The organism is Desnuesiella massiliensis (assembly GCF_001403615.1).
In the GTDB taxonomy this organism is placed as follows: domain Bacteria; phylum Bacillota; class Clostridia; order Clostridiales; family Clostridiaceae; genus Desnuesiella; species Desnuesiella massiliensis.
Genome location: NZ_LN879454.1, coordinates 403701 through 461371, shown reverse-complemented (window position 1 = coordinate 461371; position 57671 = coordinate 403701). Strand labels below are relative to the sequence as shown.

The window sequence follows — 57671 nt, the reverse complement described above, 5'->3', positions numbered from 1 at the left end:
AGGAGCAAGGAAATGAAATATGTAAAGGCACAAGATGTGTTACCAGAGGAAATTGTTAAAATAATACAAGAATATGTATTACGTTTTAAAGCAGGATGATTATTGTTACTTTCAGTTGGAGTAATAATAATCATCTTTTTGTTGTGAACTGATGGAAAATAAAGCTGGTATTAAGGTTATATTCACTTACACCAATAATAAAAATAACACAGGTTGGAAAGAGGTGCTAGATTTTATGAAAGCTTTTATAAAAAAACATCATTATAATTATATAAAAAAATGCTTACATGATTTAAATAATACTTACAAGGTTTGTGTAGATACTAATATTATTGAAGCTACTAAAGCATATATACACGAAAAAATATTAAATCTTTTTACTAATTTATCCGAGGAAGAAAAAGAGCTACTTGATATTAGTAAAGTAAGTGACCCCTTACACATTGATAAGTATTTAGCTGAGTTGAATGAATATGTATATGGAATGCCAAAGGTTACAAATGAACAAATTGGTAGATTATTTAAAAAGGAAAAGAAATTTAAATTACCAAACCTAGATGCACAGGATTCAAAGAATGTATATTTAGGTTGGATTGATGAATCCATTAGAAAATTATTTGTAGCTTACAATATGAATGGTAAACTTATAGGCATGGCATGTAGAATTACAAATTGCGATTCCAATAACGCTCATAGATGTACGCTTTGCAATCGTGTAGGCTGGGAAAATGAAGTAGCCTTTGTTTCACCTATCTGTAAAACAGCTAATACTGGGAAAGGTGCCTATAGGTCAATAGGCTTTGATATATGTTTAGATAGCAAGAAGTGTAATGAACGAATTGTAGCAATCGAAAAGCTTGAGAAAATTTTAAAGGATGTTAACAATATAAAGTGATAGTTACATGCATATCCAGTCCATCTTCACAAGTGAAAAATCAAGAAATAAATATAATTGAGATTTCCTAGCCTAAAGCATCTTATATCATGTTTTAGGCTGTTTTCTATTATACAATCTTCCAATTGATACTTTTTTATAAAAATTCCTTTGGTGATATTTTCTGATTTAAAGTATATTAAAAAATAATAGACCAGTTAACCTAGAAAATAGGATATAAACTAAATAAACTTGATGTATCAATAATGTTACTTATTTGGAAAGTGAATAATATAAAAACGGCAGTAGATTTCAATATATCCACTGCCGATTAAATACTAAATTATGGTAGAACCTCTGTTTTGGACAATAGTTAACAAAGGTATATATGTAGCACTAACTATATATATACCTTATCCTAAAAGCTTTAGCTTGTCAAGAAATTTCATGAAAATTTAAGAAAAAATGTGAAAGGTATTTCCAACTCTCTTGAAGGCTATGGCAATAGTCCTTTACATATTTTTATTTTTCCCGCTGCTAAGCTAATATTAATAAGTAAACGAAAATATGGAGGTGACTTGCAATGCCACAAATTGAACTAAAAAACATATGTAAAACCTTTAAGGTCTTCGAGAGACCTAAAGGGAGATTGGGAATGCTTAAAGGGGCTTTTGTCCGTGAAACAAAGATTATCAAAGCCCTTGAAGAAATAAGCTTTAATATTGATGAGGGTGAGCTTGTTGGTTATATCGGTCCCAACGGCGCAGGAAAATCTACAACCGTTAAAGTTATGAGCGGAATATTAACTCCTGAAAGCGGTAGCTGCACTATTATGAAACGCACACCCTGGAAGGAACGCGTAGCCCATGTTTCTCAAATAGGTGTGGTGTTTGGCCAAAGAAGTCAGCTTTGGTGGGATGTTCCAGTCAGCGATTCCTTTGATTTGTTAAAGGATATCTATAACATACCTGCTGCAAATTATACAAAACGTTTAACTGAACTTATTGAAACCCTTGATATATCTACTTTTCTTAAAACACCTGTAAGGCAGCTCTCCCTAGGTCAGCGCATGAGATGTGAAATTGCCGCTGCATTATTACACAGCCCCCGAATACTTTTCCTTGATGAACCTACAATTGGACTTGATGCAGTATCTAAACTTGCCCTAAGAGATTTTCTAAAAAATGAGAATCGTAAAAATGGCGTTACTATGATTCTTACAACTCATGATATGGATGATATCGAATCCTTATGTAATCGTGTTATGGTTGTTGGACATGGTCAGCTTTTATATGATGGTAAACTAGAGGGCTTAAAAGAAAAATACGCTCCACTAAGACGAATACGTGCAACAATGGATGGAAATATAAAAGAGCTTCAGATTGAAGGGGCAGAAAGCATAAAGGTAGAGGAAAATACTTGGACAGTAATGTTTGATCCTGTAAAAATAGCTGCTCATAGCATGGTTGAGCGCCTAGCACAAAAACTTCCACTTAAGGATATTGCCATTGAAGAAGAAAATATAGATGAAATAATAGCTTCAATGTATAAGGAGATGTGCTTATGATGACTAAAAAGGATAGATTAAAAGCCTCAATAAAAGCTTGCTTTTCTTTATTTAGAATAAAAACTGCCTCAAGCTTTCAGTATCGCATGGCTGGCCTTGCAGGAGCAACTACTAGTATATTTTGGGTACTCATCGAAATGGTGGTTTATACAATATTCTATACCTATGCAAACAACAAAGAATCAGGAGCTATTGCAACCCTTACTCTTAAACAGGTAATATCCTATGCCTGGTTAACACAAGTACTTTTTTTAATGCAGCCTATGAATATTGATAGCGAAATCCTAAGTAAAATAACAAATGGTGATGTTGGAATAGAAATGTGCCGTCCACTAGATTTATACTTTCACTGGTTTTCAAAAACAGCAGCCTCAAGATTTACTCCTCTAATTTGGCGTGGTTCAATTGTTTTGATATTTGGCATGCTCATGCCCTCCTCATACAGATTATCTGCGCCGGCATCATTTTTAGGCTTTTTTTGTATGCTCTTATCCGTTTTAATCGCATTACTATTATGTACTTCCTACGCAATGCTTACCTGTGCCATACGCCTTAACATCTCCTGGGGAGATGGACCAACCTATATCATGATGCTTATTGGCGGAGTATTATCAGGTACTTATTTACCTCTTCAGCTCTGGCCTAAATTTATGCAAGGTTTTTTACTTCTTCAACCCTTTGCCGGATATCTAGATATTCCCTTGCGTCTTTATATTGGAACACTGCTTCCAAAAGATATCTTTTTCGCTATCGGAATACAGCTAATGTGGACAATTATTTTTATAATAGCAGGAAGAATATTAATGTCTAAAAGACTAAAAACTATTATAGTTCAAGGAGGTTAAATCATGCGTGAAATCAAGCTATACTTTAAATACCTTCGCTTAAACTTCCTTACTGGCTTGCAGTACAAGGGGTGGCCTATTATGGTTCTACAGGTACTGATTGTTGTTATATCGGACCCACTGGGTCTCATTCTTCTCTTTTCCCGCTTTGGAAGTATAGGTGTTTGGTCCGTTGAGAAAATACTTCTCATTTATGCAATGGCAGTTACAAGCTGCGGACTAGCTGAGACCTTCTGCCGAGGCTTTGATTGCTTCCCTTGGCGTATGATACGCTCTGGTGATTTTGATCGGGTTTTGCTTAGACCTTCCTCCTTATTTGTTCAAGTAGCAGGCTCCTACTTTCATATTCACAGACTTTCAAGGGTTATCAGCGGCATAAGCGCTGTTGTCTGGTGCCTCTGGAAATTAGGGATACAGCCTACCATGCTAAATATAATAATAATCCTACTCGCACTTATCGGCGGATTCTTAGCATACACAGGAGTTTTTATAATGACCTCAGGTCTAGCCTTCTTTACAATACAAGGTCTAGATTGGATATATATTTTTACAAATGCAAGCTATCAAGTTACTCGCATACCTATGGACTATATGCCAAAAGTATTACGAAACCTATTCACCTTTTTTATGCCAATGCTTGTCATAAGCTACTATCCCGCTTCTGCTGTATGTGGTTGGGGTGAAAGCTACTTTAAGGCTTTCTGCGCCCTTCCAGCAGGTCTTTTATTCTTTATATTTTCAACCTTCATATGGAACTTTGGGGTTAGACATTATAAGAGTACTGGAAGCTAACATCAAATTGATACTAAAAAAGGGGCTGTTGCACAACTAACTAAATAGTTAGCTGTGTAGCAGCCCTGTTTTATTTCAGATATAGAAAATGCGGGGCTCGAAAGCCCCGCAAATGTTGTATAATTATAGTATGCGAAAACCAAATTATCAACATAAAAATTATACTTCATCAAATGGATATTATCAACTGGTTCTTCCATTTGATTTTGAAATGTTGATACCTGAGGATGATTCAGTCCGCCTGCTTAGCCAAATATTGGAGGGATTAAATTACGAAAAATTATACAAGGCGTACTCTTCCGTTGGAAGAAAACCGGCAGTGGAACCTAAAATCCTATTTAAGGTATTAACATATGCTTATTCAAACAACATATATTCGAGTAGAAAGATTGAAACAGCATGCAGAAGGGATATTAACTTCATGTGGTTACTTCAAGGCGCGAAAGCACCGGATCACGCTACAATTGCTAGGTTTAGAAAAGAATATTTATCAGAAGCAGTGGAAGACTTGTTTTATCAGCTAGTTCAATATCTTCATAGTATAGGAGAAATCAATTTTGAGAATCTTTTTGTAGATGGAACGAAAATTGAAGCAAATGCTAATCGCTACACTTTTGTATGGAAAAAAGTTGTTAATAAAAATGAAAGCAAGATGTTTGAGAAGATACAGTCTTGCATTGAAGCTGTTAACTTAAGCTTTATGACAAACTTTGCTGTCGCAAAGGATAACACTGCTCAGGATATTAAGAAAGTACTTGACTTTATTAATCAAAAGATAAATGAAGAAAATATAGAGCTAGTTCATGGTATTGGTAAGCGCAAATCAAAGCTTCAGAAATTCAAAGAGGAGCTAGAATGTTACTATGAGCGTCAAGAGAAATACAACATGCATAATGGGATATTCAATGGAAGAAATAGTTATTCGAAGACTGACCATGATGCAACTTTTATGCACATGAAAGATGATCATATGCGCAACTCACAGCTAAAACCAGGTTATAATGTTCAAATAGGAGTAGAAAGTGAATATGTAACTGGTGTTGGTATATTTCAGGATAGAGCTGATATTACTACACTAATACCATTTCTAGATGATATGAAATCAAACTTAGGAGTTAAATATAAAAATATAATTGCTGATTCTGGTTATGAAAGTGAAGAGAATTATATTTACCTAGAAAATCAAGGGCAAAAATACTACATAAAACCTCAGACCTATGAAAAGTGGAAGAAGAAAAGCTTTAAGAAGGATATTAGCAAGCGTGAAAATATGACCTATAACGAAGAAAAAGATGAGTATACCTGTCATAATGGGAAGCATTTGAAAAAGATAGGTATAGCCCATAGAACTTCAGCTACTGGCTATAGTTCAGAGACAACTGTTTATGAATGTGAAGATTGCAGTAACTGCCAGTTTAAAGCAAAATGTACAAAAGCACGAGGAAATAGGAAAATGCAGGTATCTAAAACATTTGTAGCAAAGCGTCAGATATCCCTTGAAAACATAACATCCTCAGAGGGTATTATGTTAAGGATAAACCGTTCAATTCAAGTAGAAGGAGCTTTTGGAGTACTAAAAAATGACTACCAATTCAATCGTTTCTTAACACGTGGCAAAAATAGTGTTAAGAATGAGTTCCTTCTTCTTTGTTTTGGTTTCAATATAAATAAATTGCATTCAAAAATACAAAATGATAGGTGCAAAAAACATCTTCATGAAGCAAAAATGGCCTAAGAGTAAGACAAAATTTCTCAAAAAAGTGTTAGGCTTATTTAAGTGCGTCAAAAAATCAAGAATTCATGAAAACTTGGAGTAATGGCCCTGTTTTTATAATCGATTTTTATCTGAATACAAAAAAGGAGTGGAGCAAACTACTTTTTAAAGTAGTTTTGCGACACTCCCTTTTTACTAATTATATTCATTTTCTCCCGTATGTAATTAATAATCCCTGTACTTTTAAAAATGATTTTTTACTTTCAGTATTTTTAAAATACTCCGCAATTTTAGACTGCATTTTTATATAAGCTTCTGCTAGAGCTCTGTCCACTCCTCGGTTCATAAATAATTCAATGGCTTTTTCTTGATCGGATATGCTAAGAGACCTATCCCACCCATGGATTTCAATAAAATCCTGTACCTTTTCCTCGTAATCCTGCATGTCTGGATTTACATACATTACTTTATCATTCATACGAATATCAATATCATGTAAGCCTAACTGCTGCATATAAAAGGGTAACCGCATTCCGATTGCATAATCCCTGCCTTCACATTCCAATTCCTTCTTCCATACCTTATGAAAATCAAAGGCTGTGCAAAGATAATCATAGCTAATATCATCAATGTATAACCCATCATTTTCAAATTCCCTGTTAACATCTACACAAACCACAAGACCGCCCTTCTTAACAGAGTCAGCCATTTTTCTTAATACCTCCAGAGGTTTATTCATATGGCGCAATGCTGCCTGACAAATAGCTATATCATATTTTTTATCTGTATCTAGGGAATATATATCTGATAAGATAAACTCTGCATCAAGTTCAGTATTATTAAAATTCAATTTAGCTTTATCAGTAAAATATTCATTATCAATACCTGTATAGGTGCTTCCCTTAGGTAAACGCTCAAGTAATTTCATTCCTAGGTGGCCTTCTCCACACCTGAATTCAATAACATCCACTGGCGATTCTATATGCCAAACATGTTTTACAAGAAATTCTAAGTAATCATCATTCCAAAAGTATTTTCTATTTTTATAAAGTTTATCAGTTTTTCCATTCCAATTATCGCGATTATCTGTGTTACTTGGTATATATTCTCGCATACGTAGTGGTTTTAGACCCAGTAATTCATCTACGGAAACATTGAAATACTCAGCTATACTTGGTAATAAGCTAATATCAGGCATGGTTGTACCAGTTTCCCATTTGCTAACTGACTGAAAAGATACACCTAATACCTCCGCTAAGTCCTGTTGTCCTATTCCTTTAGCTTTCCTAAGCTCTGCAATTTTAAGTTTAACTGTTGTCATATAATAGCCCCCTTGAATTTAATAACTTAATGCTAACATAATCATTCAGCCAAACCTATAACGCAGCATGCGAATTAACTCTCATATTGGTTGAAGAAAATAATCATTGCTTTCCACTGGCTGAAATCACTTACCCAAATAACTCATAGAAATTTACAACAATTAGCACCATCCCGTATTAATGGCTTTACCCTCTTTTTCAACAACTCAAATAGCTCTTCACTTTCTTCATTAATATCATATATTAAATGAATTGTATCCTTCAGTTTTGATTTTTTCGGTGGAACAATAGGTGATGAAGATAATATAGCTACTGAACCAGACAGTTCATATGATGTGAATGATAGAAAGAATAATGTTATTAATATAGGACTCACACAATTTTCAAAGTATTCTCTTTCACAAAAGTTTAAAGGTAATCTACACAATTCTGTCTTAATTGAATTAATAGCAGTTAACATTGCATCTGTATTATTAATAGCTGCAATTACATCGATAATTAAGTCACTATTAGGGGATGTCTGATCTTTCATTAATGCTTCATTTAATTGTCTTGCAAGATTAATATTTAATAATATACTATTTATATCGTTCATCCCTTTTTCCCCTATATAAAATATTTCCACTGTAACTAGCTACATGCTAATCATAGAGATGTACAGCAGTTATCTTCTTGAGTTAATTTTTTTACTCTCTCTTTCAACACGTCAAAAATATCCTCAACCTCTTCATTCATTCTATATATTGTATGAATTGTATCCTTTAGCTTTCCCTTTTTACGTGGAACTATGGGTGAAGTAGTTAAAATACTTACTGAAGTTGCTAACTCAAAGCCTGTTCTTGATATAAATTCCATGGCAGTTTCTAAAGGAGTAACACAGTTGGCAATATATTCTCTTTCACAAAAATCTAAGGGCAGTCTACACAACTCAGTTTTAATTGTATCTAATGCAGCCAAGGTTTGAGCTGTTTGAGCAATAGTTGTATTTACATTTACATTAGTGCCTGTAGCCTCAGGTGTTTGACTTTGGGTTCCCCCTTGGCCTGTGGGTGCCCCTTGACTTTGAATTGGAGTTTCACCAAAAGTTATGCCCTGACTTGGGGATGTCCCTTGGCTTAAATTTAGTGCTTGACTTTGAAGTACCACATCACTTATTTGTCTTGAATTTGTAATATCATTAATTAAATCATTTAATTCACCGATAATTGTATTTATCCGTTCCTCTCTTAACCTTTCATTAGAGTTACCCTTTTCACTAATTCCTTGTAGTTTATTAATGTTCTTTCCATTTCGAGCATCATCATCACTCATAAGCTCAGCTCCAATCTAAAACATTATATTTCATAGCCCACAATTTCCCCTGCTTAACTCTCAATATTTATTACTAATACAATTTATATATAGTAATTGTATTAATGGTAATTTTAATTTATTCACTTACAATGTATAATTAGCTATTCTCATCAAAGCATGTCGTAAACATACTCCAATTTATATAGTTCTAGCCATCCTTCTGCAAATAGTTTTATATCCTTTTTTATCATATAAATTTAAAGCTCCTGAGTTAAATTCCCAAACATAGATCTCTACCTCTCTGATTCCTCTAGACCTTAAATCCTCTTCGGCATATTCGATTAGTCCGCTTCCAATACCACAACCTCTATAATGCTTGTCTACTACCAACTTATCTATTAATGCATACTCTCTGCTTCTAAGTGTTGGGTTGTCTTTTTCTATAATGATCATCACTTCTATTGCTCCAATTATCTTCTCTTCATCCTCAGCTATATAAAAACTATGATTTTCTTTTGATATTGCCTCACTTATATAATCCTTTAATATATCTTCATCTACATTTTCATTAAATACATTAGTTACATTCTCACTATGCATTACTAGCAAGTCCTTAAATAATAAAACTAGTTCATTTATATACTTTTCATTGGCTTTTCTAAAATTCATTTTATCTCCCCCTATATAAATTCTCATATTTAGCTTTCTATCTATTTAGTCCAAGTATTTTCTCCAAAGAGTATTTAAATATGTCAACTTGTTTTTCTAACTCCTCCATAGCCATATCTAAATTAAATCTATTTAGCATTAAACCATCAAAAAATGATATAAGATATATAGCTATTGAATTAATGCAAACTTCAGGATGGAATTCTTTCCTGTCCACTCCAGCTTGAAATATATTCTCAATTTTATTTACCAAGTTAGCATGTCTATGTTTAATATAAGTAAATTTATCTTTCTGATTTTTATAATTTATAGATACAAAAAATTCTGTTTTTGCAAAGGTTAGAGTTTTATCTATTTCAAATATATCCTTTAGCATATTTTCAATCCAAGTCATTAGTTGTTGCCATATGTTCTCATCATAACTAAACTCCAATGATCTTATGTCTTCATAATCTTCTAACTTAAGAACTTCTAAAAATATATCATCTATATTTTTAAAGTATGAATATAAGGCTCCTCTAGAAATTTTCGCCTCATCCATGATATTTTGCATGCTTGTTTTTAGATATCCGTTTCTTACAAAAACATTTCTAGCAGAATTTAATAATTCTTTTCTTTTTTCATCTTTATATCTTTCACTTACTTTTGGCGACATTGACTATCCTCCTTATCAGAATTTAATAATTATATATCAAACTATACACTTGTGTCGTTTTTATGTTATTATTTAATATATCCTTATTTTTGTTAGTTGTCAAATAATATGGACTTAAATAATAAATTTATATATCTAGGAGGCATTATGAAATATATTGATTTTAATGATTTTGAAAGAAGAGAGCATTATAAGTTTTTTGAAAAGGTTGATAATCCTCAGTTTAATATATGCATGAATATTGATATAACAAATTTTCTGAGCTTTGTAAAAAGCAATAAGCTATCCTTTTACTATAGTATGATTTATGCTTCTACCTATGTAGTGAATGAAATAGAGGCTTTCCGTTACAAGATTAGAGAGGGTAAAATCATTCTTCATGACTCCCTGCAGCCGTCATTTACGGATATGGAGCCTGATAAAAACTTATTTAAGATTGTTACTTTACCTCTTAAAGAGGATATTATAGAATTTTCGAATTCTGCAAAAGAGGCTTCAAGAGACCAAAAGGAGTATTTCCCTAGAATAATTGAAGACCAGGACAAGCTTATATACTTTTCTTGTATACCTTGGATATCCTTTACTAGCATTTCAAATGAAATTGTAATGAATAAGGAGAATTCTATACACAGAATCTCTTTTGGAAAGTACTTCAAGGAAAAAGATAGATTCTTGCTGCCATATTCTATACAGGTAAATCATATGCTATTAGATGGGATTCATGTTGGCAGGTATGTTGAGAAATTACAGGCTTTTATTGATAAATTTGAATAAATAGTAAAAATCCTATCCCTAATGTACAACTTAGACTTTTCTAAGTCATACATTAGGGATAGGATATAGATATATACCGACACTCCTTGAAGTAAGCCCTTTTACGTACCAAAGAGCATTAAACTCTAATAAAACTTTATCTCCTCATAATCAACTTCATTGAGTAACTTTTCGATTTCTTTCTTCTTATCCTCACTTAACCCCTCCATAAACTTAATAAAATGCTTTTGCCACTCAGCTTCTATTTCTCTTTTACTGTTTATAATCTCTGATAAATCTGTTAGCTCATCCCTAAGTTCCTCGTAGAATACTAGCTTAGCTAAAATAGTTAATTCAATATTTGATAGTGTATTAAATACGTGTCCAAATTCTTCTCCAAAAAAGCAGTCTGAATTAAGAATATCAATAAAATCTTGTAATGAATGAACCTCTGAATTTAGAACTTCTATTTTATCTATAACTTTTGATAACTTCATTATTCTAGTAACTGTGAGATTGAAGCTTTTTTCACTCATTCTTTTTCCTTCATCAAAATCAAAGGTGTACTTTTTACTATCCTCATATTCTACTACTATCAAACTATTTAAACAATTATTTTCTAAGGCGTTTAACACTCTTTTTATAAATAATTCTTTATAATTATTTATATACTCTATAAGTAAGGAATTACTTATTTGAAGATCAGTAATAATTGTTTCTACCGCTTTATTTATAAGTGCATTTATTCTAGTTAAATTCATTCCCTTAAGGTTTTCATTTATCATATCATATTGGCTTTTTGTGATGGTTAGTTGTCCAGCCTTGTTTCCGCATAAAACAGAAAATATAGAATTATTTATCAAGAGCTCGAATATATTTATCAACTCTATGGTGTGATTTAACCTGCACATCTTCCCAAAACCATTTAAAATCTTATCTATGTCTTCCCCTGAGAAAAAATTGCAGAATTCCGTTTCAATATCTAAATGCTCTAGATAATTTTTAATATATGAAATCCCTCTTACACTCATATCATCAAATACCAAGGGATAATCTATACTAGCCATGGTATTGTGCGCTTCAAAAATTACAGTATATTTTTCAAAAAAGCAGGGTATAGCCTCATCTATAGTTAAATTATAAGCCTCAAGCTCTACTTGCAATCTATTTCTCTTTATTTTCTCATACAATTTTTTAGTGTCAATGACACATAATCGCAATAGCTCAATTCCCTTCTCATACATTGTCCTTATATCTTTTTCCTTTAGCTCTCTTAATGCAGCTTGTGGAGCATCTAATTCAATCAAGTAAAAATCTAAGGAATACAAAAGAGAATTAAGTAAGCCTTCAGTAACTTCTACAGTAACTGACGTACTTTCGCCTTTTGTGTACTTCATGATTAACTCTTTTAGCACTTCCATTATTCTGATCTGAATATCAAGCACATCCTTATTACTAATTGCACCACATTTCATAGCCTCTTTAAGAAGTGAAATGATATATTGATTTTTATTTAATGCTCTTACATTTATTTTTTCTTCATTAGTTAGCTGTAGACTATTTTCAATATTCAAATCCATCATATTACTCTTCCTTTACTCTAACTTTTTTCTAAAATCTCTTGAAAACTCTTCTAAGTGACTATTCAAAAGTTCTACAGAGCCTTCACAATAGGTTTCAAATGTATCCTTCATTAGTTCAATAAGTTTATCATCTCCAAGTTTATCTTCTGTCTCATTTTTTAGATAATAGAAGGTCTCTTGTATATCATTTAAAATATACATATAATTTTTATCATTTATAAATGTTGAAGAACTAAAAACTTTTATTAACTTTTTAGTAACCTCAAAGCTTAGTTCAACCCTGCCGTAGCCTTTTAAGACCTTATTCCTTACATTAATAATCTGCTTTGCGTCTTCTAGGGTTAATACTATACCGTCTTTTTTAATCTCTTCGTTAACTTCAAGTAACTCATTAATATTTGCTTCATTTAGTATGGATGGCCCAAAATTTAAAATACTGATTAAATCCATTAAAGCATCCCCTTATTAAAATAATGCTATTAGCTTATTTTTCAAGTATGTGAACTACATTAGTTCTTTTCATCTATGCATCCCCCCTGCTAAGATAAATAATTATTTTTAAAAACTCTTGACTTTCTTCTAATTTTATGTTATAATATTATATTGTATTTTGAAATAATAGTATACTTTATCTTCATATGCATGTCAATATAACAATTAAAAATAACAAAGCATATATCTCTCATGAATGATATATGCTTTATTTGTTTTATATTATTTTTTGCACCATTATTTAATTATCTTTCACCTAATAATTCTAATGCTTCATTAGCCATTGTCAAAATATTATGCTGAATGTCATATGCGTTTTTCAAATCTTCTTTATTATACCATTTGAGCAAATTAGATTCCCCATCTCCTGGTATTGTATCAAAAGATTTTGCAGTTGCATAATAAACAAAGTCTATATGATAATGTTCTGAATTTATTTCACCTAAAATTGTGTGCATAGGATTTATTAACAATTTTTCTCCTACCAATTCGCATGAATTTTTAAGTTGGTTATTTATTGGATTGTATAGATTTATTTTTAAACCTGCTTCTTCTTGTGCTTCACGAATACATGCCTCTTCCGGCAATTCATTCAATTCTATATGTCCACCTAAAGGAAGTATTTTCTTAGCCCTTTTATGCAAATGTAATAATACTTTATCCTTATATACTATAAATACGGAAACTGTAAAATGCCTATCCACGTTTATGTTACCTCCTTAAAATTGTTTGGTAAACGGTTCATAATAACTAGCACATATAGTTTGTAAGGTACTTTGTTAAAACTCCATTAAATCCATCCACCTAATCATAGATGGCTATTTTTGACTTTATAAAATCATCAATCTTTTCTAAACTTAATTTATTTTTTACCATATTATATTGAATGCCATTTATATCTATAAAGTTTTCATAAGTCATTATACTCATTACTTTATTATCTCCAATAAATAAAATTACCGATTGATAATACCCTGCCATTAAAGTCTGCGTTAATTTTTTTGTAAAAACACAACTATTTATATAGTTCATAAATTCATTTATATTTTCTTTATTTTCAACAGTTCCCCCTTTAATAGCAGGGTTATTATACTGAAAACTAATCTTTGTAATATCATTAGCTTGGAATCCACCTATTTCACTAATTCTTTTATGATTACTATTTATATACATTATAGCAAAAATGATAAGCGCTAAAAGTAATACAACAGATACTAATATTCTTTTTTTCATGGCACCCCCCATTTTAATAGAATTTATAATAATTTTCCACAAGTGTATACTAATATTATATTGTAACTATATTCCAAATACTATTTTTTCAAAGCAAATCTAAAAACAGCAATAATATATGAATATCATTGCTGTTTTTATGCTATTATTTTGTTTTGTAGTTCAAAGCAGAAGCCGTATTTATATGACAAAGTGACGTTTCCAGCTCCACATATGGCACTTGAAACGTCCACTTACCACGCCCTAATTAGAAATTTGCCCTTGATGCTTCTCAAAGAAATCTACACGAGGTGCTAAATATTTTAGCTTATGGGTCAATGGGTTTTCTATAAATGTATAAATAGGCTCAAATATATAGTCCCAATTCCAAATCTTTTCATTTACACTTAGATATTCTCTTACCCTTTCGCAGCTGCTTGGAGCAATGGGATGAATTAAAGTAATAGCAGTTCTTACAGCATGAAAAGCATCTATTAGCACTTGTTTGCGAAGAGTATTATCTTCATTGGTTTCTGCAAGCTTCATATTATTTGTCCAGTACTTATTCATATTGCGAATGTAACTATCTAAAACATAAGTTACACTATGAAACTCATGATTGTACATATGTCTTTCATAAGTTAGAATAGCTTCCTTAGATTCTTCTATAATATTTCTACTAATTTCCCCTACTGGTATTGCACCATCAAAATATTTTTGTGCAGTGTAAAAGCAAGAACGAACAAGTCTATTAAGCACATTGGTCAATAAATTACCTTCTTTTAAAACTGTGTCTGGCCCTTGCTTCTCTTCTTCCCTCATAAAAACTTGAGGCATAAAGCTAGCACTCTTCTTAGACAGTCCAAGACTTAAAAAATGCATACGTAATTGCTCTGATGTATAGTATTGTAATAGTTCTCCTGCCATAGGCGGCTTAATAGCACTGCTGCTGCTTGCCTTTTTATCCATAAACAATAGGTGATTGTTTGCGATCAAGTCAGGAAGGTGAATATTTTCCCAGTTTACTTTATCTTCATTATCAACTCCCAATAAAGCCATAAACAATGCCATTTCTGCAATTCCGTAAAAATAAATATTGTCTTCCCCAATAAATTGATATACTTTTGCATCTTTAGAATGCCACCATTCCTTCCATTCCTCAGAATCTTTGCCTATGGATTCTAGATATGCTTTGGTAAAGGAAATAGGTGCCCAAAGGGATTCAGGCCAAACCCAAAAGGTTAAATCCTTAAGGTTTTCTTTTTCTGGTACCTTAATACCCCACTCAACATTTCCCGATAGCCTAAAAGGTACTAATGTCTTACCAGTTCGAAAACGAATTCCCATCTTATCGAATACATCTCTTGCTATATCCCTATCATGTAGACTTTCAAATATAAAAGAAATGGAGGCTTTCTTTGGTTCATCAATAATTGTATGCTTTGGCAATTTTTCTTCTAGGTCTGCAACTCCTTCTAATTGCTTACGCTTTACATAGATAATTGGCAGCTTTAAGAATTCTTCAATAGTATTTAGCAAATACTTGCGCCAATTAGAATTTGTTCTTAAATAGTCTACTCTTTCCTTTAAAATTTGGTTATATTCATCTAGTTTAAAATACCAGTTTGTCACATCTCTTAATTCAGGTGTTTTACCAGATAAAATGCTCTTTGGCTCAATCAATTCACTTGGCATGTACTGATGCCCCAAGGAACATTCATCTGCATAACCATTATCTGAAGTACACCCCTCTATAGGACATTTACCAACTACTTGCCTACCATTTAAGAATACTTTAAAATCAGGATCGTAAAACTGTGGAGAGGATAGTTTTACTAAATACCCACCTTCATATAATTTGTTAAATACCTCTTCTGATACTTTTTTGTGTATTTCACCGGCTCTCCCTAAGGCAGAAGCCGCATATAAATTTAAACTCATCTCATATTTATCTAAAACTTCTTTTTGTTTTTCATGATTTCCACGAACATAATCTTCTATGGTACCTTCGTATTGATTTTCCTCTACAAATTTTCTATAGCTTGCTGAAATAGGTGAGCCATAGCAGTCTGTTCCAGATACAAATATAACATTCTCCTCACCAATTCTATCCCTTAAAAATCTTGCAAAGGTATCGGCATGCACAAACACACCTCCTACATGTCCAAAATGCAATTCTTTATTACCATAGGGCATACCTGCAGTTATTACAGCTTTTTTAGGAAATATAGGTCGTTGAATTTTTCTTTCTTCCATAACAAACACTCCTTAAAATATAACTATATTCTTAATATAAATTACTATTTTTACTTAAAAAAGCGTAAAAAAAACACCTCCTACAAATAATTTGTAGGGGCGAATTATTCCGCGTTGCCACCCTATTTCATCAGTATGTCACCATACCAATCTTATCGAGTACAAAATCATACTCTAGTTCTGTAACGTGAACAAACGTCATAGCATCACTTATAAGGAAACGCTACGGAAACCTACCTTGTACTTGTTCCAAAATGGCATCTTCTAGCCATTATGGTGCATGTATAAGGTAATAGTTGAAGTTGTTTCCTTAGACTCCTTGAAAATAAGATCCGTATGCAGCTCCGAGACTTGTTTCATTAATTTTTCTACTGTTCCATCTCAGCAATAGGAACTCTCTGTAAGCTTCCAAAATAACTACTCTTCTCTTCAATGCCTTTATTTTTCACAGTATAATAAATGAATGAGGTTTTGTCAAGAGGGTATATAAGAATGTCTATGTCATTTGTGATAAGGTTGGCCGTAACTGGTGTAACGTATATGGGATCATTGCTTCCCATTTTTTGTATCTATATCCTACTCTTGAATTTAATATCATTTCAGCAGTTATTGTTTCATTCTGTGTGCCAAAGTTTGCTTATCTCTATTATACTATCTTCCAATAAATCCCCCTATATACCTGTTCATAATTATGGTACAATATCCAAGTATAATTTATTAACCGTAGAAGGATGGCTGCGGAGGTTTTGAACATTTTACCCTCCTGGGCTATTGGTGAATACTTCACTATAGCTAAGGGGGTGGTATTGGATATGTTTGATACTTTTATAAAGTGTGCATCAATTGTTTATGTGATTAAATTAGTTTTAAAACATAATCTTTTCATACATCACTTAAAAATTAAGATTAAGTTCCTTGGTCTTGATATAGAAGTTAGAAGCAAAGTAGAGTAGGTCAAAGGGCTTTCGCCCTTCTTCCCCTCATCAAACCGTGCATGCGATTTTCCCGCACACGGCTTTCCGATATTCTTCTTCCTAGCGCATTCATCATTTAAGAAGCCAGTCTAATAATACCAAGTTTATCTATTAACCGTCTTGTCACTTCGATACCTGAGAATTTATTTTTCTTCCTTCTCTTATTATTTATCCAGATGTTAAACCTTATAGTCACATACCAATCTATTTTAGCTAACCATTTATAGGCATATTGAGAACCATAGTAGTTTTTGAAACCTCTGAGTTTTCTATTCAATATCTTAATTCTATTTTCAATGTCATCACTACACGAACTTTTCAGCAGTGTTTGTTTGATTTTTTTCCTTCATACTTTTCATTGATTTACTAGACGGATAATTTGTTATTACCAAAACGCTTCTACAATCCTTGGTTTTCTGCTTGATTTTCTTGTTATGAAATCCTAAGAAATCAAAGCCTTCTTTGCCGTCCCATAAATCTATAATTTGTGTTTTCTCAGGATGTATGGTAAGTTCAAGCTTCTCCATTATTTTAGTTACCACAGCTTTTGCCTTTTTAACATCTGTCCAGTTCTTACATATGATAACAAAATCGTCTGCATATCTAACTAAAGTACCCAATTTAAAATAATACCTTTCCCAAATAGTATCAAAATAATTCAGATATATGTTGGAAAGAAGCGGACTAATGACTCCACCTTGCGGAGAACCTAATGTTGATTTGATGTTAATGTCTCTTTCCATAACTCCAGCTTTAAGCCATTTCCTTATCAACTTAAGAATACGTCTGTCACAAATTTTCTGCTCAACTAATATCATAAGCTTATCATGATTTATATTATCAAAATAAGACTTAATGTCTGCATCCAAGACTTTATATCCGTTGCCCTTACAACATTGATTAATCTTTTCTATAGCTTGTAGTGCACTTCTTTTAGGTCTGAAACCAAAAGAACATTCTTTGAAATCTGCCTCAAATATCGGTTCAATAACTATCTTTGTAGCCATTTGGACTATTCTGTCTTTTATGATTGGAATTCCTAATGGTCGTTTCTTTCCATCTTTCTTAGGTATGTATACTCTCTTGACGGGTAACGGCTTATACTTGTTTTCTATTAACTCAGCTCTGATTTCCTCTAAAAATTTATTCTCACCATATTCTATAATATCTTCAATAAACATATTATCAATGCCGGCTACGCCTTTGTTTTCTTTAACCAAAAGCCAAGCCTTGTGGAGAATATCTTCTCGATATACCTTATCATACAAAGCATGAAACCGTCTTTTCTTGCTTGATTTGGCACTTAGGTATAATTTTCTTTGAAGTTCTCGAACTTTATCTACTGTGTCGTTAGCTTTCGCATTCACTCGTTCTTACCTCCTTAGAAAATATGAATAAAGTAGAGCTCCTTCCCTAAATACAGTTCTGCTGTCTGTATTATTATTGGTACTATAAGCTCCTCCGACTCCTTCTTTGCAGTATATCAATTTCGCTATTAAGCTTATACGACTTCTTTTTATGGATAATATCCATGCAAAGGAAGGTCTCTCCAGTTCCGAACTATACTATAAATACATGTCGTCTCCCCTATACCGGAGAATTCTTCGGTGCTGCACTTCAAGTTCTTCACACCTTCTGTTGCCTTCGCCCATTTTCCCAAAGCTCGGCATTCTCTTTGTCCTATTTCAAGGTGGCGCTTACGATACGGCAGAGTTCATTTAACATTACAACCTGTATTCTTGTTAGCACTCTTACGAGTTACATTATCCTCACGCTTCATACCCAGTATTTCTACCGCGCATGGTGATTAACTACAAGGCTCCTTGACGATTACCTTGACTGGACTTTCACCAGCAAGCATAGTCCAGCTTAGCTGGACGCACGAAAAAAGTGCCCCATCCAGCAAAGATTAGCACTTCTTTCTAAATAAATTTACTTAATTAAATTCATCCGATAGCCCTAAAACAAAATAAATGTTCTAAGGATTGCTTAGTGTTGACGCACTAAGTTTTTCTTATTTATATTATATCAAAATTTCTATAAAAATAAACATTTATTTTTGTGATTTTAGGATATGATATCACTTAGAATGCTGTTATATCTCTTAAATCCAGTCATATCATTGATTCAAAGCAAAATCTACATTATATGTGATAAGGTTCGCCATAACTGGTGTAACATAGACTTTTTAAAACTTATCTATCACCATTTATATCCTTATTAATTGTTCTCCTCATGGATAAAAGCATCGGTGTAAAGTATTTTGTCCAAAACTTATTTCCATACAAATTAGCTGTTTCAAAATCCAATTGAAAAATATTGTCCACATATGATTAAAGATATTCTTATTAATCCATTGCTTTGAAATACTTGTATATAACTCTATATATACACTTTCTTTATATTCTTCAATAGCTGCATGTCCTATCGCTGGGCAAAATACCGAATTCTCACCATGAAAAGGGAATTCGTCATATGCTAAAAATCCTACTACTCTCTCTTCTAATTTTGCAACAACTGCACTTTTCCTATTTATCTTGATTTTAAGGAAATTTTCTATCATTGAGTTATCTTCTTTCCAATATGTCGGTAAGTCACTGCTACTACAATACAGTTCATATTGACTATTCCATATTTTTTTCGCCTCATTAATATCCCCCTCCTGCATATTGCTTATTTTTATACGCCTAATCATTTTTATTGCTCCTCTCGCTTGCTAAAATAGCATATTCATATGTATCAAGCCATATAGGTTGATTATTTTCATCTACTTTAAAGTAAATATTTTTAATCAAATGCCCTTCTCTCCTCATATTTAATCTTTCAAGCAACTTCCATGAAGGTTCATTTTTAGGATTGCACATAGCAATTATTCTTCTAGCTTTAAGTTCCTCTATGGCATAATCCAGTATTCTTTCTGCACTCTCTATTGCAAATCCCTGTTTCTGATATTTTTTATTAAAGACATAGCCTAATTCATAGGTTTCAAAATCCTGCTTGCCAAGATATAAATTGCCGATAACCTTTCCAGTTTCCTTTAAACAAACTGCAAAGAAACTATCATCCTCTGCTCTTCTTTCAGCCTCTTCCTTAGAGGCTTCTTCATTAAAGGTCTCATAAGGTTCATAAAACACTACCTCTTCGTCACTTAAATATTCATGTAGATCCTGCCAATCTTCTTTATTGAATCTTCTTATAATTAGTCTCTGGGTATCTATCTGCTTTTGCATGTTTATTCTCCTCTATTTAACATTTTTGTTATAAGTATATTATATATCATGCCGCCAAAACTTTGTGTCGCTCTTATTCTTCTGAAACAAAAAGCACCTTAAGGTAAGCCTTAATAGTGCTTTTAGAATCTTACTATGATGCAAGTTTTGCAATAATTTTATAAATCCATTTAAAATTCGATGCCTTATTTATTATGTCAAACTTTTTCTCATCTCTAGTAAATAGTTTCTTCTAATAATGAAGAAATATATGATCTGAGCTATCAACATAATTCCTATCACCTGCAACGCTGGAATAATTATTTCAATGTCAAAACTATATTTTAATGAACTCATGGCAAAGGCAAAGTGTATTACAGCAACTACATAAGGAAGCAAAAATAGTACCCCTATTTCAATATTTAGTATGTTTTTTATTTCCTTAAAAGTTAAGCCTATTTTATTTAACTGTTTGTATTTGTTTTTATCCTCTATAATATTCATGTAGCATTTGTTATACAAGAAGCTTCCCGTTGTTACAAAGAATATAAGCCCGATAAATATTGCACTGAACAAAAGTACTCCATAAGCTATTTTTGTACCTTCTAGTATAGACGCTTTCAAGAAACTATTATGAAACTTATTATCTTCCTCTCTATTTCCAAAGTTATTATAAAAATTTTTACATATATTCAATGTAGCCTTATAATCCTCCACATTAACTGCTCCGAAATAGTACTTAACGCCAGCTATTCTTTCATATACCTCATCCTTAACTATATATACATCTCTATAAATTGCCGGAAGTACCCCTTTATCACTCTTTTCAGTAACCTCCAGTTTTATATCCTTCAGGCTAATAGTTTTTCTTTTATCTCCAGCTAAAGATGCAGACTTTATAGTTTCATGATCCTTAAAGGAAATAGTATTTAAAGCCAGTATTGATGCTAACTTTTTATAACAAGCTTCGTTAATCATAACTACTTCCTCTGTGTCGCCATCAGGAATAACAAATTTTATTTCGTTACTAACTTTAGTGTAGGATATGCCCTGAGCTTTCAGCGAATTTTCAATGAAACCAGCTTTTAAATCAACTTCATCTTTATTCTTATAAGTATCAGAAATGAAAAATGCTTGCGGAAAGTCTCTATTTATTTGATACTCCTTATCTCTCCAATAAGCATATACTGATCCTATTGCTGAAAGGGCAACCGTTGAAGTTATTGTAATTAGGAAAAACATCCTGGTATTATCTTTTATCCTGTATAGTAAATTTGAAACCCAAAGCATTGTAGTTTTTTTCATGTATAAGCTTCTATTTTTCTTTAGTGACTTGATTATAAATACACTTAATTGAGAAAACAATAAATAGGTAGCTGCAACAACCATTGTAGTTACAGGTATTATTCTATAGGTTATTGTTTTTACATCGCTTGTAGCTGATAGAAAATATCCTACAGCTAAAAGCACTATACATATGATAGCCAGAAGGACAGAGGCTTTTGGTTCAGGTCTTGGTTTTTTAGTTCCCTTTATCAAGCTTAAAACTTTATCTTCTTTTATGATAAAGGTGCAAAAGGTTGAAATTACTATTCCAATCATTACAAAAGCGCTAAAAGTAATAATCATAGCTTTAACAGGAAGATAAAACTTTAGTGCATTATATCCTAAAAGCTTTCCACTGGCGGCTAAAAGTATCTTAGAAAAAATTAATCCCATCAATATGCCCACCACTGCTGACACTGAGCTAATGAGCATATTTTCAATACGTATCATCTTTTGAACTAGCCTTTTTGAGGAGCCAATAATGTAAAGTATTCCAAATTCTTTATACCTGCTTTTAAGAAAAACACTTATAGAATAAAACACAAAGAAACATAAAAATAAATATGCAATTACTATTGTGACATAAAGTGTATTTTTTACGTGCTGAGGAAACAAACTTACATTAAAACCTGGGTGAAATATGAGCATAGTAAAAGAGAATAATAAGGCTGCCGATATGGTGCTGCTTAAAAAGTATGCAAAATATGCTTTTGCATTTCTCTGCACATTTTTAGTGGCAAACTCTCTAAGATTCATTAGTTACTCCCGTTACGTAAAACTTATAAAACTCTCTAATAACATTATAAAAGTTTCTGTTTACTTCCCTGTTCAATGTGTCCGATTTTGCAAAATGCTACTTTCGTTTGGTATAACACTCCGAGGGCGTAAATTCGGGTGTAACTCACCCTACACAGCATCATAATTCGTTAAAGTGGCTTATGATACTTTATATCTTGATAAATTGATGCTAGCATTCCTATCTCTATCTATAATAGTTCCACAACATTCACATACAAAGGTTCTTTCTGATAGTGATAATTTAGGTTTAACATAACCACATTTGCTACAAGTTTTTGATGAAGGATACCACTTATCAGCTTCTACAAATTCAATTCTGTATCTTTCGGCTTTATACTTAATCATAGTTTTAAATTCATATAAGCTTTGCTGTTGAGCTGATTTAGATAAATGCTTGTTTTTAAGCATACCACTAATATTAAGACTTTCCATAACTATACGAGAAGGTTTGGCTTTCACAATCTCTGTAGTTATTTTATGTCTATAATCAGTTCTAATATTATCAAGTCTTTTGTGTAACTTTCTAATGCTCTTTTCAAGTTTTATAATGTTACCTGTTTTTACGTAACTCCTCCCTTCTTTATTTTTTTCATATTTTATTGATACTTTACGCTGCAACCTACGTAGTTTCTTTTCTAACTTTTTAACTTTTTTAGTCTTGTTAATGTTTTTATAGGGTTCTTCTTTATGTGAACATATTGCCAAATCTTTAACTCCAACATCTATACCAATACTTTTGTCGATTAATTCTACTGGTGTTTGGTTTAACTCAATACCTACTGATACATACCAATGAACACCATCAAAACTAACTCTTGGATTACTATATTTTGAATTTGTAGGTATTCTAGTATGTTCGGAAAGCTTTACCCAGCCTACTTTTTCAAGTCTTACGTGAGTTTCAGTAAACTTTATTTTTTCAGTATCTTGATAAAAAGAAAGTTTTGACTTCCTTCTGCTCTTGAATTTAGGTTTATTAGACAATCCATCAAAGAACTTTTTATAGGAATTACAACAGTCTTTTACTGCTTGTTTGGTTATATTGTTGCTATAATTATTAAGCCATCTTAATTCTTCTGTGTGCTTTAATTTAGTTAATTCTTTTCTTAAAACCCTATCAGATAAGAATTTCCCACCGTTTTTATAATTTTCTTCTTGCTTGCTTAAAGTCCAGTTATAAGCCCATCTTGCTGTCCCTGCACTTTGAAACAATTTACTGTTTTGCTTATTATTAGGTTCTATTCTAACTTTCATTGATGTTATCATCTTCTAATAACTCCTTAATCATTTTTTACCTTAGCATTTATTTTAACCAATAGTCTATAGCTAAATACCTTCGCAACAATAATGACTAAGTTGTACTTGTAAATGATATTTCTCCTATATTAAATATTATATAAATTAAATATGGTTTTATATGTTTTTATAAACTTTATTCAACTGCTACTTACCTCCTAGCAGTGCAAGCACATCAATAATTTCATGATAAAACTGCTGCCTGCTATCTCCTCTACAGATCTCATTATATATAGCTCCATCTTTTATAAATAAAATTCTGCTGCAATAGCTGGCAGATAGGGGGTCGTGGGTTACCATAATCGTAGTTACCCTTTCCTTCTCATTTACTTTTTCAAACAATTCCATCACTATTTTAGCTGCTTTAGAGTCCAGGTTGCCAGTAGGTTCATCTGCAAGCAATAAAGTAGGCTTATGAATTAATGCTCGTGCGATTGCTGTTCTTTGAGATTCTCCGCCAGATATTTCAAAGGTTCTCTTATTTAGCAAATCCTCTATTCCAAGTATCCTGGATATTCTGTTAAGCTCATCATCCTGTTTTTTAACAGGTATACCATCTAGCGTAAGTGGAAGCACTATGTTTTCTCCCACAGTTAAGGTATCAAGCAGATTGAAATCTTGAAATACAAAGCCTAGTTCTCTCCTTCTAAATAGGGCAAGTTCATCTCCCTGTAGTCTTAAAGGCTTCTTATTTTTTATTGTTATTTCTCCTGAGGTTGGTTTATCTACTGTTGAAATCATATTTAGCAGGGTTGTTTTACCGCTTCCTGAAGGCCCCATAATCCCTAGGAACTCCCCCTCCTCTATAGAAAAGCTTATATTCTTTAAGGCACTAAATAATATCTTATTTCCATATACTTTACTTAAATTACTTATCTCCAAAGTTCCCATTACATTCACCTCTATCATGTTAAAGTTATAATCTTAGTTAATACCAATATTCCTAGTAAAATCCCTGCGGCTATTCTATATAGCGCAAATACCTTTAGTGGTTTCTTTTTCAGAAAGCCCACAAATTTTTTCATAACTATTAAAGCTACTAAAAAGGCTACAACAAATCCGGAAATTAATGCAATCCATAGAGTTGGTGTCATTATGGAGTAGTCAAATTCAAATAAATCCTTTCCGGAGGCACCTATCATTGCTGGAATAGCTATGAAAAATGAGAATTCTGCCGCTATGGGTGTTGATAAGCCTGCAATCCATCCACCCATGATTGTAGAAGCACTTCTTGACATTCCAGGCCATACAGCCAAAAGCTGCAATAAACCCACTTTAATTGATTGCCCTGGTGTCATATTATCTATGTCCGCTATCTTATGAGTCTTATTTTTATATATCTTCTCAAGTATTATTAATAATACTCCTCCAACTATAAACCCAGCTATAACAGCTTCAGGTATAAACTTTGCTTTTATTTTATCGTAAAACAATACTCCCACAATAGCCATGGGAATTGAAGCCACAATAACATTTATTCCGAATCTAAAGCCTATTTTTCCTTTTTTCCCTCTGGTAAATATAAAGCTAAAGAATTCAACTATGCTCTCCTCAATCTTTTTCCAATACAAAACAACTACTGCCATTATGGCTCCAAGCTGAATTACAACTTCAAACATCTTGGCAAATTCTCCGTGGAAATCAATTGCCCATCCTACTAATATCATGTGCCCTGTAGAAGATACCGGTATAAATTCAGTTAAACCCTCTACTATGGCAATTATAATAGCCTTTAATATAAAAATTATATCCATTACCTATCACTCCTCCTTTAAAACCTATAGCAATAGATTATAATAATAATGCATATGCTGCCATCTGCAAAGCTTACGGGAATGTGACATGTATGTAAGATTTTATGCTCAAAAAAAGCAAATAAATAGTTACCTATTCATTTGCCTTTTTAAATTTCATTGTAACCATTGTTCCCTCATTAACGGTAGATTGTATCTCTACTTCATGACCCAAATTTTTAGACACCTCTTTAGTTATATATAATCCCATACCGGTAGACTCTCCATACTTACGCCCATTCTCTCCTGTAAAGAAAGGATCAAATACCCTTTTTATATCTTTAGCAGGAATTCCTATTCCTCTATCAATGACATTCAACCTAATCTCCTTTTCATCTTCAGAGGCATTTATAATTAATTCTTTTCCTTTACCCTTAGAATATTTTACTCCATTAATAATGAGCTGACCTAACGCAAATTTTAACCACTTAGCATCACTATAAACTTCAATGCTCTCATCTATCTCAACTCTTGGTATTATTCTATTCCTTATAAAAACCTTTTTTTCTTCATTTACAATATCCCGAGCCAGCTGCTTTAAAGAAATCCTTTCTACTAAAAAATCCTTTTGGAAAGAATCTAGTCTAGCGAAATATAATACCATTTTTAAGCCTTCCTTTAGCTTATTGACCTCTTCTTGCATATTATCATATTTCTCTTCTCCTTCAAATTCTTGAAGCTGCAGTTGTATTACTGAAAGAGGGGTCTTCATTTGATGCACCCACTGATTTATAAACCTTAAATGTTCCTCATGAAGTTTATCTCCTTTTTGAATTTGAGCTTCATATAAGCCGTGGAGCTTCTTTAATACCTGTGAAACACTTTGGCTTAAATCTGAAATACCAAAGTTTAAAAAAACATCATTTAGCTCAGTAATCCCGCCCTCTAGCAATCGGTATAATTGTCTATTTTGATAATACTTAAAAGCTAAAAAGCACAGCAAAATGAAAGTATTAAACATAAATATGTAGATAACCTCACTAAGTCCTATAAATCCATTAAGATTAGAATATATTATTGTAAGAGCTAAACTTAAAAAATATATAGTTATATACCCTTTGTTATGCTTTAAAAACAATTTCATACTTACTCCCTACTGCCAGGTTTTATTTAATCTATAACCTGACCCTCTTATTGTTTCTATCCCATTATCTATTCCTAAAGCCTGCAATCTTTTGCGTACTCTGCTAATATTAACGCTTAAAGTGTTCTCCTCTACGAACTCCAAATCATCCCATATCTTTTCTAAAAGCAAATCTCTTCCCACAATTTTAGGATATTTACTCATAAGACATTCCAGCAGTATACCTTCCCTTTTAGCTATAATTAATTTTTCATCTTTAAATTCTACCTCTGATCTTTCCGGATAAAACTTAAGACCATCAATTTCAACGATTCTTTCCTCTGATCTGGCAGCATAGTCACCAAAGGCTCTTCTTATTTGACTCTTTATCTTAGCGATAGCAACATCATAATAAAAAGGTTTAGTTATATAATCATCTGCTCCGCTTTCTAAAGCCATCACTTGATCCATTCCGCTGTCCCTTGCTGATATAAATATTATAGGGATTTTTGATTGCTGTCTTATTTTTCTGCACCAATAAAAACCATCAAACTTTGGCAAATTAACATCCAGCAACACTAAGTTTGGATTGAACTCATTAAAGCCAATCATAATATCCTCAAAGTTATCTGCTGCTCTGGTCTCAAAACCATACTTATCTATATATTCTTGCAATAAAGTACTTATTGATAAATCATCTTCTACAATATATATTTTGTATTTCATTTTGTTATCCTCCTAATCTATGTTGTAATCAGGATATATTATTTACTTAATTATACTATTTACTTTTGGATATTTAAACTGGGTAAGCTCAATCACCTGCAAGTGGTAACGGATATAACGTAGAATTTTAATATTGTAATTTTAAAAAATAGGATGTAAGCAAACTAAAACAAAAAGCACCATAAGGCAATCCTTAATAGTGTTACTTACAGAAAAAATTTCAAAAAAATAGCGGCCCCATACGCAAATGGATAGCTACTATTTTTAATTATAATATTTAAAACCACTGACCTATTGACTTTACTTTCACATCTTATTTTCATTAATAATATTTAATATATTTCTATTATTAACTATAACCCTTGGAATCTTAATTTGGTTTTTTGATATCCCCTTATTAAATAAAGATTCCTTTACTAAATTGAAAGTGTTTGATGCTAAAAGCACTACTTTTACCATACTTAATTTCTTATTATTTCTAGCTCTATCGTAGGCTAAATTCGAATTTCTAATTTCACTATCTAATGTTTCCTCTAATAATTTAATGTTATAATCAGGCATATCATTTTTAAATTCAAAGTAAAAAATATATCTTCCGGGTGTAATTGAGTTATCAGGCATTGTAGTATAATCCACTAAGCTTAAATTCAACTTTTTTGTTGTACCTCTTATGGCATTAGTTAAATGCTCTTCATTAGTCTTTTCAGATACCATATTCAATACCTGACTCTTTCTATATAAAAATTCAACTTCTGGGCAATTATTATAAAAACCAACTACCTTAATAACATCACCCATTCTATATCTATAAAGACCTGAATAATTAGTAATAACTATTTCATACTTTTCTCCTATTTTTAATTCTTCTAAGCAAAGGGTAGGTTGACTATCATTATTTCCTTCTCTAACAGGAATGAATTCATAAAAAGCAGTGTCAGGGATAATTACATATCTTATCTTATTTGCATAAGGATTAATTCCAATCATAGCTTCAGTAGAAGCATAGGCTGGCGAGTAAATAGATAATGAATCAGTATAATAATTTACTTTATCATCATATATAGAAAAATTGGCTCCAGTTACTGTTGCAATATAGGTTAAACTCGGCCATATTCTTCTGCTAATACCCTTAAACCCTTTTTTAAATTCTTCCTCTAATTTATCTGCCCTACTGGCACTAGGAGAAAGAAGTTTATTTAGTTTTTTTCTTGTGTATTCATCAATATTTAGATTGCTGTTTATATATCCTCTTCTTATATCTCTAACTAAGTCTTTATGTCTGCTTTCTAAAACTCTAAATAAATCTAGTATACTGGAAATAAAAATTCCATTAATATATAAAAGTCTGGTTTCTTTTAGTGCAAATAGCAGATGAAGATAAAGTGCAGTTTCCTTATCTTTTATTCTCATAACTTCTATCGGTGAGGTGTATAAGTATGGCAGTATATGCCTTATAGCATTCATACCGCAAGAAGTAGCAGAACATATTGGTATTCCGCCTTTAGTATAGGTTGTCATAACTATATCAGCTATCATTAAACCTTTTCCATAATTCCAATTTTCTTTAAAGTTATCATAAGAAAATTTATTCATAAGCAATGCCATGTATTTTGAAGCAATCCTTCTGCTAGTTTTAGTAAAGGGAATTAACTTTTGTTTTCCTGTAGTTCCTGATGTATGACCAAAGTATTCTATATTTTTGCTTGTTAAAATATTTTTTTCTCCATCTGCCATTCGCCTTATATAGTTCTCATAATACGCATATTCGGTTAATGGAACTTGTTTTTTAAAATCCTCTCTAGACTTTATATCTTTAAATTTAAGCTTAATCCCTATCTCACTATTATAATTTGCTTTCAATATCTTATATAATACTTCTTCGTTTACTGCTCTGCAGTTTTGGGCATCCCTGTTAAATTTCTTTTTAACTATGCCTCCACCTTCTATAGCAATTTTATATAGAGCCTTGCTGATTATGCTCGTAATAATACACTCCCCAAGCACTTATTATACCTAATATATGAAAAAAGCTGGAGTGTTGTTACATAATGGTGGAGACGAATCCCTAAAAGCCTCCATGACAAGAAGATTTTCACTCATTATATAAGTTTAATATAGGGTTTATTTAGAAAATCCTAACTTATATATGTTTGAAAATAACAGCATTAGGTAATTTCAAATCATGTATAAATTAATACTTAAAGCTAACTCCCTAAATTTCAAGTTTCTTCTATATTTGCATATAAATATAGCTAGTAAAACTCAATCCATTTTACTAGCTATTTTGTAATATGTCATTAGCCCATGATGGTACTTTTTTATCTATCCATATAATACTACCATTTTTAAAATCAATAATTTCTTTAAACATTTCTGTATTGTCGTATATATTTATTTCATCACATATTTCAATAACATGTTTTAAATTGTTTAAGGAATCATAATATCTTCTTTCTATATCTTCATCTGGAATTCCATGTCCTCCATTATTAACTCTAAATTTAACTCTTTCTTTTGCAACTTCTGGGTTTTCTACATCTATATAATTTATAACCACATAAAATCCATTTTGCTTTGCTAATTTTATATTTTTAATCATACTTTTACCTGATAATGTTGTTTCTTGATTAAAAGATATCCCTTCTAAAATATACATTTTTATTAATTTTACTGCTTCTCTTGCACATTTTATTTGAAGGTTGCTATCTTTCCACGAGCCAATTCTAGCTACCATTTCATCAGTATTTATTCTTTTTTCATCTTTATTTTCATTATAATATATAGACTTATATATTGAAGTTTTTCCAGCGCCGTTAACGCCTGCAAAAATTGTATAAGTTGGCATATTATCTACCTATTACCTTCGATTGTTCTTTTTGTAATACTAGATTTGATAAAGTCATATAAAAATCTTGTTCTTCTTTTGTTTTTGCATTTTTAAATAAAGTTTTTAATTGACTATATGAATAATTCTTAAAAAGATCATATAAGCTATTCTCTTTATTTTCCATACTAAATTCCTCCTAAAGAAAAATTATCTATATATTATTATATACCAATACCTAATAATAATAAACCTACTGTTCTTGGATTCTCCTTCTTCAAATATATATTTCACCTTACCTAATTCTAACGATTACCATATTTATTTTTCCCACTGCAGCTTTCGCTTAAAAGCAAAGGAATAATAAAACTTTTCTCTCAATCATCTGAAAAAGTCTATGTTTATCTAATTATAAGAGCTTATGCAAAATTCATTGCATAAGCTCTTATCATAACTATATTTTATTAATTCCTCATAATACTGATATGGAAAGACTTCTCTTCCTTCCACATTAAAACTATCTCTTTCTATCTGCAAAAATCAATTTATATAACTGTACCACTACCAAAGGCAGGAATGCCAAGGCATTTACCATCATATATTCATTGCTGCTTAGAGATGCCACTTCAAAAATCTTCATTAAAGGAGCTATTCTTAATACCAAGTTCAAGAATAAATATCCTAGTAAAAAAGCAATCAAAGCATACTTATTTGAAAACACTCCAACCTTAAATATGGATTGTTTAGATCTACAGTTAAAGCCATGGACTAGCCTTGAAAGACATAGGGTAGCAAAGGCCATAGTACTTGCTGTTAAGGTATTTCCAGTGGATAAACCTATATGGAAAGCTATTAAGGTGCTTAAGGCTATAAAAAATCCTTCAATAATAACCTCCGTAGCAAAGACTCTATCTAATAGTGATGAATTCCTTCCTCTTGGCTTTTCCTTCATCACATTTTTATTGTGAGGCTCTAAGCCTATGGCGATAGCTGGTAGACTATCTGTTACTAGATTTATAAAAAGCAGATGCACTGGGGCAAAGGGTACTGGTAATGCTAGTAAGGATGCGTATAGTACCACCATGATTCCTGCGGTATTTCCTGATAACAAGAATTTAATGGAGTTCTTTATATTCTCATAAATACTCCTTCCATTGGAGATAGCTTTTACTATGGTCTTAAAATTATCATCTGCAAGAACCATAGAAGCTGCGTCTTTGGCTACCTCTGTACCTGTTATCCCCATGGCTACTCCTATATCTGCTTGTTTTAGTGCCGGGGCATCATTTACTCCATCTCCTGTCATGGCAACCACATTGCCTTTTTCCTGCCAAGCCTTTACTATTCTGATTTTATGCTCTGGAGATACTCTAGCATATACAGAAATATTCTCTACTCTTTCCTTTAGCTGCTCATCTGTTAGGGAATCTAACTCAAAGCCTTCAATCGCTTCCTTATCATTTTTTAATATACCAACCTTCTTTGCAATGGCAGAAGCAGTTATTTTGTGGTCTCCTGTAATCATAACTGGTTTTATGCCAGCCTCAATACATTCCTTCACGGCTATGGCCGATTCCTCTCTTGGCGGGTCCATCATAGCAACTAACCCTAGGAATACCAAATCCTTCTCATCTTCAATATTTAATTCTCTGTGTTCTTCAAAGCCTCTATAAGCAAAGGCTAGAACTCTAAGTCCCTGTTTAGAGAATTCTCTATTTATTTTTTCTATGGATTCCCTGTCAATTTCCTTGATGCCTTCTGAGGTCTCCATACCTATAACCCTAGATAAAATAACGTCTAAGGCTCCTTTAGTAATCATAAGTGTAGTTCCTCTTAACCTATTTACAGTGCTCATGAGCTTTCTGTCTGAATCAAAGGGAAGCTCCTTCACTCTTTCATACTCTTCTCTAAGCTTTAATTCATCAAGACTATATAATTCACCTAAATTTACTAAGGCTACTTCCGTAGGATCTCCTATCTCTTTCTTATCTATAGTAACAGCATCATTACATAAAAGAGACATGGTTACTAGCTTTTTCTCTAGCTTATTCTCTTCATTAAATTCCTTAGCCTCTACCACTTTTCCATCTATAAAAAGCTTCTGCACTGTCATTTTGTTCTGTGTTAAAGTACCAGTTTTATCGGAGCATATTACAGATATACTTCCTAGACTTTCTACGGCATGCAGCTTTCTCACTATGGCATTTTTCTTGGCCATCTTTTGAGTACCTAAAGCAAGCACTATAGTTACTATGGAGCTTAAAGCCTCTGGTATTGCAGCTACAGCTAAAGATACTGCAAACATGAAAGAATCTATCAGGGAGTTTCCTCTAAAAGTATTTAAAGCAAATATGATTCCACATATTATAAGTATTACTATAGCAAGCTTTTTGCCGAAGCTATCTAGAGCTACTTGTAATGGTGTTTTCTTTTCCTTAGCACTTTCTAAAAGATTTGCTATATTTCCTATTTCAGTTTTCATTCCTATAGCAGTAACCACAGCTACGGCTCTTCCATAGGTAACAAAGCTACCTGAGAATAACATATTTTTTCTATCTCCAAGAGCTATATTGTCTCCACTGATTGCCTCAACCTGTTTCAATACGCTTTCCGACTCTCCTGTTAGGGAGCTTTCATTTACTTGAAGGTTATAACTTTCAATTATCCTGGCGTCTGCACTAATATAGTCCCCTGCATCTAAATATAATATATCTCCTGATATCACTTCTCTTGAAGCTATTTCAAGCTTTTGCCCATTTCTAAAAACCTTTGCCACCGGAGAAGACAATGCCTTTAAGCTGCTAAGGGATTTTTCTGCCTTTATGTGCTGTACTGTCCCTAAAATAGAGTTGATGATTACCACCACTAGGATAACCAAGGTGCTTTCAAATTTACCTAAAAAGGCTGAAATTACTGCGGCTCCTATTAATATTAACACTAAAAAGTCCTTAAATTGTTCTAGAAAAACCTGAAGAGCAGTCTTCTTCTCCCCTTCTACCAATTCATTGAAGCCATACTGACCTCTTCTCTTGTTTATCTCTTCATTGTTTAAGCCATCCTTTGTGACTCCCAATTTTTCCATAACCACTTCTGAGGAGTCCTTGTAAAATAAATTCATATTATCCCTCCATATATTTTTATTTTAATGAGTTTCTTATAATAAACTTCCATAAAGAAATTTATTATGATTTCTGTAAAATAAAAAACTCCACAACTAGTCTAAACTAGCTGTAGAGTCTCACTAAACTTTGTTTATCTATAGTTATTAAAGCCGGGATATATAATCCGCATTGACGACTTTAATTCCTGCAAGCAGGCAGTTACTCCCTCTAAATATGCGTTTTTATTTACTATATATAGTACTTATACATACTATATTAATAGTTTTTATTATGCTTGTCAATATGTTTTTAAATTAAGACAGAAAAGCACCGTATTATTCAGATTGATATACTCCCTTAGGTAGACAGATTTTTTTATCTTTCTACCTAGCTTCTGAATAATACGGTATTTTATAGGAGGATGTGAAAAAAGTGTTCTATAAGGCTTCCCTACACCGCGCCTGGAACCCCACGAGCGGCCCGTGAAAAAGAATACCTATGTTCTCACATCCTCTTATAGAATAAATATTTCTTAATATAAAGATAAAAGTTATGCTTGACCGTGAGGAATAAATGTTGCACAGTCTGTTTCTTGCGTACTATTTGCGTTTCTAGGTTGAACTTCTATCAGTGATGCACTACAATGGTCACCAGACATATAATAGTGACAACTATTAACAACACATTTAATTCCTTGATTAGGTGTATTCATTTTCTCTGGTCTCATATATGATTCCTCCCTGTATATATAGTATTATTTAACAACAATATTATATGTAAATTTCATTATTTTATACTGGAGATATTTAGTTCTTAATACCGTATTATTTAATTTTAAAAGAAGGATTTTTCTTTTTTCAGTACATGATACAACTACGCTCATTTACAAGAATTGAAGATAATTGAAGTAAACATGAGAGAACTATCAAAAAAAGATGTAAAGATAATAATATTGTTTTAATTAACCTATTATAATCACTTCACCACCTTGTTATGCAGTATAATATACTGTATAATTAATGTAAATTATGAAGGAGGTGGATTATTTGAATATTATTGAGAAAATCAAGGCGAGATGTAGATCCTATTACTAAAACAAATATAATATATTAATAAGGGTATTTGAAGGAGAGTTAACAATGTATACTAAAAACGTTTTATGGGAGGTACTTTTACTAATACTTTTATTTGTTCTTATGATTTTAGCTATTCCTATATCTAAAGCTATAAGATATCATAAATATAAAAATGCTAAGCCTAAGTTTTTGTTTTCAGTAGAAAGACTTTCACCAGGCTGGAGAATATGGGTATTAATCATGGTTGTTTTGGAGACTTTTTCTATTTGGAATAAAACTCGCTCAATCTATTTCATAATCACTAAGGAATATATATATGCATATATAGTTTACTTGATTTTTATTATTATTTGTGTATGGGTTATTTCTTTTATAAACAGCAGTATTATTTTAATTTCTGAGGATTTTATAGACATATGCAATCTAAAACTAAATTATGGAGAAATAAATTATGTTGAAATATCAAAGGCTAAAGGGTTTTTTAACAGGAAAAGGGTTGAAATAAGCCATGAAGGCAAAATTAAAGTAAGGCTTTCTATTAGCAATAAAAACGCTGGAAAATTGGCTGAGATTTTTAAAGATAAATGTAGGGTAATAATGTAAGGAGGATATGGTATTGGAAATAATAGCAAAGCTACTCCTCTCTACAGTTATTATTGGCATAGGCTTTTTAGCATATCTTTACTCAAGATATCCTGAAAAAATGATAAACTATAGAGACAATGGAGAGGGAGAAACAACGAAGCTGAGGGTTCAACTTACAAGAGTGTCCGGAATAGTTATACTTTTAGTCTGTATAGGTCTTTTAGTGAAAATATGGTTTTAAATTCATAATAAAAGTCTTTCTTAGCCTAAAGCTTAGAGAGACTTTTTATTTATGCTTCATTGTCATTATAGGAAAAACTAAGTAATTTTTTATTTTCTTTCCATAGTTAATTCAATATAATTGTATTGTACCGTATGATGAATTTATGCCTAGAAAAGAGGTTTATTATATGCATAGGATATTTATTGTTGAAGATAACTTTGAGCTTAGAAGGATAATTAAAGAGGAGCTTCTAAAGTATGATTATGAAGTGGTATCTACTGATGATTTCAAAAATATTATAGAACACATTGAAGCTGCAGAGGTTGACTTGGTGTTGCTGGATATAAATCTTCCATACTATGATGGCTTTTATATCTGCAGGGCCTTGAGGGCCAAAAAGGATATTCCCATAATTATAATATCCTCAAGAGATAGCACCATGGATCAAGTAATGGCCCTTGAATTAGGAGCTGATGACTATATAACAAAACCCTTTGCTCTAGAACTTCTCCACGCAAAAATCAAGACAATTTTTAGAAGACTAGGAAAAGCAGGCACTGACACGGACTCCTTAGAAGTCAATAATAGCACTAACCTTTGCTTAGATGAAAACAACTTCATCTTAATCTATGAGAAAAAAAGCATTGAGCTTACAAAAAATGAATTTAAAATAGTGAAGGTTCTGCTTGAAAACAGGGGTAGAATCGTAAAAAGGGAAGAGTTCCTATCCGAGCTTTGGGAGCATTATATATTTGTAGATGATAATACCCTAACGGTTAACGTAACGAGGGTTAAACAGAAATTAAAGGAGCTTGGATTGCATGAGGTTATCAAAACCAAGAGAGGCGTAGGCTATAGCCTGGATACGGCAAAAATCAATGACGATAAAGAGGGTGAAGATCTTGAATAGAAAACTTATACTTAATTTTATAAAAGACAAGCTTCTTCCCCTAGGAATAATATTATCTTTAAACACCTTCCTTATATTTTTATTTTACTATAGCACCATTGATCATGAAATAGAGCTCCTATATCCCATGATCATTAGCATATTTTTACTAGCTTTATACGGAGCAAGGGAATGGTTTCAATATTATAATTTTAACTGCAAATCTATTGCCTCTAGCTGTGAGCAAAGGAGGATCAATGAATCAATAGATAAAATTCATAAGGATTATATAAAACAGCTAAGTGATAAAGAAATAAATTACAACTTAAAAAATAAATTTCTAGCTCAGTGGATTCACAACCTAAAAGCCCCAGTGACAGTTATAGATCTGATACTGCAAAGAGAACACAATGGTAAACTTACTGAGGAAGATGTAAACTCTTTGAAAGAAGAAAATAGTGTTATTTATCAAGGGTTACAAAACCTTCTGAACTTGATGAGGATTGAAGATTTCTCTAAGGATTATGTACCCTGTTCTGTGAATTTACTAGACAGCCTAAATACAATTCTTAAAAGGAATAAAAACTTATTTATCTACAATAACATATTTCCTAAAATTGAAATAGAAGATAAAAATCTTATTATATTAACTGATAGAAAGTGGAATGAGTTCATTTTAGAGCAAATCATATCTAATGCCATAAAATATTCTTCTTCTAAAGAATACACTAAATATATCATCATTAAGGCTGAAAAACTAAAGAAACACCAGAAATATTATATTGCTTTAAAAATTATTGATGAAGGCATAGGCATACCTCCTCACGACTTAAATAGAGTTTTTGACCCTTTCTTCACTGGTGACAATGGAAGATTACATAAAAACTCTTCTGGCATTGGATTATATATGTGCTCTGTAGCAGCTGAAAAGCTTAATCAAAAATTAGAAATAACTTCAGAGGTTGGTAAGGGTACAGTAGCTACTATAACCTATGTTTCAGAGGATTAAGTGTAAGATTAATGTAAGGTATTTTTAAGGCTTTTCAATTTCTCCATATATCACTTCATAGTAAAATATGCTTATACTAGATAAACACTAAGAAAACTTAATTTACACATGTTCCAAAATCACAGCTTTAAGTGATTATGGTTCATGTATAAATTAATAGTTGAAGTTGTTTATCTATATATGGGAGGTAAAATAATGGTTATACTTGAAGCTAATAAAATAAGAAAAATATATGGCAAGGATAAAAATACCAAGGGTACCCTAGTCCTTGACGGCATAGATATGAAGGTGCAGAAAGGTGAATTTGTAGGAATTATGGGGCCCTCCGGCAGTGGGAAAACCACCTTGCTTAATATATTAAGCAGCTTGAGCAAGGCTACCTCTGGTGATATTGAAATAGCAGGAAAAAATTTAAACAGTTTGGATAGCCATAAGCTTTCAAAATTTAGGAGAAAGACCATAGGCTTTGTTTTCCAAGACTTTAACCTGTTAGATAGTCTAACCTTAAAAGAAAATATCTTGCTGCCTATGGTGTTAGAAAAAGAATCCCTAGAATACATGGAAGAGACCTGTAATAACCTAATAAAAGTCTTAGATTTGCAAAAGGTAATAAGCAAATATCCCTATGAAGTGTCCGGAGGCGAGCAGCAAAGGACTGCTATAGCAAGAGCTTTAGTAAACAATCCAGAGATTTTATTTGCAGACGAACCTACGGGTAACTTAGATTCTAAGGCTTCTAACTCCATAATGAATTACTTTGAATATATAAATGAAAGAAGAAAAGACACCATACTCATGGTTACCCATGATGTTTTTGCCGCAAGCTTTTGTAAAAGAGTTATCTTCATAAAGGATGGTAAGCTTCATTTAGAGATAGCAAGAAAAGGGAGCAAAAAAGATTTCTTTAATGAAATACTTAATTGCACAGCCCTCCTTGGAGGTGGTAGCAGTGAATTTTAGCACTGTAGTGTTTAAGAATTTTAAATATAATGGTAAAAAATATCTATCCTTGTTTTTATGTAATTGCTTCACCATAGCCTTTTTATTTGTACTGCTAGACTTAAAATACAACAAGGATTTCATCCCTTATCTCCAACAAGATAAATCCCTAAATGCAGTAATGGTTATGATAATACTTGTAGTAATCCTATTTGCTATTCTTTTTACTAGTTATAGTCAGGGCTATTTTGTAAGGTCTAGAAGCAAAGAATTCGGTGTTTTTCTTACTCTAGGTATGGCTAAAAGGGAACTACTGCTTTTAATCTTCATTGAAAACATACTAATTACCGCCTCTGCTTTAGTACTAGGTCTTATATCTGGAACTGTACTTACTAAGCTATTCTTTGTGCTAACCATGAAGATTTCTAAATTTGAAAAAATAGCTCATCACTATAACCTTAAGAGTTACGTAGCTACTGCTATGCTGTTTCTGATTATATTTGCAGTTGTTCTAATAAGCTCTGTAGCTTTTATCAATAGATTGGATCTCACTGAAGTTATTAAAGAAGGCCGTAAAAGAGATAAACTGTTAAAATATCGTCCAAGCTTACTGCTAGCAGGAATTTTTGCTTTGGTAATTTCAATGCTCCTTATATTTTATAAAGTAAGAGAGCCTTATGAACAAAATATAGTAAGATATCTCCCCTTATCTATAGTACTATGCCTCTCAGGAACATATCTTATAATCTCTCAATTAGGAAGCGGTATATTATATTTTTGTAGAGGCAGCAAACGGTTATATTACAACAACTTGCTCTTTACCAATGAAATATACTATAGATTTAATAGAAGTAAAAAAATTATATTCTCTTGTAGTATTCTAATTGGAGTCATTGTATTTGGCTTAGGTCTTTTCTATGCCTTTGGGGAAATATCATTGATGTCCGTAGATAAAATGTATCCCTATGATATGAGCTATGCCGAGGTATTTGGAATAAATAATATTTCCAAGGAAAAGCTTCAAGGCATCATAGAAGAAAGCAAAGCGGAGGTAGCGCAAAGCAAGGAGCTTGAGTTTTTACTTTCTAACACCTACTCCCACTCCTTTATGGATAATAAAAATATTAATAAGAAATACATCTCCCTAGTCTCTCAAAAGAATTTAGACGAAGCCTTATTTAAAAGTAGTATAAAAGCCTCTAATTCTTCAAAATTAAAAAATATCTCTGTTAAAAAAGGAGAAGCTGCCTTAGTGAAAATAAGCCAATCAGCTAAGTTAAGTGAAAGCTTTATAAGTAGCATCTTTACCATAAATAATGATAGTACTTCCTATAATTTTAAGTGCGCTAACATAATTGCCAATGAATTAAATTTTATTAATCTGCCTTTATGTGACTATATGCTTATTCTAAATGATGATGAGTACGAAAAGGTTAAGAATAAAGACTTCATAGGTAATTTACATATGATTACTTTTAAGCAATGGAAAAAAACTGATAGGTTAATTTATAATCTGAAGGCTGCTCTTAAGGATGAAAACTCCAAATTATCAAATGAAGCTAAACAGCTATACTCAAAGGGTAATAGTAGCTTTTCTCTCTTTTCTACTATAGAAATATATAATTCTAGAGTTAAGAATAGCGCCTTTTCAAACTTTATATCCTTATTTGTCAGTTCTCTTTTTTTAATGGCCTCTTCTTTGCTGCTTTATTTTAAAATGTATACAGAATTTGAGGAAGAAAAGCTAAAATACATTAAGCTGGCTAGGATAGGTATTAGTGAAGCTGAATTTAAGAGCCTAATATATAAAGAATTCCTGCTAATATTTTTTGCTCCCTTAATATTTGGCGCTATGGCAGGTTATTCATATTTATTTACCATGTTTAAAATCATGAATTTTCCTATAGGATTTTATCTTAATTCATTTTACATATTTACAATCTATTTCCTATTTCAAATCGTATACTATTATATAAGCAGCAGAAAATATGTAAGTGTTATTATCTCTGACTTTCATAATGCTTATGAGTTATAGGAAGATGTGAAAAACATAGGTGTTCTTTTTCACGAGCCGCTCGTGGGGCTCCACGCGCGGTGTAGGGAAACCTATAGAATGCCTTTTTTCACATCCTCCTATAAAGAGTAAGTTATACTTTAGGAGGCACCATGAAGAATAAGGATTTTAACTTAATTATACTGTTTTTTAGTTTCTTCACGGTAATGTGTTATCTAAATTTACGTAGTTTTAAGTTTATAATATTAGTGTCTTTAGCTATATTTTTATATGAAATCTTCATCACCTTTCATGAGGTTAGCTCTAATAAAAAATTACTGACATTAAATATTATACTTGCTTTGATAACTTTGATATTTGTATTTTTTAAATATGATTTTAATCAACAGCCTATTATTCATCACCAGCTTATCATCGTAAACTTATTCTTTATTTATAACCTATTGTTCTATATATTTTATAAGCATACAAGCATTATCTTGCTTATTATATGCTGGATCTTATGCAATGCTATTCCTATGCTTGTATTAGCATTAGCAATGCTCTTTATAAAATCAAGAGGTATGTATTAACATAAAAAATTACACCTATGACTATGCTGAAGCATAATTTCATAGGTGTAATTTATTTAGCATTTTATAAAGCTTCCTCTTTATAATCCATGGAATCATATAGCTTTTGCAATTCTTCTAGCACCCTTTGATCAATACCATACCATTTTTTATTATAATGAACTCTATTTCCTATAAAGCTTATAGAGTTATTTCCTTTGCCATTTAGCTCTATCCAAAATTGCCATCCATTTATATTCTCTTGCTTTACATCTTCGTATTTTATAGAGTTAATATAGCTTACTATTTTCTCTATATCTTCCTTATTGTCAATGGTTTTAACCTTAGGGGGACTAGGTAAGGCCTTAAAGCTTATAGTCTTTATATCCTTAGGATTTAAATACCTAGCCTTTTCAGTGGATTTATAATATACAAAGCTTATTATTAAGCCTAAAATTACAGCTAAAGCTATTAGCTTATTTTTCATGACCATCCGCTCCTCAGCATAGCTTATTTAACCTCTGCTCCGCCCCATTCCACTAGAGTAAAGCCCTTTCTTTCAAAGGCATTTATCTCCTGAGGTTCTACTTTAATAGCCTTCTTTAAAGGCTTAAACACCATGAATACTCTTAAAACAGAATCTGGCTTTGGAGTTACCTGAAGTTTTGCTCTCTCCTCATATTCCTCCCTGGAAAAGCTTATGAGATTATACTTATTATCTTGCATCCTTGGCAGCCAATATACTATGAATTCATTGTATTCCTTTGGGGTTAATCCCATCTTAGCTAGGGTCTCTTGTAAAAAGTCCTTAGTATCTTCGCCCTTTACCACAAAACCCTTTGACATATCCCATTTGTCCTTGCTTTTCCCTTCCCAGAATAAATAGGAATATTCCTTACCATCCTCCTTATTTATTAAGGTCCCATCTGGCTTAGCTGTGACTTTCCAGCCATCTTTGTATTCTGGATAGGTTACAAAAACCTCTCCTTGGTAATCTAGTTTTACAGCTACCTCTTGTTCCACAGTTGGATATAAATAGATTACAGGTTTTTCGGGCTTAACCTCTTTTGGATAGCAGCCCACTAGAAATATGCATACTAAAAATAATGAAGTAAAAAAACATTTTCTTTTCTTAGCTTTCATAAATCCCACCCCCTATGACTTGCAAATATTTCCCTATAATAATTATATCATTAACATTATTTTAATACCCTAATAGTTTTGGCATCAGCTTGTACTGGATAGGATTCTCTTACAGGACCTGAAAAGGTTATTTCTACCTTCATTCCTTCTTTTAACTCTTCTAGTTTTACTTGCTCCTTTGTGTCTCCTTTATATATTTTAGTGCTATTTAGTATGGAGACCATAGCTTTATCATATTCAGTATTTTCTTCTTTCTTACCTTCAACTAATATAGCCGTTATCTTTCCATCCTTTAAATTAACCTTTTTTATTTCCCCTCTTATAGATATCTTATCTCCATCTTTGTCGCAGCCTAAAAAAGTTAACATGGTAAAAAGCATCAATAAAGAAGCTATCACTCTTTTAAATTTCATTAATCATTCACCCTTTCACAATAAAATGATACCTATATTACGCTATGTGGATGAATTAGTTAGTCAGTAGACGCATGATATAAATAATATTTTATTCACATTGCTCATATAATTAATTGATGCTTTTGGGCATATATATAAATAGAAAGATGGTGATTTAATGCCCGATGATGAATTTTATACCTTTGGTGAGTATATAAGAAAAGCTCAGGGTTGTCTCTCTCCTTCTGCTGAGGATTATATGGAGATGATATATAGATTGTCCCTAGATAAAGGTTTCACTAGAACCAATGACCTAGCCTCCGCTCTCAATGTTCAACCTCCTTCTGTAACTAAAATGGTACAGCGCCTTGCAGAGCTAAAGCTGATAAAATACGAAAAATATGGAGTAATAATATTAGAAGATGCAGGCAATGAATTAGGAAAGGTATTGCTAAATCGTCATAACACAATTGAGAGGTTTATTTCATTTTTAAATATAAAGGATGATGTATTAGAAAAAACAGAAAAGATGGAACACACCATAAGCGAAGACGTATTAAAAGGCATCGAGGAATTATTGAAATTTTTCTCTGATAAGCCTGAGCTTTTGAAAGAATTTGATGAATACAGAAATGTTATAAAAAATGGTTAGATTATATAAGCAAAGCTAGGGTTAAGTGTTAAGCCTAGCTTTGCTTTTTAGCATTTTAACTTTTTCACAATTATATTAAATAAAAAACTTATTCTTTGTTAATACGTTTTAGCAAAATTAAGCCAGGCCTAAAAGCCTAAACAAGGTAGCTGTAATAAAGCATACTACAAAAGCAATTACTGTAGGTATTACAGCTGCTAATCCTGTCCACTTCCAGCTTCCTGTTTCTTTTTTTATAGTTAATAAGGTAGTGGCACAGGGCCAGTGCAAGAGACTAAAAAGCATGGTGTTTAAAGCTGTAAGATAGGTCCATCCATGTTCTAGCAATATTTTTCTTAAGGACTCTATGCTTTCAAATTCAATCATAGCTCCCGTGGAAAGATAGCTCATTAATAGTATAGGCAGTACAATTTCATTCGCCGGTAATCCCAATATAAAGGCCATAAGAATAAATCCATCAAGTCCAATTACCTTTGCTATAGGATCTAAAAAGGCCGCAATATGCCCTATAATGCTTAAATCCCCTAGATATATATTTCCTAAAATCCAAGTTATAGCTCCTGCTGGTGCAGCAATGATTGCTGCTCTCCATAATACAAATATAGTTCTATCTATTATAGAGGTATATAAAACCCTCCCAATTTGAGGCACTCTATAGGGCGGAAGCTCTAGGGTAAAGGTAGAGGGAACTCCTTTTAAAATAGTTTTAGACAGCCCATAGGATACCAGTAAGGTTATAGCTATTCCCACAACAACTAAGGCCGTCACTGCCAATGAGGGCAGGAAACTATGACTTTTATTACCATTAGCCACTAAAAACACCGTAGAAATAGCTATTAGAGTAGGGAATCTTCCATTGCAGGGCACAAAATTATTGGTTAAGGTAGCTATGAGCCTTTCTCTAGGTGATTCAATGATTCTGCAAGCTATTACTCCTGCTGCATTGCAGCCAAAGCCCATACACATGGTTAAGCACTGCTTTCCATGAGCGCAGGCTTTTTTAAACAAATGGTCTAAATTAAAGGCCACCCGTGGCAGATATCCTAAATCTTCCAATATAGTAAACAGAGGAAAAAATATAGCCATAGGGGGAAGCATCACAGAAACTACCCAAGCTAAGGTTCTATAAAGCCCTAATACAAGAACTCCATGGATCCATTGAGGAGCATTCATATTGTTAAACCATAGGGTGAGTTTTTCTTCAAAGGCAAAAAGTACATCTGCTATGATGACAGAAGGTATATTAGCTCCAGTTATGGTTATCCAAAATACTAATGCTAACACTAAGAGCATTAAAGGAATTCCAAAAGTTTTTGAAGTTATATAATTATCAATAAGCCTATCTCTATTAACCTTTAGCTTGTCTTGATGAACATATTTATCCCTGACCTCTTCTGCCTTAATATATATCCTCTCTGATATATGATCTCTTATACCAGTTTTTCCTTCCATATTCTCATTAGAATTTTCAACATCTATCATATCTCTTAGCTCTTGTTGCTCCATATTATTAAATATGTTTTCCGTTAGTTTTCTATCACCGTCTATAAATCTCAATGCTAGCCATCTAGAATTTATACCGTTTATTTTATTTTTAATTATAGGTTCTATATCCTTAATTTTTTCTTCAATGTAGTCTTCATATTTTACTAACCTAGGTTTGGGTTTAATCTCTCCTGTAACAACCTTATGAACTACTTCCTTAAGCTCATCAATACCTTGTGCTTTTCTGGCAGCACATAGCACTACGGGTATACCCAGCTCTCTCTCTATGCCCTTGCCATCTATAGTTATGCTTTTTTTCTTAGCTTCATCTATAAGATTTATACATAATATTACCTTATCCTTAAGCTCCATGATCTGATAGACAAGATTTAAATTTCTTTCTAAGCAAGTGGCATCTGTTACTACTATAACCGCATCAGAATTTCCAAAGCATATAAAGTCTCTTGCTACTTCTTCTTCAGCGGAAGAAGCAAACAAGGAATAGGTGCCTGGAAGGTCTACCAATATATTTTCTTTATCCTTATAATTGTACTCCCCTCTTGCATTCACTACAGTTTTCCCGGGCCAGTTACCTGTGTGCTGATGCAGCCCAGTAAGAGCATTAAATACCGTACTTTTACCTGTATTAGGATTACCCGCCAGTGCAATAACATTCTGTCCTTCTTTCCTATCTATTTTAAACATGTCCATAAGGGCATCTTTTTTTGTGGATTGAAACGTTAAACCCATTGCTACCTCCCAAAAACTTTCTAACTATTGCTAACAGCTATTAAAGATGCTTCTTCTTTTCTAAGAGCTATCATAGTACCTCTTATATCATAAACTGTAGGATCACCCGAAGGCCCTTTCCTTATAACCTCTACCCTGGCCCCCTTAGTTAACCCTAGTGCCAGCATCCTTTCTCTCAAAGGTCCGGTAGAATATAAATCCTCCACCTTTACTAAGTTTCCCACAGATATATTATCAAGCTTTAACATAAAAATCCTCCTAACCGATGTTTTATTAAATCTGTACTTCTAAAAACTTTCATTGCTTTAAAGAATTTAGCTTTAGCTAACTTTAATATAATTTATGATTTTTGTTCTAAAAAGGTTACAGTAAAAATATATATGTAAGCTAGAAAAATCTAAAAAAATACCCTGTAACATAGACATAAAAAGCTGTGTCTATATCATAGGGTGCATTTTTAAACTTAAATTAGATATGATTTATCTATAGCTTGCTAGTTTTAGGTCTTACCCTTATTTGGATTAACCCCGCTCTTAGAGTCATTTCGATGCCATTTTATCCTCATGCTTCAGATTTCTATAGAATAGATATCTTTTTTACCTACTACAACAATTAGTACTTTCTTTAAATTTTCTGCTTCAAACTCCTCTTGCACAAATTTTCTTTCTTCATAGCCCTTAAGTTGCTTTAGCCCTTCTTCTTTTACTTTTTCTAGAGTATGTCTTTCACTTTCTTTTATATATTTTAGTTCAATAATCCACTGGAATTTAGTTATATCCTTAAATTGAATCTTTCTTTTTAGCATTACATCCACATAACCCTTGCTATTTTCAGCTTCACTTTGAATAAAATAAGTACTATCTACACCTAAAAGTGTGAGCATTATCATCTTAATATGCTTTTCATCCATTTGAATTAAATCTCTATTAGATAAATCCTCTAATATATTCTTTACAATTTTTATGAGAGGCTCAATGTTTCCGTACATTCTCATTTCATTTACCGCCACTCTTATATCTTGAATTTGAATATTATATTCTTCGTTTATTCTTTGAAAATATTGTTCCCAATAAATGGTCTTTATTACATAATTAGGTATAATAAATTCTGTTCCTAGAGGTCCTTGACCTTTTATAGTAAGCATTCCTAGGTAAAATAATAGAGATTTAAAATTTTCTTTTACACTATACATAGTATGAATATTGAATCTATCTACTAGCATAGTTGAGGTTTCTCCTTTAGTCATTATTTCCTCTAAGGCCGCTCTATCATTAAAATTATAAGCTAGTTGATTAACTTTACCATAATCGGTTTTTACATTATTATCTATCATTTCTCTTGGATAACGGTTATACAATGAAAACTGATTTAAAAAATACATAGTCATATCAGGATTAAAAACTGATTTACTATCTTCATTGAATTTATATCCATCATAATAAGTAGTCATATCATTACAGATTTTTTCTCTAAGCTCTGTATCTTTTATATCTATTTCATCCATAATCCAAGACAATTCTTTTCTCGTAAATCCCATCATAGCATTGAGATTTTCATCTAATGTATAGTTCATAGTAATATTAAAGCCACTGGTTAAATCATCTAACATTATAGGACTTACACCTGTCATAAAAATTCTGTTAAAATTGTCCGACGTTGCATCTTTTATAGCCTTATAAAATACCTTAACGAAGCCTTCTCCATGCAGTATGCTTTCATAGGTGTTTTGATTTCCTCCTGTAATTAGTTCATTTGCAAAATTATCATATTCGTCTATTAATACAAAAATAGGTACCTTTATTTTACTAGCTAAAAGAGATATGTATTGCACTATAACTTCAGCGCTATCTATTTCTTTTGGAATAATGCTATTTTCTAATAAATCTGAATATTGATCTGTGAATCTTTTTGCAGCCATGAGAACTTTTGAATTAAAACTTTTTCTAAGTTCTTCTTCTCCATGTCCCACATCTACTCCAGCAAAGCTTATTTTCCAAACTAAAAACTTATTTCTCTCTTCTGTAGGATTTTTTCCTATATATAAATCTCCAAATAGAGCTTCAAATTTATCCTTTTTATTTGTATCATAGTAATTCTCAAGCATTGATACAAACAAACTTTTTCCAAATCTTCTAGGTCTTACAAAAAAATTATAAGGAGCATATTGATCTAAAAGTTCTATATAAGATGTTTTATCTACATAAAGATAATTTTTCTCTTTTAAAACCTCAAAATTAGAAATACCATAGGGTATTCTCTTCATATCTATATTCACACTCCCAACTTCATTGTAATTACTATTATTTTACCATTTATAAATAAGATAATATACTTATTACATTAAATTTTTTTATTATATAGATAAATACATTATGTCATGATATTAGTTTAGTAACCAATCATGGTTTAGAAGGTTTTGGAGTAATTTTACTAGATTCAATATGTTCAAACTTCTCAACTTTTGCTCCACTAGTACTTACACTAAGTGTAATATTGTCAATGCCTACTGTGTTATGAGCGCCCTGGTATGGCATAACTTGAAGCTTTATAATAAAATAAGACGTTCGATAGCCATTAGGACGTTCAATACTTAAAATTTTTGCAAATGGATCAACCACAAAATAATTGCCATAGTAATCATTTACTGCCTTCTGAATATACGGATTAAGCATTGCCATAAAAATATCTTGATATAGCTCTTCTTTTGAACCTTCAGGTGAAATATAATTGTTATTTGGATTGGTTCTTACCATACTAATAGTTTCTGCGCTAGTAAAGGTTGATGTTCCTAGTAGAAATCCCCCAGTTAGTAAAACAGTGATCACAATTTTTTTCACAAGTATCACCACCTTAAAAAACATTATTATAGGTTATCCTGAATTAAGGATTATATTCTATAATCAATTTGTACTCCCATGCAAAATCAGACCAAATTAGGTCATCATTTTCCTATAATCCTTCTTATGAAGTGTTTATCCAGTAATCCTTTATACTCTTTGAACCTTTTAAATAGTAATTCTTGTTTATTCATTTTTTCTCTCCTATTTATTTGATGAAAATACAATTCCACCTGTAATGACTGTATAGGTGGTTTTTTATTGCATAAACTTGGGCTTTGTACAAAATTGAAAACTCAAAAGGATGATATCTTTCTAAATTACGTTTTAGTTTTTAGAGATAATGAATAACTAAAGAGGCTCTTAAGCTAATTTTAGATACTCTAAAATTTTTTCTAAAGGCTGGCCTTTAGTGACAGATCTATAAATATTTTTATAAATCTCTCTCGGCTAATTTATATCCAGTGTTAAAGTGATAAGACTCATTAGAATATAATTTACAATAAGTATAATTTATTATCATTATTAATGGTAATTATAAGAGCGGTTATAAATATGCTTTACAAATACCCGTAGTTATCTCTCTTGTCTTTAATACATCTCCAGTTCTAGGACTATATATCATCTACTTTCCCTCTAATATCCAGTATTAATAATTTTTATAACTGCTATAATAACACTTGAATATTCATAGGGGGAAAATATATGGAAAATAGAAATGAAGCAAAAGAAATAAAATCTACAGAAGAAGCTTTTAAAGCTGAGCAAAAGGTTAAGGTTGCATCTGGATGGATAGCGTCTATTGGTGTATTTTCATTAATAAATTCTGTAGTTTTTCTATTATTTAATGGGAATATTAATTTTTTAATAGGATTAGGAATAAGCCAGCTTATAGATGATATAGGAATATCCTTTGGAGATTCTGGTTTATGGATTTCAATTTTAGTCAATGCAATTTTAACAATTATATTTTACTTATTTGCCTATAATGCAAAAAAACAAAGGCGATGGGCCTTTATATTAACTATAGTTATTTACATATTAGATTCATTGTTCTTCATTTATGTACAAGATTATATAGCCTTCGCCTTTCATTTACTAGCAATCCACTACATATTTCAAGGCTTAAAAGCCATTAAAAACAAAGCCAAAGGAATACTCCATGAACAAAAAAATAACATTCAAAAAAATTTTTTAGGGCAGGTTGAAAGTATTGAAAATCATCTTAAAAATGAAGAGTTGGAAGATAAAGGTGCCTTCTCAAACAAGTTTTATAAAGAACAATTTTATGGTAAAAATTATGATGAAAATCAATCAAAAGCATCAAAGTTTTTAAAGAGACATAAACAACCTATACTTCATGTAATATCTTTGATTATCGTATTAAGCGGCTTTGTACTTTTTTCTCTATTAGACAATTTTTCAATTTCTCCTTCAAAAAATGCCGAGAAATACTATAAGGAAGGAAATTATGAAAAGGCATTAGAAATATATAACAAAGCAATACTTACCAATGGAAAGGACTTCAATTTAATTTATAATAAAGGTACTACTCTCCTATCTCTAGAACGATATGCTGAGGCTGTGGAAGCTTTTAAATTATCTGAGAAATTAGGAAATAAGGATGAGAGTTTATATCTTGATTTGGGATATAGTTATTATTGCTTAAATAATTTTAAAGAATCTATAGCTTCATATAAAAAAGTATTAGACATAACTCCTGAAAACGTGGAGGCTATAACCTGGCTAGCCCATAACAATGTAATGTTGGAAAATTACGATGAAGCTATTAATTTATGCGAAAAAGCCATACAAATAGACCAGAGCTATGCCTTTGCTTATGACACTAAAGGACAAGCTTATTATTATAATGGTAATTTTAAAGAAGCCTTAAGATTCTACAGCATTGCTATAGAAAAAGATCCTTCCTATACAAATGCATATGTAAATAAGATTACTGCTTTATACATGCAAAAAAACTATATGGAGGGAATGGATTTTGCTTTAGACTCATATAAGCTTTTCCCAAATGAAAGTGAAATACCTTATTATCTTGGAGATTTTTATTCTGCTATTAATGATAGAGAAACTGCCATAAAATATTATGAAGAAGCATTAAAGCTTAATGAAAAGAATATAGAATTAGTAGCAAGACTAGGTTGGGAACATTTCTACAATCAAGATTACCAAAATGCTAAAATTTATAGTGATAAAGCCTTAGAGCTTGATGATAATAACAAATCTGCTCTTTCCCTAATCAAGGCAATTAAAGACGAGGAAAGGCCTGAAGCTGAAAAAATAGTAGAATTTGTAAAAGAAAACTATCTATATATAGACAAAGTAATAGATTTTGATAAAAAGTCCAAGGATTTTTTATCAAAAGCATCTATTAAAAACGAAGATATTAAAACTTTTATCCAATCAATAAAAATAAGCAATGACCCTTTCACTTTTGTTTTTTATGATACGAACTATGATAATTTTATAAAAAGCCAAAATACAGAGGGTATAAATTCAAAAATGCTTGATTCAAAATCTTTATACATAAAAATAAATTCTTTTAATCCTTATGTAGATAGAGATTTTAGAACAATAATTGATAATAATGAAAATAGTGATAACCTTAATCTCATCATAGATTTGAGGGATAATGGTGGTGGACTTGCTATACAGGCAAATAATATATTAGATATGTTGCTTCCAGAAAGTACAATAAGCTATATGATAAATAGGCAAGGAAGCATAGCTGATTTTTATTCTGGACCTAGTTATACTAAGTTTAATAAAATAATTGTTATGGTTAATGAAAACTCAGCTAGCAGTTCTGAGTTATTAGCTTTGGGACTAAAAAAGCCTCTTAATAATGTTACTATAATAGGAACTCCAACCTTAGGTAAGGGCGTTGGACAAGTAAGTTACGAAAATAAGGCTAAAAAATACTGTATTTTTCTCGTAAGCTTCTATTGGAACGTAAAAGAAAAAAATATTGTTGGAGAAAAGATATATCCAGATATAAGGGTATCTGGTTCAAGCTTTGAAGACTACCTAAAAGTAATTAATGAAATAACAAAATAAAATTATCTTTAGGGGTTGTCTCACTAAGGAATTTGCATACAGTATATTGATTTGGAAATTTAAAATCAGCTCAATATATTGTAGCATTTATTCCTAATATATTTCCAATAAAAGTAGTAAGCTAATATTATATTTTCAAAAATTAATAGAGGTAATATTTATCAATTACACTTTCTTCAAAATTTGACCATTTACAAGTTGCTGTGCTAACCTTATCATGGATAATATATTCATTTTTGGGTGGGATCAAATCTGGAAAATTCCCAATAAATCGTAATTTTTTTGTTGGAACTATACGCTTTGATGTCGACAACAACAATATTCTATATTCAGTCTTACCACGTGCAAAAGTCGATTGAATATATTGTGCCTGCTGTATTTCACCATCGTTTCGCGGTAATTCTTCATCATTAGTAATTGATATATACACTATAGGTACTATATGACCAGGCCACCATGTACATTCATCTATTTTTCGAATTAATAAGTATTTCCCAAACAAACCTTTTTCTTTTGCATAATCACTTTCTAATCTATATGAAAAAACATCTCCAATTTTCCATTCACATTTATATAGCTTATGTTGAGATATCTTTTTTTCAGGCGGCATTGGTGATATTAGTTTCTGCTCTAATTCTTGTAATACCTTTTCTCTATCTTTATATTCTCTTTGATTGATAGCTTCATTTTCCCATCTCTTCAAGTTTGAACAATTCTTTAAATATTCGAGAGCTTTATCTTTTACAAACGGCAAAAGTCTTCCTAAACTCCATTGAGTATCTGCTAGAGCAAACCAAAATACTGGTGCTTCATCTTCATCTGAAATAATAGCCTCATTACTCTCTATTATTTCCTTAGTTACTTCCTCATTTGCTTTTCCTATTTTTAATTGCTCTTTATAGTAATCTCTTATGTCCGCTGCCATATCATCTTGATATAACTTCGGTCCCCATGATCCCATATCTATTCCGCCTTTCTATTTATAATGATCGTTGCTTTTCTTGAAATCATTATTTTTGAATCTATAAATTAAACATACTCCTATTACGATAAAAAAGGCTCCAATGTAACAAATACTCACTATCTTTGGCTGCAAATCAACATACAACGCTAAAATCGCAAAAATAACTGTTAAAATATAATTTACTATCTGATTTATTACAGCCTCAATTTCAACCTTTTCCCTTTTGTAAAAGAAAAAACCTAACAAAATCTTCTTATACCTACTCAATTTAATATTTTTTGTATACTCAGTATCTTCATTATTTTTTCTAATCGCACTTATACTCAAGATATACATCACTATAAATAAAATCAGTACTCCTATATAATTTATTACAATATCGTCAAGCGGTAATATACAAAACACCTCCTAATAAAATTATCAAAAATTAGGGTCAAAAATTGGTATTAACTTATTATAAGTGTTATCGCTAATTAAGTTTAAGGTATGCAGTCCTTCTATAATACCTCTCGCAGTAGAATAATTATCCCACGTTTTCATATAATTTACCGGATTTTTTAAGGTTGGTCTAATGTTTTTCATACTATTTAATACAGTTTTACCAAAGTTCAATGCAGATCTGGGGTTCTTCATAACAGAAAGAGCCCCTTTTCCAGAACCTATAACCCCTATATCTATAAGGATTCTTATATCCAACATGATTTGTGTCAGTTGTAACGTCCTTACCATCTTTGTCTTTAATGCTGATTAACTTAACCAAACTATCATAAGCATAACTTACTACCCTAACTCCATCACTATCTATTAACTCTATAATATCTCCTTGAGCATTCCTCACATAGAGATATTCTGCTCCATTTAGGTTCATTGAGGTAAGGTGGCCAGTTGAATAATAAGTATAGTATATCTTATCTGTTCCGCTTTCTTCTAATGTTACCTTATCTCCTTGAAGATAGTATTTTGTTACTACTCCATCTAGGGTTTTCTCTGTTCTTATGCCTGAGTCATTATATTTATATGTTATAGCTTTGCCTGTTCCATTAATTCCTGCTAGTTGTCTTCCAAATTCCCATGCATAGATATAAATAATTATTAATTGATGGCATCCAGTTATTAATTTTTATATAATCGCTTATTTACGCTTTCGCTTCAGCTCTAAGTATTCTGAATTAGGCTGACGCTTTCTCACTTTTGTTTTATAAAATCTAATTTATAAATACTTTTAAATTTCTTTTTAAAATCTATAAAATATCTATATCCATGTAAACAAAAACTTTTAAATTTTTATCCCTTTAGAAATTATTAAAATTTTATTATTAGTCTTTATCAATACCATAAAAACATTTCTAATGAGGATTATAAGTATCTAAAATTACATGTGTTATTACCTCTTACTAAAAATCCACCTAAAAAGTAAATTCTAGGTGGACCTTTTATTTTATTACGCACTTAATAAAGATTAGATTTTCCTATTTATTAGTAACAAACTATTGTTTTTTATTGTTCATATATTTAGGTATAAGTTTAATCATTATAGGAGCTATAATAAATATAGAGGCTATACTTCCTATCACTAAATATAATGAATTTAGGTACATCCCTATAAATCCAATAATTAACGGTAATAATATTGCAAAAATTACTATAGCTGATAAATAATTTTTCTTAATTATTAAGTACAATATGGAAAGCGCAATAATAACAATAATGCTTCCAACAATAGTAATTTTACCATTGTCTCCATAGTGTTTATCTATTATTCTGCTTAATACTATACCTATAAAAGTTCCCAATATACATATCAAATTCAACTTATCTTTCAAATTCATCACCTCCTATAATATTTATTTTTTATATTACTTGCAACATAATCTATTAATACACCAATACCGATAGATGCCACAAAACTAACCCCACTAACTAATAGTACTGGAGTTCCTATAGCAATAGCAAATCCACCAATGATCCCCAATCCTATTCCAGCTCCGACTCCTGTACCAACAGATAGAATATCAATACCTGCACCTACATACTCGCCTTTAATAATACTATTTCCTGCATCCCAAGCTGTGAATCCAATAGTACCTGCTATTCCTAAAGCTTTTTTGCTGAGTTTAGCTCCCTTACCTAAATTACTCACATAGCTGCCTAATGTCCAAGTACCCAAAGGTTTCCACACCTTGCGCTCTTTCATTAATTTTCCAGTAATTACACCACTTATACTATCTATTACTCCTGATTTTGTTCCCTTTATTGCACTTTCCTTATAATTAAAACCTTCACTTCCACTACTGTTAGAAACTTCAGATACAGTTTCACTTACATCAGAACTAGGCATATATACAAAATAAGAAGTCCCTCCTACATCTGCATATGTAACCATAAATCCTGTTGGATCAGATGCATTTATAGCATTATTTTCACAATATGCAAACAGGTTATGTCCTAATAAATCTCCTGTCTTACCAATAAGCCCATCCGCATTCAAAAACCTTCCCCACTCCGGACTATAATACCTACTTTGTAAATAGTATAAACTTGTCTCAGCATCATAACGGTAACCACGATAACGATAAGGGTTCTTCACTCCTACAGTATTAGCAAGGGAACCAGTTACGCCATCTTTAATTGTATCATTAGTATCATTTTTCTCTGCATCAGTTACAATTGGTTTCCCCCAACTATCATAAGCATAACTTACTACCCTAACTCCATCACCATCTATTAACCCTATAATATCCCCTTGAGCATTTCTTACATAGAAATATTCTGCTCCGTTTAGATTCATTGAAGTAAGGTGTCCAGTTGAATCATAAGTATAGTATATCTTATCCGTTCCGCTTTCTTCTAGTGTTACCTTATCTCCTTGCAGATAGTATTTTGTTACTACTCCATTTACGGTTTTTTCTGTTCTTATACCTGAATCGTTGTATTTATATGCTATACTTTGCCTGTTCCATTAATTCCTGCTAGCTGTCTTCCGAATTCCCAAGCATAGGTATAAGTAGTTATTAATTTCATATAATTGCTTATTTACGCTTTCGCTTCAGTTCTAAGTATTCAAAATTAGGCTGACGCCTTCTCACCTTTATTTTATAAAATCTAATTTATAAATACTTTTAAAATATATAAAATATCATTTAGGGATATATATATAAAATATCTATACCCCCATAAACAAAACCTTTTAAATTTTTTATCCCTTTAGAAATTATCAAAAATTATTATTATAACAGCCTTTCAGACCATATATATGCATACAAGCTTTACCAGAACCATGAATACAAGTGATCATTTTGCATTTTTTATCAATATCTTTATCAACGCCATAAAAGCATTTCTGATGAGGATTAAGTATCTATTACATGTATTATTCCTTATCAAAAAGTCCATCTAAAAGTTAAATTCTAGATGGACCTTTTATTTTATTACGCATTTGATAAAGAGTGAAGTTTACCATTTTTTAGTAATCAACTATTGTTTTTTATTGTTTCTATATTTAGGTATAAGTTTAATCATTATAGGAAATATAATGATTATCAATAATATCCCAAGTCCAGCTAAATATATGTTATCTAAATATATACCAACAAATATCACTATTCCTGGTGAAGCCATGGCTAATCCTACTAGTGCTTCAAAATATTTCTTCATAAAAACCATACCCAAAACTGCAAATATAGAAATTAAAGCTGCTATGGCCACAATTATAATTCTACCATTAATTCCATATCTAGCTGTAAAAAGCTTACTGAGCCATATACCTAGAAGCGTTCCAAATATAGATATAGATATAGATATAAACATACTCCTTTTTTTCATGAACCTTTACCTCCTACTATAATATTTATCTTTTATTCCACTTGCAACATAATCTATACCTACGCTACTTGCAACTGCTACTCCAAATCCTAATGTTCCTATAAATCCAGCCAATAAAATCGGAGTACTTGCTGTTACTAATGTCGCTGTACCAACCCCTATTATAAATCCTATTCCGACTCCTGCACCAGCAGATAGAATATCAATACCTGCACCTACATACTCGCCTTTAATAATACTGTTTCCTACATCCCAAGCTGTGAATCCAATAGTACCTGCTATTCCTAAAGCTTTTTTGCTGAGTTTAGCTCCCTTACCTAAATTACTCACATAGCTGCCTAATGTCCAAGTACCCAAAGGTTTCCACACCTTGCGCTCTTTCATTAATTTTCCAGTAATTACGCCACTTATACTATCTATTACTCCTGATTTTGTCCCCTTTATTGCACTTTCCTTATAATTAAACCCTTCACTTCCACTACTATTAGAAACTTCAGATACAGTTTCACTTACATCAGAACTAGGCATATATACAAAATAAGAAGTCCCACCTACATCTGCATATGTAACCATAAATCCTGTTGGATCAGATGCATTTATAGCATTATTTTCACAATATGCAAACAGGTTATGTCCTAATAAATCTCCTGTTTTTCCAATAAGTCCATCCGCATTCAAAAACCTTCCCCACTCCGGATTATAATACCTTGATTGCAAGTAGTATAATCCAGTCTCATTATCATACCTATAACCCCTATATCTATAAGGATTCTTATATCCAACATGGTTTTTATCAGTTGTAACGTCCTTACCATCTTTGTCTTTAATGCTGATTAACTTACCCTAACTATCATAAGCATAACTTACTACCCTAACTCCATCACCACCTATTAACCCTATAATATCCCCTTGTGCATTTCTTACATAGAAATGTTCTGCTCCATTTAGGTTCATTGAAGTAAGGTGTCCAGTGGAATCATAAGTATAGTATATCTTATCGCTACCGCTTTCTTCTAGTGTTACCTTATCTCCTTGAAGATAGTATTTTGTTACTACTCCATTTACGGTTTTCTCTGTTCTTATGCCTGAGTCATTGTATTTAAAGGAGATATTTTTATTATTTCCTTTTATTGAGGATAGCTGGCTTCCGAATTCCCAAGTATAGGTATAAATAATTTACACTTTCACTACATGTCTAACTATTCTGTATTAGGATAACGCCTTCTCACTCTTTTATTGTAGTGCTACCTTTTCCACTGCAGTTATATAGATAAAGCCAATGGAGTCTTTAGTCTCCACTGGCTTTATGTTTTAGGTCTTTTAAGCACTTTTATCGCTAACTTGCTGCACTATTTAGATTATACAGTGATGAAAGGCTTATATCTCATATACTAGCTATTCATCTCTTTCAACCCATTATATGATTTACATTTTTCATCTAGTACTTTTTAAGCTTTGTAGCTAGTTCAAGTATTAATACATTTTATATTTTACAATGAAATCTATATAAGATATGGCTGTAAAATCGTTCAGTATTTCATCATCTTCTTCCCACCATGTATCAGCTATATAAATTTCTGACTCCATACAATACCAAGGAACGATTCTTTTATTATCAACAATGGCATCATCTGCAATACGACAAACATAAATATGATCAGTTATCCTTATGGCCATGTCTTCTCTTATCTTATAAGCTACCTTAAAGTTTTTGTTTTCAATTCCACTATTTAATGCTTCAAGATAACTATTGTATAGATGCGATTTTTCTAAAGATTCATCAATAATATTTTCACCATAAATATCATTCATAATACTACTAGTACCATGGCAAGCTATAAACTCTGTTAAATTGTTAAGATTTTTTTCTTCAATTAGGCTTTCTATCCTAATTGATAACTCCGATGGATTATACATCCTATCCCTTAAAATTACTTTTGAAATTTGATTCATTTTATAACCTCTTTCTTAATTTAGTCCCAAGTTAAATGAATGTGGAACTTACCTTTTAGGATGATTACTTAAAACTAGCTTATTTGCTATACAATTCCAATAAGCTTAGTTTTTTATTAGTTTAGGCATCCTTTTATTTTCTAAATGATATAGAGCTGTTGATTTATAATAA

54 protein-coding genes and 1 other annotated feature are annotated in these 57671 nt (G+C 31.7%); of the genes, 15 read left to right on the top strand and 39 right to left on the bottom strand.

What is annotated here, in order from left to right; translation table 11 throughout:
- Positions 1–235 precede the first annotated feature (235 nt).
- The 5 genes from BN2665_RS05880 to BN2665_RS05860 all read left to right on the top strand — a co-directional run bounded on the left by BN2665_RS05880 (position 236) and on the right by BN2665_RS05860 (position 5813).
- Positions 236–895 carry a FusB/FusC family EF-G-binding protein gene (locus BN2665_RS05880; RefSeq protein WP_055666382.1) on the top strand — a complete coding sequence of 220 codons (660 nt, stop codon included), beginning with the start codon at positions 236–238 and terminating at the stop codon, positions 893–895.
- Between the two features lie 562 nt (positions 896–1457).
- Complete coding sequence (locus tag BN2665_RS05875; RefSeq protein WP_055666183.1) at positions 1458–2441, top strand: ABC transporter ATP-binding protein; 984 nt, start codon at positions 1458–1460, stop codon at positions 2439–2441.
- Positions 2438–3286, top strand: a complete 849-nt coding sequence (locus BN2665_RS05870; protein WP_055666182.1) for an ABC transporter permease — start codon at positions 2438–2440, stop codon at positions 3284–3286. Before BN2665_RS05875 ends, BN2665_RS05870 begins: the two co-directional genes overlap by 4 nt.
- A gap of 3 nt (positions 3287–3289) precedes the next feature.
- The gene (locus BN2665_RS05865) at positions 3290–4078 is read left to right on the top strand and encodes an ABC transporter permease (RefSeq protein ID WP_055666181.1); all 789 of its coding nucleotides are present in this window, start codon (positions 3290–3292) and stop codon (positions 4076–4078) included.
- A 130-nt stretch (positions 4079–4208) separates the two neighbouring features.
- Positions 4209–5813 carry an IS1182 family transposase gene (locus tag BN2665_RS05860; protein WP_055666180.1) on the top strand — a complete coding sequence of 535 codons (1605 nt, stop codon included), beginning with the start codon at positions 4209–4211 and terminating at the stop codon, positions 5811–5813.
- Between the two features lie 184 nt (positions 5814–5997).
- On the opposite strand, the gene BN2665_RS05855 is transcribed toward BN2665_RS05860, so the two are convergent.
- The 5 genes from BN2665_RS05855 to BN2665_RS05835 form a co-directional block, all read right to left on the bottom strand.
- A complete protein-coding gene (locus BN2665_RS05855; protein ID WP_055666179.1) occupies positions 5998–7113 on the bottom strand; it encodes a class I SAM-dependent methyltransferase in 1116 nt (371 codons plus the stop codon).
- 143 nt (positions 7114–7256) lie between these two features.
- Positions 7257–7709 carry a hypothetical protein gene (locus BN2665_RS05850; protein WP_055666178.1) on the bottom strand — a complete coding sequence of 151 codons (453 nt, stop codon included), beginning with the start codon at positions 7707–7709 and terminating at the stop codon, positions 7257–7259.
- 50 nt (positions 7710–7759) lie between these two features.
- Positions 7760–8425, bottom strand: a complete 666-nt coding sequence (locus BN2665_RS05845) for a hypothetical protein (protein WP_055666177.1) — start codon at positions 8423–8425, stop codon at positions 7760–7762.
- A gap of 180 nt (positions 8426–8605) precedes the next feature.
- Positions 8606–9076, bottom strand: coding sequence for a GNAT family N-acetyltransferase (locus tag BN2665_RS05840; RefSeq protein ID WP_055666176.1), 471 nt, complete (start codon positions 9074–9076; stop codon positions 8606–8608).
- A gap of 37 nt (positions 9077–9113) precedes the next feature.
- Positions 9114–9731: a TetR/AcrR family transcriptional regulator gene (locus BN2665_RS05835; RefSeq protein WP_055666175.1), complete on the bottom strand. Its 618-nt coding sequence runs from the start codon at positions 9729–9731 to the stop codon at positions 9114–9116.
- A 147-nt stretch (positions 9732–9878) separates the two neighbouring features.
- Between BN2665_RS05835 and BN2665_RS05830 the strand changes: the two genes are divergently transcribed.
- Positions 9879–10505, top strand: a complete 627-nt coding sequence (locus BN2665_RS05830; RefSeq protein WP_055666174.1) for a chloramphenicol acetyltransferase — start codon at positions 9879–9881, stop codon at positions 10503–10505.
- 125 nt (positions 10506–10630) lie between these two features.
- Here BN2665_RS05830 and BN2665_RS05825 read toward each other — a convergent pair whose 3' ends face one another.
- The 5 genes from BN2665_RS05825 to BN2665_RS05805 all read right to left on the bottom strand — a co-directional run bounded on the left by BN2665_RS05825 (position 10631) and on the right by BN2665_RS05805 (position 16027).
- Entirely contained in the window at positions 10631–12067 is a 1437-nt protein-coding gene (locus tag BN2665_RS05825) for a DUF6179 domain-containing protein (RefSeq protein ID WP_055666173.1), read from the bottom strand.
- Positions 12068–12079: 12 nt separating this feature from the next.
- Positions 12080–12517: a DUF6323 family protein gene (locus tag BN2665_RS05820; RefSeq protein ID WP_055666172.1), complete on the bottom strand. Its 438-nt coding sequence runs from the start codon at positions 12515–12517 to the stop codon at positions 12080–12082.
- A gap of 287 nt (positions 12518–12804) precedes the next feature.
- Positions 12805–13263, bottom strand: a complete 459-nt coding sequence (locus BN2665_RS05815) for an NUDIX hydrolase (RefSeq protein ID WP_055666171.1) — start codon at positions 13261–13263, stop codon at positions 12805–12807.
- 100 nt (positions 13264–13363) lie between these two features.
- Positions 13364–13792, bottom strand: a complete 429-nt coding sequence (locus tag BN2665_RS05810; RefSeq protein ID WP_055666170.1) for a hypothetical protein — start codon at positions 13790–13792, stop codon at positions 13364–13366.
- Between the two features lie 243 nt (positions 13793–14035).
- A complete protein-coding gene (locus tag BN2665_RS05805) occupies positions 14036–16027 on the bottom strand; it encodes a methionine--tRNA ligase (RefSeq protein WP_055666169.1) in 1992 nt (663 codons plus the stop codon).
- 92 nt (positions 16028–16119) lie between these two features.
- Positions 16120–16469 (bottom strand) — a binding site (T-box leader).
- A gap of 304 nt (positions 16470–16773) precedes the next feature.
- On the opposite strand from BN2665_RS05805, the gene BN2665_RS05795 reads away from it, so the two are divergent.
- Positions 16774–16980, top strand: a complete 207-nt coding sequence (locus BN2665_RS05795; RefSeq protein ID WP_154674871.1) for a hypothetical protein — start codon at positions 16774–16776, stop codon at positions 16978–16980.
- 97 nt (positions 16981–17077) lie between these two features.
- Here BN2665_RS05795 and BN2665_RS27450 read toward each other — a convergent pair whose 3' ends face one another.
- The 15 genes from BN2665_RS27450 to BN2665_RS26180 all read right to left on the bottom strand — a co-directional run bounded on the left by BN2665_RS27450 (position 17078) and on the right by BN2665_RS26180 (position 33864).
- Positions 17078–17287, bottom strand: a complete 210-nt coding sequence (locus BN2665_RS27450) for a group II intron maturase-specific domain-containing protein (protein WP_242865913.1) — start codon at positions 17285–17287, stop codon at positions 17078–17080.
- A gap of 19 nt (positions 17288–17306) precedes the next feature.
- Positions 17307–18368: a group II intron reverse transcriptase/maturase gene (gene ltrA, locus BN2665_RS05790; RefSeq protein WP_207643674.1), complete on the bottom strand. Its 1062-nt coding sequence runs from the start codon at positions 18366–18368 to the stop codon at positions 17307–17309.
- 866 nt (positions 18369–19234) lie between these two features.
- Positions 19235–19696, bottom strand: a complete 462-nt coding sequence (locus BN2665_RS05785; RefSeq protein ID WP_055666166.1) for a hypothetical protein — start codon at positions 19694–19696, stop codon at positions 19235–19237.
- A complete protein-coding gene (locus tag BN2665_RS05780; protein ID WP_055666165.1) occupies positions 19689–20231 on the bottom strand; it encodes a GNAT family N-acetyltransferase in 543 nt (180 codons plus the stop codon). Before BN2665_RS05780 ends, BN2665_RS05785 begins: the two co-directional genes overlap by 8 nt.
- A 192-nt stretch (positions 20232–20423) precedes the next feature.
- Positions 20424–22292 (bottom strand): ABC transporter permease, encoded by a 1869-nt coding sequence (locus BN2665_RS05775; RefSeq protein WP_055666164.1) that lies wholly within the window; start codon positions 22290–22292, stop codon positions 20424–20426.
- 180 nt (positions 22293–22472) lie between these two features.
- Positions 22473–23600: an RNA-guided endonuclease InsQ/TnpB family protein gene (locus BN2665_RS05770; protein WP_055666163.1), complete on the bottom strand. Its 1128-nt coding sequence runs from the start codon at positions 23598–23600 to the stop codon at positions 22473–22475.
- A 177-nt stretch (positions 23601–23777) separates the two neighbouring features.
- Positions 23778–24521: an ABC transporter ATP-binding protein gene (locus BN2665_RS05765; protein ID WP_055666162.1), complete on the bottom strand. Its 744-nt coding sequence runs from the start codon at positions 24519–24521 to the stop codon at positions 23778–23780.
- Between the two features lie 14 nt (positions 24522–24535).
- Positions 24536–25384, bottom strand: a complete 849-nt coding sequence (locus tag BN2665_RS05760) for an undecaprenyl-diphosphate phosphatase (protein WP_055666161.1) — start codon at positions 25382–25384, stop codon at positions 24536–24538.
- Between the two features lie 133 nt (positions 25385–25517).
- Positions 25518–26507: a sensor histidine kinase gene (locus BN2665_RS05755; protein ID WP_055666160.1), complete on the bottom strand. Its 990-nt coding sequence runs from the start codon at positions 26505–26507 to the stop codon at positions 25518–25520.
- 9 nt (positions 26508–26516) lie between these two features.
- Positions 26517–27212, bottom strand: coding sequence for a response regulator transcription factor (locus BN2665_RS05750; protein WP_055666159.1), 696 nt, complete (start codon positions 27210–27212; stop codon positions 26517–26519).
- Positions 27213–27518: 306 nt separating this feature from the next.
- Positions 27519–29189, bottom strand: coding sequence for a GH3 auxin-responsive promoter family protein (locus BN2665_RS05745; RefSeq protein ID WP_479723329.1), 1671 nt, complete (start codon positions 29187–29189; stop codon positions 27519–27521).
- Positions 29190–29487: 298 nt separating this feature from the next.
- Positions 29488–30057 carry an ATPase gene (locus BN2665_RS05740; RefSeq protein ID WP_055666158.1) on the bottom strand — a complete coding sequence of 190 codons (570 nt, stop codon included), beginning with the start codon at positions 30055–30057 and terminating at the stop codon, positions 29488–29490.
- 1 nt (position 30058) lies between these two features.
- A complete protein-coding gene (locus BN2665_RS27300; protein ID WP_195892663.1) occupies positions 30059–30223 on the bottom strand; it encodes a hypothetical protein in 165 nt (54 codons plus the stop codon).
- Positions 30224–30553: 330 nt separating this feature from the next.
- The gene (locus BN2665_RS05735; RefSeq protein WP_055666157.1) at positions 30554–33154 is read right to left on the bottom strand and encodes a cation-translocating P-type ATPase; all 2601 of its coding nucleotides are present in this window, start codon (positions 33152–33154) and stop codon (positions 30554–30556) included.
- Positions 33155–33687: 533 nt separating this feature from the next.
- Positions 33688–33864, bottom strand: a complete 177-nt coding sequence (locus tag BN2665_RS26180; protein WP_074042229.1) for a DUF1540 domain-containing protein — start codon at positions 33862–33864, stop codon at positions 33688–33690.
- A gap of 412 nt (positions 33865–34276) precedes the next feature.
- Between BN2665_RS26180 and BN2665_RS05730 the strand changes: the two genes are divergently transcribed.
- The 6 genes from BN2665_RS05730 (at position 34277) to BN2665_RS05705 (ending at position 39893) form a co-directional block, all read left to right on the top strand.
- Complete coding sequence (locus BN2665_RS05730; RefSeq protein ID WP_055666156.1) at positions 34277–34816, top strand: hypothetical protein; 540 nt, start codon at positions 34277–34279, stop codon at positions 34814–34816.
- 13 nt (positions 34817–34829) lie between these two features.
- A complete protein-coding gene (locus BN2665_RS05725) occupies positions 34830–35039 on the top strand; it encodes a hypothetical protein (RefSeq protein ID WP_055666155.1) in 210 nt (69 codons plus the stop codon).
- Positions 35040–35208: 169 nt separating this feature from the next.
- Positions 35209–35931, top strand: a complete 723-nt coding sequence (locus BN2665_RS05720; RefSeq protein WP_055666154.1) for a response regulator transcription factor — start codon at positions 35209–35211, stop codon at positions 35929–35931.
- Positions 35924–36919, top strand: a complete 996-nt coding sequence (locus BN2665_RS05715; RefSeq protein WP_055666153.1) for a sensor histidine kinase — start codon at positions 35924–35926, stop codon at positions 36917–36919. The genes BN2665_RS05720 and BN2665_RS05715 overlap by 8 nt, the downstream gene beginning before the upstream one ends.
- A gap of 195 nt (positions 36920–37114) precedes the next feature.
- Positions 37115–37879 (top strand): ABC transporter ATP-binding protein, encoded by a 765-nt coding sequence (locus BN2665_RS05710; RefSeq protein WP_055666152.1) that lies wholly within the window; start codon positions 37115–37117, stop codon positions 37877–37879.
- Positions 37869–39893 (top strand): FtsX-like permease family protein, encoded by a 2025-nt coding sequence (locus BN2665_RS05705; RefSeq protein WP_055666151.1) that lies wholly within the window; start codon positions 37869–37871, stop codon positions 39891–39893. Before BN2665_RS05710 ends, BN2665_RS05705 begins: the two co-directional genes overlap by 11 nt.
- Positions 39894–40508: 615 nt before the next feature.
- On the opposite strand, the gene BN2665_RS05695 is transcribed toward BN2665_RS05705, so the two are convergent.
- The 3 genes from BN2665_RS05695 to BN2665_RS05685 are packed head-to-tail and all read right to left on the bottom strand — an operon-like array spanning position 40509 to position 41979.
- Entirely contained in the window at positions 40509–40910 is a 402-nt protein-coding gene (locus tag BN2665_RS05695; RefSeq protein WP_055666149.1) for a hypothetical protein, read from the bottom strand.
- A 23-nt stretch (positions 40911–40933) separates the two neighbouring features.
- Positions 40934–41566, bottom strand: a complete 633-nt coding sequence (locus BN2665_RS27530) for a hypothetical protein (RefSeq protein ID WP_055666148.1) — start codon at positions 41564–41566, stop codon at positions 40934–40936.
- Positions 41567–41622: 56 nt separating this feature from the next.
- Positions 41623–41979 (bottom strand): DUF3221 domain-containing protein, encoded by a 357-nt coding sequence (locus BN2665_RS05685; protein WP_055666147.1) that lies wholly within the window; start codon positions 41977–41979, stop codon positions 41623–41625.
- Between the two features lie 160 nt (positions 41980–42139).
- Here BN2665_RS05685 and BN2665_RS05680 point away from each other — a divergent pair, with 160 nt between their 5' ends.
- Entirely contained in the window at positions 42140–42613 is a 474-nt protein-coding gene (locus BN2665_RS05680) for a metal-dependent transcriptional regulator (RefSeq protein WP_055666146.1), read from the top strand.
- Between the two features lie 117 nt (positions 42614–42730).
- Here the strand turns inward: BN2665_RS05680 and feoB are convergent, their stop codons facing one another.
- The 4 genes from feoB to BN2665_RS05660 form a co-directional block, all read right to left on the bottom strand.
- Positions 42731–44848, bottom strand: a complete 2118-nt coding sequence (feoB, locus tag BN2665_RS05675; RefSeq protein WP_055666145.1) for a ferrous iron transport protein B — start codon at positions 44846–44848, stop codon at positions 42731–42733.
- A gap of 20 nt (positions 44849–44868) precedes the next feature.
- Positions 44869–45096, bottom strand: coding sequence for a FeoA family protein (locus BN2665_RS05670; RefSeq protein WP_055666144.1), 228 nt, complete (start codon positions 45094–45096; stop codon positions 44869–44871).
- A gap of 320 nt (positions 45097–45416) precedes the next feature.
- Positions 45417–47111 (bottom strand): ATP-binding protein, encoded by a 1695-nt coding sequence (locus tag BN2665_RS05665; protein WP_055666143.1) that lies wholly within the window; start codon positions 47109–47111, stop codon positions 45417–45419.
- A 136-nt stretch (positions 47112–47247) separates the two neighbouring features.
- Positions 47248–47685 (bottom strand): DUF3888 domain-containing protein, encoded by a 438-nt coding sequence (locus BN2665_RS05660; RefSeq protein WP_055666142.1) that lies wholly within the window; start codon positions 47683–47685, stop codon positions 47248–47250.
- A gap of 705 nt (positions 47686–48390) precedes the next feature.
- Between BN2665_RS05660 and BN2665_RS05655 the strand changes: the two genes are divergently transcribed.
- Entirely contained in the window at positions 48391–50760 is a 2370-nt protein-coding gene (locus BN2665_RS05655; RefSeq protein WP_055666141.1) for a tetratricopeptide repeat protein, read from the top strand.
- A 142-nt stretch (positions 50761–50902) separates the two neighbouring features.
- Here BN2665_RS05655 and BN2665_RS05650 read toward each other — a convergent pair whose 3' ends face one another.
- From BN2665_RS05650 to BN2665_RS05615, 7 genes are all read right to left on the bottom strand, one after another.
- Positions 50903–51721, bottom strand: a complete 819-nt coding sequence (locus BN2665_RS05650) for a hypothetical protein (RefSeq protein ID WP_055666140.1) — start codon at positions 51719–51721, stop codon at positions 50903–50905.
- A gap of 601 nt (positions 51722–52322) precedes the next feature.
- Positions 52323–52562 carry a hypothetical protein gene (locus BN2665_RS26910; protein WP_195892662.1) on the bottom strand — a complete coding sequence of 80 codons (240 nt, stop codon included), beginning with the start codon at positions 52560–52562 and terminating at the stop codon, positions 52323–52325.
- 649 nt (positions 52563–53211) lie between these two features.
- Positions 53212–53547 (bottom strand): hypothetical protein, encoded by a 336-nt coding sequence (locus BN2665_RS05635; RefSeq protein ID WP_055666137.1) that lies wholly within the window; start codon positions 53545–53547, stop codon positions 53212–53214.
- Between the two features lie 5 nt (positions 53548–53552).
- Entirely contained in the window at positions 53553–54512 is a 960-nt protein-coding gene (locus BN2665_RS05630) for an RHS repeat-associated core domain-containing protein (RefSeq protein WP_055666136.1), read from the bottom strand.
- Between the two features lie 686 nt (positions 54513–55198).
- On the bottom strand, positions 55199–55546 hold the full coding sequence (locus BN2665_RS05625; RefSeq protein ID WP_055666135.1) for a hypothetical protein: 348 nt from the start codon (positions 55544–55546) through the stop codon (positions 55199–55201).
- Between the two features lie 6 nt (positions 55547–55552).
- Positions 55553–56374, bottom strand: a complete 822-nt coding sequence (locus BN2665_RS26175; protein WP_242865912.1) for an RHS repeat-associated core domain-containing protein — start codon at positions 56372–56374, stop codon at positions 55553–55555.
- A 645-nt stretch (positions 56375–57019) separates the two neighbouring features.
- Positions 57020–57499 (bottom strand): hypothetical protein, encoded by a 480-nt coding sequence (locus BN2665_RS05615; protein WP_055666134.1) that lies wholly within the window; start codon positions 57497–57499, stop codon positions 57020–57022.
- Positions 57500–57671: the final 172 nt, after the last annotated feature.

Coding starts and splice junctions, on each gene's coding strand:
- BN2665_RS05880 (WP_055666382.1), top strand. CDS start 236: ATGAAAGCTTTTATAAAAAAACATCATTATAATTATATAAAAAAATGC.
- BN2665_RS05875 (WP_055666183.1), top strand. CDS start 1,458: ATGCCACAAATTGAACTAAAAAACATATGTAAAACCTTTAAGGTCTTC.
- BN2665_RS05870 (WP_055666182.1), top strand. CDS start 2,438: ATGATGACTAAAAAGGATAGATTAAAAGCCTCAATAAAAGCTTGCTTT.
- BN2665_RS05865 (WP_055666181.1), top strand. CDS start 3,290: ATGCGTGAAATCAAGCTATACTTTAAATACCTTCGCTTAAACTTCCTT.
- BN2665_RS05860 (WP_055666180.1), top strand. CDS start 4,209: ATGCGAAAACCAAATTATCAACATAAAAATTATACTTCATCAAATGGA.
- BN2665_RS05855 (WP_055666179.1), bottom strand. CDS start 7,113: ATGACAACAGTTAAACTTAAAATTGCAGAGCTTAGGAAAGCTAAAGGA.
- BN2665_RS05850 (WP_055666178.1), bottom strand. CDS start 7,709: ATGAACGATATAAATAGTATATTATTAAATATTAATCTTGCAAGACAA.
- BN2665_RS05845 (WP_055666177.1), bottom strand. CDS start 8,425: ATGAGTGATGATGATGCTCGAAATGGAAAGAACATTAATAAACTACAA.
- BN2665_RS05840 (WP_055666176.1), bottom strand. CDS start 9,076: ATGAATTTTAGAAAAGCCAATGAAAAGTATATAAATGAACTAGTTTTA.
- BN2665_RS05835 (WP_055666175.1), bottom strand. CDS start 9,731: ATGTCGCCAAAAGTAAGTGAAAGATATAAAGATGAAAAAAGAAAAGAA.
- BN2665_RS05830 (WP_055666174.1), top strand. CDS start 9,879: ATGAAATATATTGATTTTAATGATTTTGAAAGAAGAGAGCATTATAAG.
- BN2665_RS05825 (WP_055666173.1), bottom strand. CDS start 12,067: ATGATGGATTTGAATATTGAAAATAGTCTACAGCTAACTAATGAAGAA.
- BN2665_RS05820 (WP_055666172.1), bottom strand. CDS start 12,517: ATGGATTTAATCAGTATTTTAAATTTTGGGCCATCCATACTAAATGAA.
- BN2665_RS05810 (WP_055666170.1), bottom strand. CDS start 13,792: ATGAAAAAAAGAATATTAGTATCTGTTGTATTACTTTTAGCGCTTATC.
- BN2665_RS05805 (WP_055666169.1), bottom strand. CDS start 16,027: ATGGAAGAAAGAAAAATTCAACGACCTATATTTCCTAAAAAAGCTGTA.
- BN2665_RS05785 (WP_055666166.1), bottom strand. CDS start 19,696: ATGATTAGGCGTATAAAAATAAGCAATATGCAGGAGGGGGATATTAAT.
- BN2665_RS05780 (WP_055666165.1), bottom strand. CDS start 20,231: ATGCAAAAGCAGATAGATACCCAGAGACTAATTATAAGAAGATTCAAT.
- BN2665_RS05775 (WP_055666164.1), bottom strand. CDS start 22,292: ATGAATCTTAGAGAGTTTGCCACTAAAAATGTGCAGAGAAATGCAAAA.
- BN2665_RS05770 (WP_055666163.1), bottom strand. CDS start 23,600: ATGATAACATCAATGAAAGTTAGAATAGAACCTAATAATAAGCAAAAC.
- BN2665_RS05765 (WP_055666162.1), bottom strand. CDS start 24,521: ATGGGAACTTTGGAGATAAGTAATTTAAGTAAAGTATATGGAAATAAG.
- BN2665_RS05760 (WP_055666161.1), bottom strand. CDS start 25,384: ATGGATATAATTTTTATATTAAAGGCTATTATAATTGCCATAGTAGAG.
- BN2665_RS05755 (WP_055666160.1), bottom strand. CDS start 26,507: ATGAAATTGTTTTTAAAGCATAACAAAGGGTATATAACTATATATTTT.
- BN2665_RS05750 (WP_055666159.1), bottom strand. CDS start 27,212: ATGAAATACAAAATATATATTGTAGAAGATGATTTATCAATAAGTACT.
- BN2665_RS05740 (WP_055666158.1), bottom strand. CDS start 30,057: ATGCCAACTTATACAATTTTTGCAGGCGTTAACGGCGCTGGAAAAACT.
- BN2665_RS27300 (WP_195892663.1), bottom strand. CDS start 30,223: ATGGAAAATAAAGAGAATAGCTTATATGATCTTTTTAAGAATTATTCA.
- BN2665_RS05735 (WP_055666157.1), bottom strand. CDS start 33,154: ATGAATTTATTTTACAAGGACTCCTCAGAAGTGGTTATGGAAAAATTG.
- BN2665_RS26180 (WP_074042229.1), bottom strand. CDS start 33,864: ATGAGACCAGAGAAAATGAATACACCTAATCAAGGAATTAAATGTGTT.
- BN2665_RS05730 (WP_055666156.1), top strand. CDS start 34,277: ATGTATACTAAAAACGTTTTATGGGAGGTACTTTTACTAATACTTTTA.
- BN2665_RS05720 (WP_055666154.1), top strand. CDS start 35,209: ATGCATAGGATATTTATTGTTGAAGATAACTTTGAGCTTAGAAGGATA.
- BN2665_RS05710 (WP_055666152.1), top strand. CDS start 37,115: ATGGTTATACTTGAAGCTAATAAAATAAGAAAAATATATGGCAAGGAT.
- BN2665_RS05695 (WP_055666149.1), bottom strand. CDS start 40,910: ATGAAAAATAAGCTAATAGCTTTAGCTGTAATTTTAGGCTTAATAATA.
- BN2665_RS27530 (WP_055666148.1), bottom strand. CDS start 41,566: ATGAAAGCTAAGAAAAGAAAATGTTTTTTTACTTCATTATTTTTAGTA.
- BN2665_RS05685 (WP_055666147.1), bottom strand. CDS start 41,979: ATGAAATTTAAAAGAGTGATAGCTTCTTTATTGATGCTTTTTACCATG.
- BN2665_RS05680 (WP_055666146.1), top strand. CDS start 42,140: ATGCCCGATGATGAATTTTATACCTTTGGTGAGTATATAAGAAAAGCT.
- feoB (WP_055666145.1), bottom strand. CDS start 44,848: ATGGGTTTAACGTTTCAATCCACAAAAAAAGATGCCCTTATGGACATG.
- BN2665_RS05670 (WP_055666144.1), bottom strand. CDS start 45,096: ATGTTAAAGCTTGATAATATATCTGTGGGAAACTTAGTAAAGGTGGAG.
- BN2665_RS05665 (WP_055666143.1), bottom strand. CDS start 47,111: ATGAAGAGAATACCCTATGGTATTTCTAATTTTGAGGTTTTAAAAGAG.
- BN2665_RS05655 (WP_055666141.1), top strand. CDS start 48,391: ATGGAAAATAGAAATGAAGCAAAAGAAATAAAATCTACAGAAGAAGCT.
- BN2665_RS05650 (WP_055666140.1), bottom strand. CDS start 51,721: ATGGGATCATGGGGACCGAAGTTATATCAAGATGATATGGCAGCGGAC.
- BN2665_RS05630 (WP_055666136.1), bottom strand. CDS start 54,512: ATGAATCTAAACGGAGCAGAATATTTCTATGTAAGAAATGCTCAAGGG.
- BN2665_RS05625 (WP_055666135.1), bottom strand. CDS start 55,546: ATGAAAAAAAGGAGTATGTTTATATCTATATCTATATCTATATTTGGA.
- BN2665_RS05615 (WP_055666134.1), bottom strand. CDS start 57,499: ATGAATCAAATTTCAAAAGTAATTTTAAGGGATAGGATGTATAATCCA.